Raw genomic sequence first — 50,859 nt, 5'->3', positions numbered from 1 at the left:
GTCGGGTCTTTGACAAAGCGCTGTCGGTTCCAGACGAGACGTCCAATATAGAGTTCATTGTTGAGGATACCTGCGCCTGCCGACATTCTTGCGCGAACATAGCAAACAGGCTCACATCTGCGCCGCCGGGGGCGTGGATCATGTGCGCTATCTGGCGCGGCTGGCCGAGCTGGAACTGATCGACCGTGAACGGCGCATGGTTGAGCGCCGGATCAAGTCTGCAAAGTTCCCGGCCATCAAGAGCCTCGATAGTTTCGACTTCAAAGCCATCCCCTCGCTGAACAAGATGATGGTCTTGGACCTTGCGCGCTGTGAATGGATCGAACGTCGGGAAAACGTCATCGCCCTTGGTCCGTCAGGCACTGGCAAAACCCATGTCGCTCTCGGGCTGGGCCTTGCGGCTTGTCAAAAGGGGCTGCCGGTGGCGTTTGTAACAGCAGCGGCGTTGGTAAATGAACTGATGGAAGCGCGTGACGAGAAGCGCTTGTTGCTCCGTCAGAGGCAGTTGGCCAAGGTGAAACTGCTGATTATCGATGAACTCGGCTTCGTCCCCCTCAGCAAAACAGGTGCCGAGCTACTGTTCGAGCTGATCTCGCAACGCTACGAACGCGGATCAACCTTGATCACAAGCAATTTACCGTTCGAAGAATGGACGGAAACCTTCGGAACAGAGCGCTTGACCGGCGCGTTACTGGACCGATTGACCCATCATGTGAACATCCTGGAAATGAACGGTGAGAGCTATCGCCTAAACCAAAGCAGGTCACGCATGAAATCCAAAAAACGGTAATTCCAACAGAATTGGCCTAGTGGCCAATTCGCCTTGGAACGTGCCTGCTATTTGAGGGCCGCACGCTCCAAGGCGCGCACCCCAAACTGGCCGACTTTTGCTCCGCCCCAGTGGCAGAATTTTACGCCGCCGTTGACAGTTCGCGGACTTTCCGACTGTGGTGTTTGGCAACTTGCATGGCGTCGGGATCGGTTTCACGCGTGCAGACTGCCACGTGCCCTACTCCTGATCGTCAAAATACTCCGGGTATTCGTGGTGGACGGCTTCGAGAAATACATACACGCGGCGGAGGTGTTTCAGCAGGCAGGCTGCAGCTTTGTCTGCGTCGCCTTCTTTCACGGCCGAGACAATCTGCAGGTGCTGCACGCGCACTTCTTCAAGATCATCTCCCCAATCTACGTTGATCCTTCGAAAACGATCCATATGCGCGCGGGTGCGGGCGATTTCGGCCATGACGCCACGCAGGCCCGCATATTCTGCGATCAAGCTGTGAAAAGTTTCGTCGGATTCAAGAAAACTCTCTTTGTCGCCGATTTCCAGATATGCGCGCTGAAGAATGACCTCTTTTTCAAGGCTGGCGACCATTTCTTCGCGGTCGTCATTTTCCATCGCCCGACGCAAAAGGCTGACCTCGAGCGACTCGCGGATGAACTGCGACTGCTCCAGATCGCTGATCCGAAGGGGGGCCACGATAGACCCCCGTTGCGGCCTGATTTCAACAAAACCCAGTGCTTCGAGTCGGACCAATGCCTCGCGCACAGGTGTGCGGCCCAAGCTTAGCATGTCTGCGACAGATGCTTCCGACAGCCGCTGGAACGGTTTCAGTTCCAGATTGACGATGCGTTGCAAGAGTTCCTCAAACGCTGCCTGCGCCCGCGACACGCCTTTTCTTGAATCGGATGCCAAAGACATTTTATTCATCGTTCTTTTCCGCCGCGCTTGGGGCTCCCGGTATGCGGGCCAGTAATCCCCCGTCTACACGCAAAACTTCGCCCGTGACAAATGCTGCGTCCTCAGACAACAGGAAAGAAACGACCGATGCAATCTCGGATGGTTCAGCTGCGCGGCCCAAAGGGTGCATGTTGCGGATTTCGTGGCGGAGGGCGTCGGGGTTGTCCGACAGCCCAACAGCCCAGTCCAGCATAGGTGTGTTTACCGAGCCGGGCGCGACGGCATTTGCTCGAACACCCTGTTCGGCAAAGTCGACCGCGATCGACTTGGTGAGCCCGTTGAGAGCGTGTTTCGAGCTGGTGTAGGCGGCAACATTCGACTGCGACGCGAGCCCTTGGACCGAAGACATGAACACGATGGATCCGCGCCTTTGCACCAGTTGTGGGAGCAGAGCCTGAGCCATCAGAAACGCGCCGCGCAGGTTGACGTCGAAGACTTCATCCCAGGTCTCGAGACTCGTGTCCTGTGCCGTTCCGTACCGCTGAATACCGGCGTTATGCGACAACCCTCTTGCGCCACCGAGCGACATCGCGGCTTGCGCAACCTGCTTGGCAGTCTGCGGGTCCGCCACGGACCCTTCGACCAATAGGATGCCGTCCGGGTTCTGCGCAGCGAGTTGCGCCAGCGGGCGGCACTCCAGATCAACCAGAACCAGCAAGTCTTCGCGCTTCGCGAGGAAGTCGGCGACCGCGCGCCCGATGCCTTTGGCGGCCCCGGTGATGACGATGCAGCCGCGTTCATTCGTTTTTTCGTTCTCGTTCAGGGTCACAACGAAACTCCTTTCGACGGGTCATCACCCGCGGCCATCCCGTCATTCGTGTTGACGACAATACGGCACCATTCGCGGGGCGCCACCTCGACACTCACGTTCTGCCCTGTACCAAACGACTGTTTTTCAGCACCGGAGTGGTTCGTTCGGGTCAGGTCCATCGTGTTGTCTGACTGAAAATGGACACTTTCCGCTCGATCCCCCGGGTTCATCACCGTGAGGGCAATCCTGCCATCGCCGTCCCTTTCAACCGAGGTCGCAAGGAGATCACCCATATCGATGTCGAATGGCGGTTTTTGCACGCCAAATGCGCCGCCGTGGTCTTCGTCGCACAATTGTACGCCGGGAGGAATAGCGCACGCGGTGGCCCATTGGAGCGCTTGGCCGCTTGACCGACGTGACCCCACCGACAATGAGAAGTCGAAGGTCATGTCGCCGCTTTGATCGGCCTGAAAATTTGTACTCCAATAATTGTTTGCCAGCCACGCCAGCAGTACGGGGTTTTCGCGCGCCACTGTGCCGTCTTCCGCGTCAAACCGACCAAAGGTGTAGCCGCCGATCTGCCACAGGGGCGCGTCGGGGCAGGACACCGCCATTTCGTGGGCCGGATCCGCAATGCGAATATAGTTCTGCGCGGTGACGTAGTGGCGGCTGCTGAAGGGAAGCTGCTCGGCGTCGAGCGCAACGACAGCACCGGCGGTTTCGAAGTCGCATTCCCAATTGTCGGCCAAAGCAGCGGTCAGCGGCAGATAGACCGAGTTTGGCGCCGGGTTGGGCGCCTTTTCAAGCCTGACGGTGACCCCAATAGTCGGATCCTGCGGCGTCAGACGATAGGTGACGGTCGCGCGATCCCCACCCGGCAACTCAAACACTTGGCTCAGGCTTACCTGACCGCGGCCAATATCGGGGCCCACGGTTTCGGTCAGGCGACCGGGAACACGTTTCGCGGGCCAATCCAATTTCCAGGACCGATTCCAATCTGGCGTTTCGTTGTCGATCGGGCCGAACATGTCGTCACGATCGTCCGTTGCTATGCTCTCGGCAACCGGAACGCCAAAACGCAGATCGTCTGCAAAATTCGCCGAAAACTCACGCCCTTCGCGTTCGACGCTGGTGACGCCGCCGGTGTCGCGATCCAGTTCCAGCGTCACCAATCCGTTCGAGATGCTGGTTTCTGTCGAATACAGATTATCCGCTTCGGCGGGCGCGACGTCCGAGGCAGGAAGGAACACATGCGACAGCGGGGGGATCTGGATCGGCTGGGACCAAAACGCGGAACTGTCGGGCAGGTCCGACATCAAGACGTCCTGACGATGGGCTAAATGCCGGTCGCGGTTCCCGGGTACTGCGGTGTCCACACCCATCTGGCGCGGCGCTGTTGGCGGCTCGGCAAATGGAGGGAGCGCAGGCAGGCGGACGGACTGTGTGACAGGGAACGGATGCGGGTTGGCCACCAAAACGGTTTGATCGGTGCCCTCTCCGGGTACGCAAAGGTTTTGCATCGCATCGCGCCGCAAAAGGCGTGCAAGCGCTCCGCCCTCGGCTGCGGTGGCCAGTTTCATCAGCTGCTGTGATCTGGTGTCGTCAGAGCCCGGCCGGCTGATTGAACGATCCGTGCCCCATGTGTGTTCTGCAAAAAGCGCAAGTTGTTCGCGCGCTTTGGACACCAGCATGTCCCGGCGTGCCGGGGCAGGTCGCTTGGCCACCGCGTCGAGCGCTTGCGCGGTGCGCAGATCTCGTTGACCTCGCATTCCCATTGCGGTTTCGCGTGCGGTGCTGCCAGCGCCAAAATTCCACCAGTCTGTCCAATCGCCGCGCAGGGTTGGCAGCGTTTCGGGCGCAAGGTTCTTGAACCTGTCAAACACTTCGGACGGGGTGCTCATGCGCAGCCGGACGCCGCCTTCGGCCTCGGCACGCGCGTTGTATTCCTGAATGAAGTCCGGCAAAGTCCGCTGCGGCGAAGCATTGTCGTGATACTTCAGGTTGGTGATCTGCATCATTAGGAAAGGATGTTGATACCCTTGCGCCGCGAATTTCCCCATCCAATGGGCAATGCGGCTGCGCGCCTCGTCAATCGAATGAGGGATGCGCAACATGTGGTCCGACGTCGCGCCGTAGATCAGCCCGTTGTAGGCGAGGATGCTGCGGCCGCCGGGGGATTCCCAGTTGAAGGCAGCCGGCCAGGGGCGCATCGCGTGACCGTAATGTTCATTGATCGACATCGAGACGCCCTCGATCCCGTGATCCAGCAGTGCGTCTACCGCGCCCCAAGGCAGGCCGTTGATATCAGTGTTCATCGCCGCTCTGACCGGGACACCGAGGTCGCGGAAAAACGCCACGGGTTTCAGCGTTTCGAGAAGCATCGCGTGGTCCATCAACGGCGTCATGTTCCACCGCATTGCCGCCACCTCGATCTGCCCGCGCGAGACCGCCGCCAGAAAGCGGTCGCGGCTTGAGCTGTCCGCGTGTTTCCACCAATCTTCGGTCACGCCCGTGACTTCGCAGGTCCAGCGGAATTTCGCGTCGTCGGGATAATCCGCCGTCTGCTCCGCGAATTCGATCGCCTGATCGATGAACCCGCGATGAAGCTCCAGAACCACCGGCTGCGGGTGGGTATAGCCGATGTCGGTGTGGCTATGGTGAACGAACAAGATTTCGCGTATCATTTCATGAGTTCCCATTGTCTTAGCTTTGGAAGTGAGTCGGGTCGTTGAGCGGGTGCACGGAAATGACCATCGGCGTTCCCACCTCGATCTGGGTCACCGGGTCGGCGACCGCGCATGTGTGTTTGTCAATTGGTAGAACACTGATGGTCGAACTGTTCTGATTGGCGACCAGCAGGTGGCGTTCGGTCGGCAGCAGTTTAATGTCGCGCGGGGTCTGACCGCCACAAGGCGAACGCACGGCTTCGAGCAACAGGCCCTGCGACGTGACCGGAAGTGTCAGGATTTCGTCGCACCCACGGAGCGCGACAAAGAGTGTGTCCGCTGTTTTTGTGAGTACGATCCCGGACGGCTGCGCTTCGATCCCATTTGACGCGCCGATACCGAAGCTATCGATCAAATGGGCCTGGCCCTGTGGTTCGCTCAGAGCAAAACTCAGGACTTTGGCATTCAATTCGCAGACCACGAACATGCGCTTTCCATCGGCGGAAAACACCAAATGCCGCGGGCCGTCCCCTGGTTCGAGGGTCACATCGCAGCCCGGTTTGTGGATGAGTTGCCCGTCATGAGAAAGGGCATAAACGGCGATCCGGTCCAGCCCCAGATCGGCGACATAGAAATCATTGGTTCCCGGCCGTTGCTCAACACAATGGGCGTGCGGGCGCGTTTGCCGATCCTGTCGCGGTCCCCGCCCGACGTACCGGATTGTTGCGGTGGGCTCGCCCAAACCGCCATCCCCGAGGACCGGGAAGACCGTCATCGATTGATCGGGTAAGCCTTCGAAGCCTTCGCCATTATAATTGGCAACCAGCAAATACCGGCCATCGCTGGACAACGTAGCGTGGCAGGCTTCGTTGCCGCCAGTCGGTTGGCTGTTGATGAGGGTCAGATCGCCTGTCCGCTTTTCGATTCGAAAAGCAGCTATGTAACTTTGGTCGCCGTCGCTTGTTTCAAACGTGGAGTACAGGAATTCGCCGGCCCGGTCGCGAACAATCCAGATCGTATCGTCAAACTGGTCTTCCACGACGTGGGGTGCAGTGCGCGTTCCAGCATCATTGATGGAGAGCAAGGTGATTCCTTCACCTGATGCCGACTCATACTGGGGCATTGGGCGCGTCAGGCTTCCCGCATAGATCTGAAAACTCATTCTCTCCCCCATCGTCAGGCGACCGGATTTCGCGGCAACCGTTTGAATTTGTCCGGGTTTCCTCCGGCGTTTCCGACTTAATACCTAAGTGCGAACTAATATTCTACCATTTTTTATTTGACTAACCACACTACCATGGTAGTTAGGGGCTGTAACAGCCGGAATCACAACGGGAGAGAATTTTGAAGATCGTAGACATCAAAGCGACAACTGTTGCGCTTCCTCTTGAAGCGCCCCTGCGCCATTCGGCCGGCGCTCATTGGGGGAAATTTGTTCGCACGATCGTCGAGGTCATCACCGACGAAGGTATCTCGGGCTGGGGTGAGCTTGGCGGCGGCGGCGAGTCGGCCGAGCAAGAGATTGTCGGTTTGCTCCCCTATCTAAAAGGGCATGACCCGCTACAGCTGGAACAGCTGCGCTGGAAGATCATGAACCCGGTGGCTTGCCTGTACAACAACCGTATGCAGCTACATGCCGCGATAGAAATGGCGTGTATGGACATCGCGGGTAAAAGCCTGGGAATTCGCGCGTGCGACCTGATCGGCGGCGCCCTGCGCGAAACCGTTCCCTTTGCGGCTTATCTATTCTACCGGAACGGAAATCCGGAAAACGGCGTTTCGGACGAACACACGGCGGATTCCATTGTCGCGGAAGCAAAACGGCTCAAGGACCGCTACGGCTTCAAGACTCACAAGCTAAAAGGCGGGGTTTTCTCGCCGGAGCATGACGTTGAGGTGTATTCGGCGCTGGCGGATGCGTTGCCGGGAGACAAATTTCGGTTGGATCCCAATAGCGTCTGGACCGTCGAGACCGCAATCTGGGTTGCCAAGCAGATCGAGCACATCCACAACGACTATTTTGAAGACCCCTGCTTCGGCCTAGAAGGCATGCGGCGTCTGCGGGATCGCATTTCGATCCCCACGGCGACCAACGTGGTGGTGGTCAATTTCGAACAGCTGGCGTCTTGCATCAAGAGCGACAGCGTGGACGTGATCTTGCTGGACACAACATTCTGGGGCGGATTGCGTCAGGCACATCGCGCCGGTCAGGTGCTGGAGTGTTTTCAGTTTGGGCACGGCGTCCACTCATCCGGCGAGCTGGGAATCCAACTGGCCTCGATGCTGCATCTGGGCGCGGCACTGCCGAACATGACCTGTGCAGCAGACGCTCATTACCATCACTTGCTGGACGACATCATCGTTGGCGGGAAGATGGAATATGTTAACGGTGAAATCGCTGTTCCCAAGGGGCCTGGCCTAGGTGTTGAGGTTGATCGGGAAAAAATGGAACACTACGCGCGGCATTTCAAAGAGGTAGGTGGCTACCCGTATGACCGCGATCCGCTTCGGCCCGACTGGTATTCGGTTCAGCCCGAAACACGTTTCGCCAAGCCCTGATATCAAAAAAGGAGCGCCCCACGTGGCTTCTGTAACTCTGCGCAACATCATTAAGGTATTCGGCGAACATGTCGCCATCAAGGGAATTGACCTCGACGTCGATGATGGGTCCTTTGTAGTCTTTGTCGGCCCGTCCGGTTGCGGCAAGTCGACTATGCTCCGCATGATTGCCGGCCTCGAGACGATCTCCTACGGCGAGCTGACAATCGACGGCAAACTTGTGAACGAGCTGCCCTCGCGCGATCGCGGCATTTCGATGGTCTTCCAGTCATACGCTCTGTTCCCGCATATGAGCGTCAAGGAAAACCTTGGCTTCGGGATGAAGATCAACGGAGTCGCCAAGCCGGAAATCGACGAACGGGCGCGGCAAGTGGCGGACATGCTTGGCCTTGGCCCCTACCTGGATCGCCGCCCCTCGCAGTTGTCCGGAGGGCAGCGCCAGCGTGTGGCAATCGGCCGGGCAATGGTGCGCGACCCGAAGGTGTTTCTATTTGACGAACCATTGTCAAACCTGGACGCAAAGCTGCGAAATCAGACCCGGATCGAGATCAAGAAACTCCAGCAAAAGCTGGGCGCGACAATCATCTTTGTGACCCACGATCAGGTCGAAGCCATGACCCTGGCCGACAAGATCGTCGTTCTGAATAACGGAAAGATCGAACAGGTCGGCTCTCCGATGGAGTTGTACGAACGGCCGGAGACCCGATTTGTCGGTGGGTTCATTGGCGAGCCGTCGATGAATTTCCTTGAAGGCACGGTGACAAGAGACGGCGCGATCGACTGCGACGGAATGCGCATTCCGGTGCCTTCGGATCGCTTTGATCTGCCAAAGCATGGCGCCGCTGTAACTGTCGGCGTGCGCTCGGAAGACATCCTGCTGGCGGATCAGAGCCAAAAGCCTGAATTCGCGGCTGAGTTCGAGGCGCCGCTCGATTTTGTCGAGATGCTCGGAAACGAAAGCCTCCTATTCCTGAACTACCAAGATCGCGTGCTCGTTTCACGCGTACAGCGACCGCGGCCTATGGAGGTCGGCGAGACGGATCGCTTTTTCATCGATGGGTCACGCATCCATCTATTCGACGGAGAAACGGAACGTTCGTTGCTTCGATAGAAGCTTCAAATCAACTGGAGGAAGAAATGAAGTTTTTCAATAACATGACGGCGGCAAGCCTTGCTGCTGTGGTCAGCGTTGGCGCCGTGCAGGCGGCCGACCTGAAAATGGTGGTCGACAAGCAGACCTGGATGGAAGGTATTCAGGCAATGGCCAGCGACGCCGGAGCCGCATCGGGCCAGACCATCGAAGCCGAGCTGGTGACGCCTTCGGACAAATACCAGGCCTTCATCCAGACATCTATTGCGGGTGGCAACACGCCCACCTTCTTTAGCTGGTGGAACGGTAGTCAGCTGACCGATCTGGTAGCAACCGGCGCCGCCGCGGACCTTTCGGCACAGTGGGATGCAGCGATTGCCAACGGCGACTTCTCGTCGGCTCAGCGTGACCTGGTCAGCGTTGACGGCAAACCCTATGCGTTCCTGCTGAACCAGGCCAGTTGGGTGACTTTCTACAACATGGAAGCCTTTGAAAAGGCTGGTATCAGCGGCACGCCAACCACCTGGGCCGAGTTCCTGGACGCCTGTGAAAAGCTGAAAGCAGCCGGCTACACCCCGATCAACGCACCGGGCACCGAATGGATGCCGTTCATCTGGTTCTCGCAACTGGTTGCCGGTGTCGACCCGGATGCATTCGTTGGTATCAACGACGGTTCGGTGGCTTACAACGGCGAAGCCGTTCAGCAGGCTTTCGACATGTGGGTCGAGATGTACGACAAGGGCTACTTCTCGGATCCGCGTGAAAAAGACGACCAGAAGTTCTTTGTCGAAGGTTCGGCCGCAATGTACCTGACGGGCGACTGGCACACCGGTTCGTTCGTGGCATCGGGCATGGAGCCGGGCAAGCAGTTGGGCACCTTCCTGACACCGCCGGTGAACGACGACGCTGGTCTTTCGGTGATCATCGAAGCAGCTCCGGTTATCGTGTCGTCCGCAGCGCTTGCTGAAAACCCGGGCGTCGGCGACGCCGTTCAGGCAATGATGACGGCAGATGCGTCGAACACCCTTGGCTCGATCGCCGGCGTGTACAACGGCAACCTGCAAGCATCGACCCCGAATGCAATCATCGAAGGCAACATGTTTGAAATCGGTGAGCGTCAGCCGCGTGGTCTGGTTCGCTGGTGGGAAGCTGTTCCTCCGCAGATCCAAGGCGACCTGGTTGCCGCAATGGGTGAATTCATGCTGAACCCGACCGCCGATCAGGCGCAGGACACCATGACCCTGATGAATGCGATCAGCGCCGACTACTGGGCGAACAACTGATAGTATCCATTTAACTTTAGCCCGCCGCCACCCGGCGGCGGGTTATTCGAACAAGAGGTCAGTCATGACGCAGAGCTCGCTTCTCAATCCGCAGATACTCGAAACGGCAAAACGCCGTGAACGCAGCTATGCCTGGCGGCAAACCCGGGTCGCCTGGTTGTTCATCGCACCCGCGGTCCTGCTCGTTAGCCTCTTTTCCCTGCTCCCTGTCGTATTCAACGTCGGTTTGAGTTTCACCAAATGGCAACGTTTTGCCGGCATTGACGAATTTGCCGGATTTGGAAACTACCGCCGTCTTTTCGCGCTGCCCTACTTCTCCGAGGCCATGCTCAACACCGCAATCTGGGTGGTTGGCGCGATGGTCTTCCCGCTGATTTTTGGCCTGGCGCTGTCGCTGCTCCTGAGGAACATGGCGTTTCAGGAGACCATCAAAAGCCTCTTTTTCCTGCCGCGCATCTTTGCGCCGACTGCAATCGGCGCCATCTGGTATTACGTTTACTCCCCCCATGGCGTGCTCAACTCCATGGTGTCAGGCGTAACCGGATCCGAGTTCGATTTTGGCTGGCTCTATTCGGGGTCCACCGTCACCGGCGCGGTCATCGTAACATTCGTCTGGCAGAACCTCGGGATCACGATGGTCCTGCTCCTGCTCGGCCTGAGCGCCATTCCCAAAGACCCGATCGAAGCCGCACGGGTTGAAGGCGCATCGTCGTTCCAGGTGTTCCGCCACGTGGTCTGGCCGCTTCTCTTGCCGACAGTGCTGGTTGTCACCATCCTGAACGTTGCCGCTGGCTTCACGACGTTTGACCTGCTGTGGGTCATGGCCAGTGACTTCCCCGGCAAACGCACACTCTCGTTGGCGGTGTACATGTACTACGAATCCTTCGGAAAAGGCGCATGGGCCTACGGAGCTTCGGTGGCTGTGGTCCTCGGCTTTATGGTCATCGTGGTGAGTGCGTTCCTTGCCGTCCTTCAGACCCGCGTCACCAAGCGCATTCAATAGGCCAGAGATATGACTGCAAACATCAATGACCCCGCCTTTCTAAACGCGCTGCTGGAACAGGAGCGCCAGAAAACGAAAACCCGTAGCCCGATGCGTTCGCTTCCGATGCTGGCACTGGCAATCGCGTACCTTGTTCCATTCTATCTGTTGCTCGTCACGGTTCTGAAATCGACCGAGGAATACGCGAAGAAGGGGATACTCGAGCTTCCTGACGGGATTGCGCCGTTGTTCGGCAACCTGCGGCAAGCCTGGGAAGGTGCGGACCTTGGGCGCGCGGCCTTCAACTCGCTTACCTATGCGACGCTCGGTTCCATTGTGGCCGTCGCGGTCGCGGCAGCGGCGGCCTACGGTATGACCCGTTTGCGTCTGCTGGGTTCGAACGCCTGGTTCATGGTGATTTTCACCGGCACGCTGTTTCCCTTCCAAATGTATCTGGTCCCGCTTCTGTTCGGCTTTCAGCAGGTCGGTATGGTGAACACTTGGTTTGGCATGCTTCTGGTCTATATCGCGATCTGCATTCCCTTTCCCCTTTTGGTGCTTCGGAACTCTTTCTCGGGCATAACGCGCGAAATAGACGAGGCCGCACGGATCGAAGGCGCAGGCGAATGGCGTGTGTTTACCTCTATGATCCTTCCCAACGCCTCGGGACCGCTGCTGGCGCTGACGCTTTTGCAGTTCACCTTCATCTGGAACGACCTTTTGTTCTCGTCGGTTCTGGCCACAGGGAACGAAGTTCGTTCGGTCATGGTTGCGCTGCAAGCGCTGCAGGGAACCTATTCGACGCTCGGACCGAATGTCGTCGCAGCCGGTGCAATCATATCCAGTGTCCCAACGGTGGCGTTGTTTGTAGTGCTGCGGAAGTACTTCATGCAAGGTCTGTCGGTCGGGGCGGACTAACGCCCCCCAACCCTTTTTCACGAATTCGACGCCGAGGATCGGCGGCAAACAAGGACTTGGTAATTCACCATGGCGATGAGCACATACGAAAACCCCCTTTCGGGACAACTGGCACTTGGGCAGCCGGACATCCAACGCGAGGCAAAGCTGGTGCGTTTGCTGGATGACCTTCGCAGCAAGATCCTTCAACCGGTTCCCGGCGACGTGTCCTGGCATGTACGCGAAGCAGAAGGAACCGGGTCGCTGCCGCTGCCGGAAGGTTGGCGGGCATGGCCGGTTCTTGACGACCGGACCGTCTGGGGACGACCACAACAACACACGTGGCTGGCGGCCGAAATCGAAGTGCCTGCCGAAGCAGCCAACGCCTGTCTAGTCCTGTGCGTGACATCGCAATGGCATTTCGAACAGGGATCGACCGATCCGCAATGTCTGGCCTATCTCGACGGCGAGCTTGTGCAGGCGCTGGATGGCAACCATTCCGAACTGGTGCTCGCGCCAAAAGCCACTGCCGGTACGCGCCATACGGTTCAGGTCAACGCCTTCACCTTCTACGACCGCCCGATTGTTGGGTTCAAATCGTGGCTTGCTATCCGTGACACACGGGTCGAGCGGCTGTTTCACGACCTGAACACCGCCTTCGAGGTCGCGACGATCCTGCCGCAGGGTGACGGTCGTCGCCATCAACTGCTCGGGATTGTCGAGCGTGCGCTCTATGCCCTGGATCGACGGGAAGGTCAGGAACAGGAGGCGCGCGCGACGCTGGCGCGAGCCGAAGCCATCGCGGCCGAAATTGATGAACTGCAGGACACCGAGGCACAACCGACCATTTCAGCCGTTGGTCACACGCATCTCGACGTTGCCTGGCTGTGGCGCGTGTTGCACGTGCGGGACAAGACCGGGCGCAGCTTTGCCACGGCTTTGAACCTGATGGAGGAATTCCCGGAATTCTCCTTCATGTACAACCAGTCCGTCCTGTTCAACTACCTGCGCCGTGACTATCCAGAGATCTGGGCCCGCGTAAAAGAACGGGTCGCGGCAGGGCAATTCGATGTGGAAGGGGCCATGTGGGTCGAGCCGGACGCGAGCCTGAGTTCGGGTGAATCGCTGATCCGTCAAATCCTGCGCGGGCGTCAGTTCATGATCGATGAGTTCGGGGTAACCCCGCGCTGCGTCTGGCTGCCTGACACTTTTGGCTACCCTGCCAGCCTTCCGCAGATCTTTTCCAAATCCGGGATCGATTTCTTTATCACCTCCAAACTGTCGTGGAATGATACCAACCGCCACCCACACGACAGTTTCTTCTGGCAGGGGATCGATGGCTCCCAGATCAGATCGCAGTTGATTACCACCCAAAAAGCCGAGGCCAAAGACCACCGCACGGTTTACAACTCGGAGCTCACCGTCAGCGAGGTTTTCGGTGCGTGGAACCGCTATGAGCCCAAATCACTGAACGACGAACTCCTGATCTGTTACGGCCATGGCGACGGCGGCGGCGGTCCGACGCGCGACATGGTTCAGCGCGGCAGGCGGCTGGCCCGCGGCGTGGCCGGGGCTCCCAAGGTGCGCCTTGAAGGGTTGAGCGATTTCCTCAAGCGCCTGGACAAGAAGATGACCGAGCGCGCCAGCGAATTTCCGGTCTGGGTGGGCGAGCTTTATCTGGAATACCATCGTGGCACGCTGACCTCGGTGGCCAAGAACAAAGCCAGCAACAGAAACTCGGAGCGGTATCTGAGAGAAGCCGAATTCGCCGCCTCTATGGCGACCATCCTGGCCGACGCCTTCTACCCGAAGGACCAGCTTCAGGAGATGTGGGACTTGGTTCTGATCAACCAGTTTCACGACATTCTTCCCGGCACGTCCATCGCGCCAGTGTATGCGGATTCGGATGCCGACTATAGCAGGCTCAAGCAAACCCTTGATGCGCCCGACGGGCTGACCAACGCCGCGCTGAACACGGCATCCGGCGGCGCCGACCCGCTTCGCTTGGTGAATTTCACCGGCCAGTCCCGCTGCGGAGACGTGGTTGCGTTCGAAGACGACGACGCTTTGGACGGCCTGGCACTGCAACATGGCGACCACATGGCGCCCCTGCAAAGGATTTCCCGTGCAGACGGCGGCCATGACTGGATTGCGCCTGTCGGCGCTCTGCCGACAATGGGTTGGGTACAGTGCGCCACAGTTCCCGCGGAGACCTCTGCCTCTCAAGGTCCGGAAGTGGATAAGGATCGTCTGGAAAATGATCACTTGCGGGTTCGCTTCAACGCCAAGGGAGAGATCTCGTCGGTTTTCGATAAGATCCGAGACCGCGAACTCCTGAAGCCGGGTGAAACCGCCAACCAGCTGGTTGCTTACGAGGATAAGCCGCTCGCCTATGACTCGTGGGATATTGATCGCTACTACAATGAAAAAGCGTGGCCGCTGTCTGAATGCCCTGCCAAGATGGACGTTGTCGAATGTGGACCGCATCGCGCGGCAATACGGATCGAACGCAGCTATGCGCAATCGTGCATCGTTCAGATCGTCTCGCTCGGAGCCACGGGGTCCCAGCTCGAATTCGATACCTTTGTGGAATGGAGCGAACGGCAAACGCTTCTCAAAGCGCTGTTTCCTCTGGACCTCAATACCAGCGATGCCCGTGCGGAGGTTCAGTTTGGCCACGTCAAACGCCCGACACACAGCAACACAAGCTGGGATGCCGCCCGGTTCGAAGCTTGCATGCATCGGTGGGTGGACATGAGCGAACCGGACTACGGCGCGGCCATTCTGAACGACAGCAAATATGGATATGGTGCCGACGGCACCACGCTGAGCATCTCGCTCCTGAAAGGGCCGAACTACCCGGATCCAGAAGCCGATCTTGGCGAACACCGGTTCCGGTACGCGTTGCTGGTGCACGGGGGCGAAAGCGACCTTGGTCAGGTCGTGCGGGCGGCTGAGCGTCTTAACAACCCGATCCGCGTTCTTGGTGCGTCAAATCCGGCGGCCGCGAACAGGTATATTTCTTCGTCTTCGTTCTCATTTGTCGAGATCGACAATCCCAATATCTGCGTCGAAACCGTCAAACGCGCAGAGAACGGAGAAGGCTTCATCCTGCGTCTTTACGAGACCGCCAATCGCCGCGGTCGCGCGCGTGTTGCCTTTGGGGTCGACGTATTGGAATTGCAGGAAACGGATATGATTGAGCGCCCGGTTGATTCGCCGATTGCATTGGTCGACAACACCGCAGCGCTTGAATTCCGCCCGTTTGAGGTCAAGACCCTGTTCATGAGGCCCGCCAATGTCGCAAAGTGATGCTGCCGCCGTGCTCGACGCCTGGACACTGACATCTCCGACGTGCTCGGCGCGGGTGATTTCGGCGGGCGCGATGGTGCAGGATGTTGCGTTTCGTATCCCGGGCCGAAGCCTGTTCAGACCCTTCGCACAGGCGAGCTGGGCAACCGAGGATACACCAGAGCGCAGGGACCAACCAGCGCATCTTCAAAATCTGGGGGGCGAGTGGCCTTGCGTGCCCTTTGGGACCAGTGGCGCGGATCCGGAACATCATGGCTATGCCAGCAATGCCAATTGGCGTTGTGTGGAACAGGGCGAAAACCACATCACGCTGGAGATCGACTTCCCCGAAAATCACGCCGTGAAGGCGCTGCGCCGGACCGTAAAACTGTCGCAAACTTCACCGTGCGTTGACCTTACGCTCTCGGTGTCGGTGCGCCGCCCTTGCCGCCTGCCAATTGGGCTGCACCCGATCTTTCGCTTACCTGAAGGCGCGACGGTCGAATTGTCCGTGCCTGGCCACCCGACCTGGGGTACGATCCCGGCGCCTTACCGGCCTGATGGTGCGCAACTGGTCACGGCGGAATCGTTTGGCCTGCTGGATGCAGGCGGTCGCCCCGTTGATTTCGGCGCCCACGTCTGCCAGATGCGAGCTGAGCTGGTGCAGGCTTTTGACACCGCTGGGCGCGTCGCGCTGAGCTACCCGGAGGAGGGCGTGCGCACCACGCTGGTCTGGGACGCAAACACCCTGCCACACTGCCTGATCTGGCTGGCAAACCCGCATGATTTCCCTGGTCTGGGAGAGTTCCGTGGCCTGGGGGTGGAGCCTGTGGCGAGCTGGTTCGACCGCGGCACACAGCCAATCGGCCCCGTTGGGGGCAAAGCCAGCGGCGCTTTTGGGGTCGAGCTCAGCCCCGATCACCTCTGGACCATGGACTATCAGATCCGCGCCGAACCTGTCGGCCACAAGGAGTAACTCGATGCAAAGATCCCGGATCAACACGATCATCGCCGAGGCCGATGCCTTCATCCGCAGCCACGGCTATGTGATGCCGCCCTTCGCCTATTGGTCGCCTGAACGAATGCGCGAAGACGATGCCGCCGACATGCGCGCGCGGGGGCTGGGGTGGGACATCACCGATTATGGCGCGGGAAATTTCGTCGAGATGGGGCTGTTTCTGTTCACCGTGCGCAATGGGTCGGTCGCGGATCTGTCGTCGGGCCGTGGCATGCTCTACGCCGAGAAGATCATGATCTCGCGCAAAGATCAGCTGTCGCCGATGCACCGTCACAACCTGAAGGCCGAGGATATCATCAATCGCGGCGGTGGTGATCTGGTGATCGAACTTTACGCCCCGGACACTGACGGCAATATCGACCGCAAGTCCAATGTCACCGTGCCGACCGATGGCCTCATGCGGACCCTGCCTGCGGGCGGCAAACTGGTGCTGAAGCCGGGGGAAAGCGTGACGCTCATGCCCGGCATCTGGCACGCTTTCTGGGGCGAGGGCGCAGATTGCCTGATCGGCGAGGTCTCGACCGTCAACGACGATAAAACCGACAATATCTTCGAAATGCCCATCGGCCGCTTTTCCAACGTCGAGGAAGACGAAGCCCCCAGCCACCTGCTGGTATCGGACTACTGAACAGCGCAGGAGCAAGGGGAATGCGAGGTATATGACGTTGGATCACACCGGCATCAAACGCGTCGCCTGCATTGGTGAAGCCATGATCGAGCTGTCGCCATTGTCAGAGGGCCGGGCCGCGATGAACATCGCAGGCGACGTGTTCAACACGGCGGTCTACCTGCGGCCTTCCCTGCCCGATACCGCGATCGATTTTGTGACGGCCGTTGGGGACGATCAGGCCTCTGACATGATCCTTGCCGCCGCACGCAACCACGGGTTGGGCACCGGCAGCATCGAACGGCGCAGCGGCATGTCACCAGGGCCTTACATGATCTTCACGGATGATAGCGGCGAACGCAGCTTCAGCTATTGGCGCGCGGCGTCGGCAGCGCGGACGCTGTTCGAGACGTCCGGCAAGATCACCCTGAGCGTCATGGACAGCTATGATCTAGTGTATCTGTCGGGGATTACCCTCGCAATTCTCTCGGATCCCGTCCGTGACGCCTTGATTGAATGGGCGTCGGAATACCGGAAGAAGGGCGGCCGGATCGCCTTCGATTCAAACTACCGACCGGCCCTGTGGTGCGACCGGACAGACGCGCAGCGCGTGATCGAGCGGATGTGGCGCCAATGCGATATCGCGCTGCCCTCGCTGGGTGATGAAAACGCCCTGTTCGGCGCGGCGGACGAGGCGGACGTGATTGATCGGCTGCGCGACTGGGGCGTGACCTTCGGCGCGCTCAAACGCGGCGGACTTGGCCCTCTCGCGCTGGACGGGTCCGGTGACCTGCAGCAGGTCACGCCGGTCGCTGACGTCATCGATACAACCGCCGCAGGCGACAGCTTCAACGCGGGCCTCCTGGCCGGCCTGGTGGCCGGCAAGGATACGCGCGGCGCCATGAAACAAGGCCACGACCTCGCGGCACGCGCGATCGGCCACCGCGGTGCAATCATGCCCGCAGCAAAGACACCTTCCCCATAGCCCACACTCTGAACGATTGCAGAGCAACAAGGACCCCGAAATGGAAAACGCACGGAACTTCTACATCAACGGAAAATGGCAGGCGCCAACCGACGGACGCAAAGCCCCGGTCATCGATCCAAGCACCGAGCAACCGTTCGAGACGATTTCCCTAGGCGGCGCTCGAGACACAGATGCGGCCGTTTGGGCGGCCCGACGCGCTCTCCCTGAATGGTCGGCCCGGGACCATGGTGACCGCATTCGCCTGCTCGAGGCTCTTCTTGAAGTCTACAACCGCCGCGCCGAGGACATGGCCCGCGCCATCAGCAAAGAGATGGGTGCGCCGATCACTCTATCGCGTGAGGCACAAGTGGTTGCCGGTCGGGTTCACCTTGAAAGCACGATCCGCCTTGCCCGCGACTTCGAATTCGAGCACCCCTCGCCCCGCGACGGCGGGAGTACGATGAAGCTTCTTGAACCGATCGGTGTCTGCGGTCTGATTACGCCCTGGAACTGGCCGATGAACCAGATCATGCTCAAGGTCGCGCCCGCACTGGCGATGGGATGTACGGTGGTTCTAAAACCGTCAGAAGTGTCGCCCCTGTCCGGATTGCTTCTGGCCGAGATGATTGACGAAGCGGGTTTCCCACCCGGTGTATTCAACCTCGTCAATGGCGACGGTGCCGGGGTAGGTGCGGCGCTGACGTCGCATCCCGAAGTCGATATGATCAGTTTCACTGGCTCCTCGGTCGCGGGCGCCGCGATCACGCAAGCGGCGGCGTCAACGGTCAAACGGGTCGCGCTGGAACTGGGCGGCAAAGGTGCAAACATCATTTTCGCCGACGCTGACCCGGACGCGGTCGAACGCGGCGTGCGGAACTGTTTCAACAACACGGGGCAGACGTGCGCCGCGCCTACGCGAATGCTGGTCGAGCGCTCCCGTTACAATGAAGCGCTCGAGATTGCGCAACGTGTCGCGGAAACGGTTGAAACGGGGCCGAGCGATGAGGAAGGCCGCCACATTGGCCCCGTCGTTTCAGAGCGGCAATTCGACAAAATCCAGGGTCTGATCGCAAAGGGGATCGACGAAGGCGCCCGTGTGCTGGCCGGTGGTGCCGGGCGCCCGGAAGGGCGTAACCTCGGCTATTTCGTCCGACCAACAATCTTCGCGGATGTCACGCGCGATATGACCGTCTGGCGCGAAGAGATCTTTGGCCCGGTGCTTTGTATGACGCCGTTTGATACCGAAGCTGAGGCCATCGAGCTGGCCAACGACACAATTTACGGGCTGACGAATTTCATCCAGACCACAGATAACGAAAAACTGCGCCGTGTCGCGCGGGCTTTGCGATCAGGCATGGTCGAAAGCAATGGGATCGGTCCCGTGTCCGGCTCACCATTCGGCGGTGTACGCCAATCCGGCAATGGCCGTGAGGGAGGCTGCGAGGGCTTGATGGAATTTCTCGAAACCAAAGTCGTGAGCGGCTGGCTCAGCGGCGCGGATGTCGGTTGAACGATAACCAACCGCTGGCCCCGAGCGCAACTCCATCTGCCACCGGGAACGCCGCGCTTCCGGGAAAATCGCGGAGCTTGAACGCGTCAACCAGCAGTTCGTCCGCGCGGGCCGATCCCAGGCCTTGCCGCGCAATCGGTGTTTTGCGGCTCATTGATTTCTGCTGGTGCAGCGAATGTCCAGAATGCCTGGCGCGCAGCAGAAACCCCGCATGGTGGCGGATGTCCGCTAAGGGCCGACTTCTGCCTCTAAACTTTGCACGACAGCTTAGTTCGACAACGGCGGTTGCGTACTCCCGCAACCAAATTTAAAGAAATAGTTACAATGAGCTAGAAGCCTCCCGCGGGACGACACTTGCTTTTTGGGGGGGGCGCCCGTGGAAGCAGCGGGCGCGACTCAAACGTGTGCTGGAGGCGCGAAAGACCTGTTGTTCAGTAAATTCCGAAATGGCCCGCAGCGGACTTTGATCGCTTGTCTCTGCTGCTACATCGCGGCGTCTATTAACAGGCCAGCATCTGTGATTGCGGCAATATCTGCTTCAACAGTGGAGTTGGAAGTTTCCCGTGCAAGCAGGGCCGCAGATGCGCTGATGTCGACAGCAATGATTATTCATCTAAATATAATTTGATCCTTAAATCTCTTCTAGGATCAACAAAGGCCGAGGATTTAGCAAGTCACGGCTTGTTCAGGAACTCTTTGTGAACAGAAACCGAAAAAAGTTGAATGCTGTCAGGTAAGGCTCCGTTACTCGACGGGCCGAATTTCGCCTGTGTCCAAAACTGCGGATGCGTCGATCTCTTCTGCGTCCAGCATTGTCGCAACGCGTTCGAGATTGGCAACCAGCATGGCTTGCTCCCAGTCCTCCATCGCCGCGAACTTACGGACAAACCGTTGTTGCAACGGGTCTGGCGCATCTTGCAGAATTGAGCGTCCCGCGTCGGTCAGCAAAATATTGATTTGTCGGCGATCCTGCGTGGATTTTTCGCGGACGGCCAAACCATCACGCACTAGTTTATCTACCAAGGACGTTACAGTTCCTTGTGAAACGCGCATGCGCTGCGAAATAGCCTTGGCGGTCGCATATCCATTTTCCGAAATGATTTGCAGAACGCGGAACTGGGTGGGCGTAACGCCGGTCGATTGGCGGATTTCGCGCCCGAATAGCTCTGTCGCACGTACAATTCGTCTTAGAGCAATCAAACTACTATCGATGCGGTCCACGTTGCCTCCATTGATTTGATTGGCAAAGCATACCTCCTTCCTCATTTTGGGTACATAGTTTAAATTTGTTTGATTTGCGAAGCAGTTTCAATGGGGGTGTGCTTAATTTTGTGCAGTTTTTGTGACGATTTGCCGTGTATAGCGTAAATTTTGCTTTGACTGTTGAAAATACTTTCCTCCGATGTTACTTCGCCTTTCGAAGCAAAAGGAGTTCAAAATGCAGCACCCCGCTCAATCAATGCGCATTGACTTGCCAACACTACGCAAACCCAATGCCAAAGATGGCGCAAATATCTGGAAGCTAGTAAGAGCCTGCCGGCCGCTGGATGAGAACTCCATGTACTGCAACCTTCTGCAGTGCGATCATTTTGCCGACACTTGTGTTCTTGCGGAGATATCCGGCGAGGTCTTGGGTTGGGTTTCTGCCTATGTCATGCCAAACGAACCCGACACTTTGTTCGTATGGCAAGTTGCCGTATCCGAAGCCGCCCGCGGCCGAGGGCTTGGCCATTTGATGTTGCAGAACATTTTAAACCGCCCGGAATGCAAAGACGTTACCCGTCTCCAAACGACCATTACCGCCGATAATGAGGCCTCCTGGGCCTTGTTCCGCAAGTTTGCCCGCCTTCAAGACGGCGAGTTAGAGAATGCGCCTTACTTCACACAAACGCTGCATTTTCAGGAACGCCACAAAACCGAGCACATGGTCACCATTCAGCTGGAAAACCGAGTGAAAATGGCCGCTTAAGCCATGCGCCTGCCTCTCGCATCCAGCCTGCTAAATCTACATCCCCATCCGAATCCGCCAACGCCTGAAAGAGGTCGTATGTCTACGAATCTGTCCGATATCTCCATTTTCCCACGCCGTGAATCTGAAGCACGAAGCTATTGCCGTGGCTTTGACACTGTTTTTGTGTCCGCCAAAGGCTCTGAAATGACATCCCATGATGGAACCCGCTATATCGATTTCCTCGCGGGATGCTCTTCTCTGAACTACGGTCATAATGATCCGGACCTAAAGGCCGCGCTGATAGACCATATTCAGGCCGATGGCATTGCTCATGGGCTGGACATGCATACAGACACCAAGGCTGCCTTTATCGAAACCTTCGAGAAACAGATCCTTGCCCCACGCGACATGCCACATAAGCTGATGTTTACAGGGCCAACGGGCGCGAACGCAGTTGAAGCGGCTATGAAAATTGCTCGCAAGTCTACAGGGCGCACCAATATTATCGCCTTCACCAACGGCTTCCACGGCGTTACCCAAGGGGCGCTGGCGGCTACTGGTAATGGCTATCACCGCGGTGGAGCGGGCACCTCGCTCAATGGTGTCACGCGGATGCCGTACGATGATTATCTCGCAGATAACGGCGACACCACTGCTTACCTTGAGGCGATGCTCGAAGATCAATCGAGCGGGTTGGATGCCCCCGCCGCGTTCATCCTTGAAACTGTGCAAGGCGAGGGTGGCCTGAATGCCGCCAGCCCTGAATGGCTGAATCGCATTGCCGACTTGGCAAAGAAATCTGGCGCGCTTCTTATCATCGATGATGTTCAGGCAGGCTGCGGCCGAACCGGCAAGTTCTTCTCCTTCGAAGACATGGGTATTTCGCCGGATATCATCACAATGGCAAAATCGGTTTCCGGATTTGGTCTGCCTATGGGGCTGGTTCTTGTTAAGCCCGAGCATGATGTGATGGGGCCAGCCGAACACAACGGCACGTTCCGTGGTAACAACCATGCTTTCGTTACGGCGCGCGTTGCTATCGAAAAATTCTGGGCGGACGATCGGTTTGAGCAAGACATCAAACGACGGGCGGAGCTGGTTACACAAGGGCTTCAAACCATTGCCGATATGGTACCGAATGCGTACCTGAAAGGCCGTGGCATGATGATCGGCGTCGATGTTGGTTGCGGCGAGCTGGCAGGCGACATCTGCGCGCTTGCTTTCGAACGAGGCTTGATTGTTGAAACTTCCGGCCCGAGAGATGAAGTCGTCAAAATTCTTGCGCCGCTCACAACACCAGACGAAACCCTTAGCGCCGGAATGGACATTCTTATTGGCGCGGCTCGTCATATCGTAAACACACAAAAGATTGCTGCGGAGTAGTAGAATGATCGTAAGAGACCTGAATAAAATCATCGAAGCCAACGGCGAGCGAGTTGTATCAGACGCAAAATGGCGTAGCGTGCGCATGTTGTTGGCAGACGATGGCATGGGGTTTTCCTTCCACATCACATACCTCGAAGCAGGTTCTGAACACACGTTCGAATACAAGAACCACTTCGAGAGCGTCTTCTGTATGAAAGGCAGCGGTTCAATCACCGATATTGCAACCGGCGAAACCCACGAGATCAAACAGGGTGTGATGTACGCACTTAACAAGCATGACCGCCATATTCTTCGCGCTGATGAAGAGTTGGTCATGGCGTGCTGCTTCAACCCGCCTGTTACTGGCAAAGAAGTCCATCGCGAAGATGGCTCCTATGCCGCTGCAGAAGACTTGGAAACAGCCTAAGAGGGTTCGGTTCGCACCGGATAACATATTGTGAATTTCCCTGAGCATACCGTCGAAAAAATCGGCGGCACTTCCATGTCGCGCATCCACGAGTTGCGCGACACCCTGATCATCGGTGACCGCGCAGCGGATCGCTTGTTTCACCGGATGTTTGTCGTTTCGGCATTCGGCGGGATTACCAACCTGCTGCTAGAGCACAAGAAAACCGGAAAACCCGGTGTTTTTGCCCTGTTTGCCAATGATGATAATGATCACAGTTGGCTTGACGCATTGAACGGCGTTACCACGGCAATGAAAGATCAGCATGACAAGGTTCTGGATAATCCAGCCGATCGTGCTCTTGCAGAGGATTTTGTCCGTGATCGCATCGAAGGGGCCCGCAACTGCCTCTATGATTTGCGCCGCTTGTGTTCCTACGGGCATTTCCGGCTGTCGAGCCAGATGATGATCGTCCGCGAACTTCTTTCCGGCTTGGGCGAGGCCCATTCTGCTTTTGTCACAACACTTATGCTTCAGCGTGCTGGCGTAAACGCGCGTTTTGTTGACCTGAGTGGCTGGCGTGACGAAACCGAATGCTCGTTGCAGGAACGTATCAGCAAGGCTTTCTCCGATGTCGATTTGGCAACGGAGCTCCCAATCGTGACGGGGTATGCTCAATGTCGAGAAGGGTTAATGCGCGAATATGATCGGGGCTACTCCGAAGTCACTTTTGCAAATATTGCGGCGTATACCGGTGCAAAAGAAGCGATCATTCACAAAGAATTCCACCTGTCCTCCGCCGATCCAGCTTTGGTTGGCGTAGAAGAGGTGCAAAAGCTGGGCCATACAAACTATGACGTTGCTGACCAGCTGTCGAATATGGGAATGGAGGCCATCCATCCCAATGCCGCCAAAATCCTGCGCCAAGCCAAAGTAGCGCTGCGAGTTACCAACGCGTTCGAGCCCTCAGACCCAGGCACATTGATCGACGAAAAACCTGCAGAAGCCCCCGCTGTGGAAATTATCACGGGGCTGAATGTGGTGTCTCTGGAGTTGTTCGAGCAGGATATGGTTGGCGTGAAAGGCTATGATGCCGCTGCTCTTGATGCGCTGCGTCGACATAAGGTTCGTATTGCGTCTAAGATTTCGAACGCCAACACGATCACCCATTATGTAGAGGCACCGTTGAAAACAGTTCGCCGTGTTGTCTCGGATCTGGAAGAGGCTTTCCCCTCAGCGAGAGTCAGCGCAAGGACTGTGTCGATCGTTTCGGCAATCGGGCGTGACCTCACTGGGTTGAAAGCATTCAGTCAGGGAATTCGTGCCTTAGAGGATGCTGGTATTGAGGTGATCGCAGCCCACCAAGCGCCTCGAAATGTTGATATTCAGTTCGTCCTACCGCGCGAAGCTGCGGATAAAGCGGTCGTGGCACTCCATGCTGCTCTGGTTGGTCGCTCTGACATAAAGAGCCTCAAGCAAGCAGCATAAAGATCGCTTGCGGATGCAATCCCAGTTGGAAGTTAAGGGCCGCAAAAAAATTGGCGTGGCCTAATATCAGGGCGGTGTTCTTTGTGTCTGACGAGGAACAAAACACACACCGCCCTGTACAGAATGCTTACTTGGCAGGCGTGATCGCCGGCGGTTGCCAGCTGCCATCCAAAGCTTCTTTCTTTGGCCAGTAGAGACGCATGACCATATAAATTGGGCCGTCGGGCGCGGGGAGCCAGTTGGCTTTGAGCGCTTCATCCGTCGGGGCGTCTTTCTGGATATACAGGGTCATTGCGCCACTGTCGTCCTTGTGCATGTTCGGCAGCATGGGCGCGTTGATGAGATACCGGTTGATAGGATTGTCGACAAGAAGCTGTGTATTTCCGTCGTACATTGTTACCGACCAAAAAGCGTTCACGGGCGGCAATTCGCCAGCAGGGAAAGTCAACGTATAGTTGGTCTTGCTGCCGTCGAGCTTTGCGCCCTTTCCGTCAAGCCGGGTCAGCGGATAGAAGGCCTCCGCGGAATCGTTGCCATAGAGCCCCACAAGCGCGGCGACGGCCCGCATCAGGTAGTCGTCCTTCAACATGGCCCGATCGCCGAAGAGACCCTGTGATATTTGCCAGCCATTGACCATCTTGCCAACTTTCGCCTTTCGATCATGCGCCTTTTTCGTGCCCGCTTTCAGGCCCTCAGCAATCGCAGACTTGATCTCGTCTGAAATTGGTGTGGCAGGAAAGGCTTTGCCTGCCTCGATGCCAATGCTGGCGAATTTTTCGCGCAGCGGCTTCTCGACCGCGGCATCGCCAATGGCAGGAGCGAATTGCAGGATGAACGCCAAGTAGCCAAGCGGGTCCTTTTCCAGGCTCTCCTTGTCGACTTTCATCCAGTCTACAGGCGAAGCTGGCTCGGGTGCGTCGGTTTTAGCGAAAGCGGATAGGGTCGAAACTTTATAGCCCTCTTGCACCGCCTTGGCTTTGTCGAGATCGGACGGCCCGAAAACCTGAGTACGGAAATTGGCGAACCCGAACTCGGTACTGGAGCGGATGACTTCGCTGATGCCATCAGGCTTGTCCCCTTGCCAATGCGGTCCGGCGATCGCGTAGCATCCAGCATCGTTGCCAGTTGTCCGGCTTCCGATATAGCCGAAATTGTAAGTATAGAGGTTAACAAGCTGGACCGAGAAATAACGGCTTTTTTCAACCTTGGGCACGCAGATCACCACTGGCTCGGCGCGCAAGTCCATCCAGATAAACGAATAGATCGTGTCGCTGTTCGGTGTGACGATAGCGGTGTCTTTCGGCGTGGCCAGCTGGGCTTCGTTCTTGATCTGGTTGAACGGCGCCTTGTACTGGCTGCTGCTCTCGTCGATAGCGAATTGATACATGACGCTGTAGTTCATCAGCATCGGCAGGCCGTAAATCGCGGCCTCTTCGGCGATGGATTTCGCTTCATCTGTTGTCAGTGCAGCGGCTGGTGCGATGCTCTGGATTAAGCTGGCCCCAGCCATGCCGAGACCCAAGGCAAAGGTTCTAAAATGGTTTCCGATTGGCATGAATGCCCCCTATTTAATTCAATAGACACAAAAAGGCTTGGACTCGGATCGAGCGCCCCGCCCAAGTTATTTTGAAATTTTCTCCACTGATGGGAAGACGTAGCTTCCGTCTAGGATCGCCTGTTCTGGTTCATACAGGCGCACTCCGTAATTCCACCCGTCCATGATCGGCAGACAGTTGACGCGGCCATCATCACACCCACCAAAGTGGATGGTGATCGATCCGTCCTTGTTCTTTTCCGCGTTAACGCTGTTGAAGTTATAGGCGCCTTGCGGGTTTTTCTGAAAGTAGCCCTTGTCGTTGTAAAGGCTAACCGACCAGAAAGCTCGGACAGGAACATCCTTAGCGGTCAACTGATACTCACCGACCGGCAAATCTGGATTGACGTTCAGGTAGAAAGCGTGCTTCCGCGGCAGTCCGCCAAAACCAACGGCGGTACCGATAAGGTGCCCGATCGGCGTGGTGTCTTCCTTTGAGCCGAACCACCCAGTTGAGTCAGGTACGCCCTTGCCAAGTTCGAGCAGCGGGTCGAGCGTCGCTTTGTAACTGGCTTGATCATAGTCTTTCGCCACGAAGGGGTTGGCTGATCCCGCCTCGACCTTGATCCCGTCCTGCAACGCATGCACAGCTTTGATGTCGTCAGGAGAGTTTGAATCGACGAGCGTGCGAATTCCGATCCAAACGTGGTCTGAACCAAATTGCTCTTTCGTCAGTTTATGAGCGCCAGCATCAAGGTAGACCGCGTTTATGAAGTTGGCCTCGTTCACCACCATCATCGAACGATAGCGTGACCCCGCATCGGGCAGGGTAACCGTCGCGCCCTTGCTTATATCGACGACGATGAAGCTATAGAGAGTGTCGCGGTTCATGCGGATCGTCGGCTGTTTGTCGACCGGTACAGGTTCGCGCTCGTTGAGCACTTTGTTCACGCCGCCCGCTTGTTTTTGATAGGTGTCGAACTGCATGGCGGTCTGGGCTGTGATGTAGTTCATCACATTGACCTTGACCGGTTCTGCTTGCGCGGTTGTTCCGGCGAACAGCAAGACGCAGGCAAATAGGTTTGCGGGTTTCAAAAAACTCATGCTCAAATGCTCCATTTTGTCGTCAATTCGTGTGATCAATTGGTTTAAGAGGCAGAAATATCACTGGCGCGTAATGATGCCGGTCAGACCAACGCAAGAAGCGTATCCGACCATTCGACTAAGAATAGCGTGAGTCAAATTGCCATTCCTTACCAATTTGCATCATTTTCGCGCACTGGCCCTAAAGTTGTATAAGGTGTGTTGAAACAAACGGTCAACGCTTACGGATTACAAGCTGGAATTAAGTAGGACTTTATCGAGCAAAAACCTAATCCTGCTTAAAAAACGGGCAAATGGACTTTGCTTGCGAAGCAGCGTTTTTGGGGGGTGTGAACAGGCCAGCTGCCACCCTGAGTTTATCCGCCAATGTTCGCGCAGAAATCAAGAGCCAGCTAGTGGTCGTTCTGACTCAATGTTAGATCGGCATCCACGCTATTATTGATGACAAGTTCCGCATTAGGCAGGTCGTTCATTTTTGCGCGTTTAAGTGCGGCGGCTGAGTCAAACCCATGCTCAATCCAGCGTTGTATTAACCTGTTTTCGAGGACTTCAAGCGTTGGGCTGACAAAGATTGTCGCGGAGTACACATTTGCCAATGACTTCCACGGGTCGGAATTCAATAGAAGGTAATTGCCTTCGACGACGATGATGGGCGTTTCCTGATGAATGGCTATCGCATTGGCGATGGATAGATCCAGTTGGCGGTCGAACAATGGAAAAAACAGTTCTTTTTCTGTTGATTGGAGCCTTCTGATCGCATTGCAAAAACCTGACGCGTCGAAGGTCTCGGGCGCGCCCTTCCGTGCGAGTAAACCTCGCGCCTTAAGGATGCGGTTGTCCAGATGGTAGCCATCCATGGGCACGAGTTCGGCGGCTGGAGTTTCGGAAGCCGCTTGCGCGTTTAAGTATCGCACAGCGGCTTCCGCCAAAGTCGACTTTCCGGATGCAGGCGGGCCAGCGATTGCAACAATCGTCCGAACTCCGTCCTGCTTTATAGATGAGATCAGCTCGCAAACATGCTCAACATCTTGGTCGATCACAAGCAGTTCTCTTTCGGAGGTTCTTTGGCGCCGGTCATGAAAGCAACTGCGTCGGACATCGTATAATCCTTGGGATCGATCGTGCAGAGCCTTTTGCCAAGTCGATGAACATGAATGCGGTCAGCGACTTCGAAGACATGTGGCATATTGTGGCTGATCAGAATGATCGGAATGCCGCGCGCACGTACGTCCTGTATGAGTTCGAGCACCTTTCGGCTTTCCTTAACGCCCAATGCTGCTGTGGGTTCATCCATGATGATGAACTTGGTGGCAAAAGCTGCAGCACGAGCAACGGCAACGCCTTGGCGTTGGCCGCCCGAAAGTGTTTCAACTGCTTGATTGATCGACTGAACAGTCATGAGGCCAAGCTCGGTCAGTTTTTCGCGGGCAAACTTTTCCATTGCGGGTCGGTCAAGCTGACGAAAGTACTTTCCCATGAAACCCTGTTTGCGGATTTCGCGCCCCATGAACATATTGTCGGCAATCGATAGCGCCGGCGACATTGCAAGTTGTTGGTAGACGATCTCGATTCCCATATTTCGGGCATCGATTGGAGAGGTGAAATTAACTTTCTTCCCCTCGATGAGAATTTCGCCCTCATCCGGGATCGTCGCACCGCAGATCGCTTTGACGATGGAGGACTTGCCTGCGCCGTTGTCCCCGATAACAGCGAGAATTTCTCCTTGGCGCAGTTCAAAGTCGGAATTGTCGATTGCTGTGACGTGGCCATATCGTTTCACGATCCCACGGCCTTGAACGACTGGAGTTGCGTCTGACATTAGCCCGATACCTTTCTGATCCATTGGTCAACCGCGACAGCAGCAATGATGAGTAGCCCGATAAGCAAATAAGTCCACTGCGCGTCCGCGCCCATGAGCCTCAGCCCAAGAGTAAATACACCGACAATAAGCGCGCCGAACAACGATCCGAGAATGGACCCGCGACCGCCGAACAGGGAAATGCCCCCAATCACAACAGCGGTGATACTTTCGATGTTGGCCAATTGGCCAGACGTTGGTGAGACCGAGCCGATACGGCCGATCAAAGCCCAACCCGCAAACGCACAAATCAATCCAGATAGCATGTAAACAGACATCAAGGTTTTGTGGACGTTGACGCCAGACAACTCAGCTGCTTCTGGGTCGTCGCCCACGGCATAGACATGTCGGCCCCAGGCCGTGTGTTTGAGCGCATAGGCGAGGACTACGATCAGCAGGAGCATGAAGATGACGCCAAACGTGAAGGTCGCCCCGCCGATGCTGAATTTAGTGCCGAAAAACTGAAGAAATGAAGCGTTCGCTTCTATGTCTTGGCTTCTTATGGTTTCGTTCGCTGAATACAGGAAGTTGGTTGCGAGAATGATCTGCCACATGCCAAGCGTGACGATGAATGGCGGAAGTTTAACGCGACTGACGAGCCAGCCATTCAGCGCCCCAATTATCGTACCAACGCCAAGGCCACACATGACCGCAATCGGGACCGGAATACCGTAGCGAAATGTGAACTGTCCCATGATCACCGATGAGAAAACCATGATCGCACCGACGCTTAGGTCGATACCTGCCGTCAGGATAACGAGGCTCTGTGCCGCAGCGACGATGCCAACAATCTGAACCTGTTGAAGGATCAGGGTCATGGCAAATGGCGAGAAAAACTTAGAGCCCAAAAGTAGGCCGAAAATTACAATCGCACCAATAAGCACGATAAGCGGCACAAAAGATGGATTGACGTGGAGAAGATGTTGCAACTTCCCGAGTATGCCCCGCCGATGATCTTCGAATTGCGCAATGGTTTCTATTGTACCAGCGGAAGCATCTAATTCCTGGGCACTTTGGTTTGGTTCAGACATCTCTCCCCCTTTAGCGGCGGGCATTGCGGCCACGTGGCCAGTTTACAGGAAAAATTGTTTTCGGGTGATGGAATTGATGAGGCGCTTTGGTGCGCCTCATCATTGTTGGCTAAGCCTTAGCCCCAGCAGCGGTCCATTCCCTCGGCGACAGAGATAGACTCTACGCCATCAACGGGCTGATCGGTAACCAGTGCAACACCAGTATCGTAGAAGTCTTTTCCTGGTGTGTTCTCCGGCTTCACGCCCTCATCCGCCCATTTCTTAACGGCTTCAACACCGAGGGAGGCCATTAGCAAAGGATATTGCTGGCTCGTGGCGCCGATAACTCCCGCCTCAACGTTTTGCACGCCGGGGCAGCCGCCATCGACGGAAACGATAAGCACGTCATTCTCGCGCCCGATGGACTTCAGCGCTTCATATGCGCCAGCTGCTGCTGGTTCATTGATCGTGTGAACAACATTGATCGTTGGATCTTTGGCCAGGAGGTTTTCCATGGCGCGGCGCCCACCTTCTTCGTTGCCATCGGTCACGTCACTTCCAACCAAACGCTCGTCCGTCTCGTCGCCAATGACGTTTGGATCGGCAAGATCAACGCCGAAACCATCAAGGAAGCCCTGATTGCGCAACACATCTACTGTTGGCTGGCTAACATTCAGGTCAAGCGTTGCGATTCTGGCGTTTGCGGCCGCATCACCCATTTTTGCCTTCGCCCACTGTCCAATCAATAGACCGGCTTTGTAGTTGTCGGTTGCGAATGTTGCGTCGGCTGAGTCGATTGGGCTGAGTGGTGTATCCAGTGCAATCACCAGAATACCAGCATCTCTCGCTTGCTGAACGGCCGGAACAATCGAGCTCGTATCAGAGGCTGTCAGAAGAATACCTTTTGCGCCATCAAGGATGCAGGTTTCGATCGCTTGAACTTGAGTTTCATGGTCGCCGTCAACCTTCCCGGCAAATGCTTTCAAAGTCATGCCAAGCTCTTCGGCTTTCGCCGTCGCGCCCTCTTTCATCTTAACAAAAAATGGATTTGTGTCGGTCTTTGTAATCAAGCAAACAGTTTCGCCAGCAGCTTGTGCGGACGCCGCAGCCATGCTGAGCACAGCTGCGGATGCGGTAAGTTTAAGTAAATTTTTCATGTTATCCTCCCAGAAAATTGTTGTCGCTTCGCCTGCTGAATAAGCGAAGCGCACCTCCATCATCCAATGCAGGTCACGCTTATAAAAATGCGATTCTGATCTCGCTGTCAATAAATAAATAAAGTTTATTTATTAATTTGCCGGTGTATCTTTTCTTAATGATGTAAGGCGTTTATGTTCGAGGCTATGGTGAAAGAGTCGTTAAAAATTCTGTCTGGCGGGGTTAGCCAAAGTGGCGTTCGTGATCACAACGAGCGCCTGATTTTGACAGTTTTACAACGACATGGACCAACCGCAGGAGCAGAGATTGCAAGGTTGACGGGGCTGTCGCCCCAGACTGTGTCAATCATTTTGCGCAAGCTCGAAAAGGACGAGATTCTCCGACGAGGAACTCCGTTACGCGGAAAAGTGGGGAAACCCTCGATCCCAATGGAGCTCAATCCGGAAGGCACACTTTCTGTCGGGATGAAGATCGGACGACGCAGTGCAGATCTGCTTCTGATCGATTTTACAGGCAAGCCGCGGCGGCAGCTTTCTACCACATATGATTATCCTTTGCCTAAGGCTGTATTTGGATTTCTAGAGTCTGGATTGGAAACGCTTCTTTCCGAAGAGTCTAAGAAGCTACAGGCCCGCGTTTGCGGGATTGGAATTGGGACACCATTCGAGCTTTGGAAATGGCACGATCTATCTGGAGTGGCGGCCGAGAATTTCAGATCTTGGAAGGACGTGGACTTTTTCTCCGAAGTTGCCAAGTTCAGCGACCTGCCGGTTTTCGTAGTTAATGACGCAACTGCCGCGTGCCACGCGGAACACCTGTATGGTCGTGGGGCAGAGTTTCGGGACTATTTTTATTTCTTCATCGGTTCAATGATCGGAGGGGGTGTTGCGTTAAATGGCACCGTGTTTGATGGCAACCAAGGCAACGCCGGTTCTCTTGGAGCTATGCGTACAACAGGTCCGTCGGGGGAAAGTCAGCAGCTGATTGATACCGCGTCTCTGTTTCTGCTCGAAGACAGGTTGATCGAAGCAGGTGTTGCCCCGGAAATTCTTTGGAAGAAGCCTCAGGATTGGAGCAGCATATCGCGATATGTCGAGCCATGGATCGGGACAACAGCGCAGGAACTTGCCAAGGCCGCCCTTTCAATATGTGCCGTCATCGACTTTGAAGCAATTTTCATCGATGGAGCGTTTCCGCCTGAGGTTCGCGAAGAGTTGGTTGCCCGTGTTCGCCGATATATGGTGAACCAAGACAAACGCGGTTTGATCCCGCCTGTTGTCGAAGCTGCGGCGGTTGGAGATAATGCCAGAGGAATTGGAGCTGCAAGCAGCCCAATCTTTCGCCAGTTCCTGCTAAATACCAACGCGGGCCTTTCCAGAATGTAATTGAAGCTAATTGCGAGCTGTTTTTGCCTTCGCAATTCAGCCAAGGATGGCTTTGTTCTTGTCGATTTTCGCTTTCATCGAACAGTAATTTGATGCCCGGTTTCCGCAGGAATCACAGGACTCGGTCGGCATTAATTTCTACAATAAATTAATAGGGTGTGATTTAAGCTATTGAAAATCATGCATATTTAATGTCATACATTATATTGATTTTGTCTGACATTAAATCTACGCTCCTTATCAACACACAGGAAGGCTTATCGTGTCTAAAAGAAGTGCGGGCGAAAACGGCTCGGAAATTGATGCACTGCAACATCTCGAAGCAACGGGAAGCAAAAGAGATGTCCTAGAGGCGCTGTCGCTTATGATCGAGCGCGCGCAGCTTGGTGTTGGGGATCGTCTGCCCCCCGAAGTCGAGATTGCAAAGAAGCTCAATGTTGGTCGCTCCAAGGTCCGCGAAGCGCTCGTCGCGTGGCAGAACATGGGCATCGTCACTCGAAACAAAAAGGCCGGTACCCGGCTTGCGGCGGAAGTGTTTTCTCAAGCGATCCACCTTCCCTTAACTGTGAAAATCGAGGCTGAAAGTCTTTTGAGAACGTTGGCTGTTCGCCGACCTATCGAGATTGAAGCGGTGAAGATCGCAACCCAAAATGTGAGTGAGCAGCAAGGCAAGATCATTCTCGCGCGTGCTGCCGAGCTTATGGCGATCTATGAGGCCGGAGAGGATTGGCGGGCGGCGGATGCTCGTTTTCACGCCGCGATCCATGACGCTTCAGGAAACCCGCTCTTTCATCAGTTCTCGCATCTGATTCAGGAAAGCTTCCACACAATTTACGACGCACCTTTCGGTCAGGTGCACCTCGGTCATGAAACAATTCCGCTGCACCCGAGTCTCGCGAAGGCGGTGGTGTCTGGCGATGTAGAAACAGCAACAAAAATAATGGGACAGATTATGGATATGGTCGAAGCCGAAGTTCGGCGAGTCATGGAGGGGCGTGATGTCTGATTTCCAGAGCATCGCAACGATGATGGCTGCGGTTCTTGATGATGAAGCCGGCTCTATCACACCGCCGATCGTGCAGACTTCGCTTTTTGCTTTCGAGAACTATCAGGCATTCGAAGACCGCATGGCGGGCCGCACCAACCAATCCGTTTATACGCGCGTACAAAACCCTACAGTTGCGGCTTTCGAAGGGTTAATGGCCAAAGCCGAGGGCGGCGAAGCTGCGGTGGGATTTGCCTCTGGCATTGCTGCAATTACGTCGACTCTGCTCGCATTCGTTAAGCCGGGCAGCAAGATCGCCTGCGTTGAGCATGTCTACCCTGATACTTATCGTTTTATGGAGCAAATCCTGCGCCCGTTCGGGGTCGAGGTTAGCTATTATCCTGTTGAGGATTTCGAAGCTAACGCCGATTTGCTGGCCAACTTTGATATCGCCTATCTGGAAAGCCCCAGTTCGGTTGTTTTCACTCCGCTAAACCTAGCCTTGGTCGCAGAGCACGCGAAGCGGCACGACACACTGACAATCATCGATAACTCATGGGCAACGCCTGTGTTTCAGAACCCGCTGGCGCAAGGAATCGACATCGTGGTCCATTCGGCCTCGAAATACATTTCGGGCCACTCCGATACGGTAGCTGGCGTTACCATTTCATCGCAGGAGCATATTGCCGCAATCCGCGATCTTACCTTGCCGTTGCTTGGCGCCAAACTTGCGCCGTTCGAAGCATTTCTTCTGACGCGCGGCCTAAGAACATTGAATGCGCGTATGATGCAACATCAAGCAACAGCGAATCTTTTCGTTGATCGCCTCGCAGCACTCCCACAAGTGCGCAAGATCAACAGCCCCGGCGCAAATGCGGTCCCCGGTTTGACCGGGCGCTCCGGGCTTATGTCCATCGAGTTCGACGATAGCGTCGACATCCCAAATTTTTCGGATGCACTGAGCCATTTCCGTCTTGGCGTGAGTTGGGGGGGCTTTGAAAGCCTCATCCTGCCTGCGCGTGTCGGGCTTGCACAGGCTGGGCCGAAAAACTCGATGCAAGCATTCGGTGTCTCTCCCAATCTGGTTCGGCTGAACCTCGGTTTGGAAGATGCGGAAGACCTTTGGGCCGACTTCGAAAAAGCCCTGAACCAAAGCGCGACCTAAAGAAAAACAAGACGCATTTTTTATCACCACAAGGAGGATTTAATTATGAAACTCAAACTCGCTGGGCTCAGCACAGCCGCTATGCTGCTTGCAAGCAGTGCATTGGCGGAGACAACGCTTAAACTGGTTGAAGTTATCACCAGCCCAGAGCGCACAGCAGTGCTTCAGGGGCTTGTTGACCAGTACGAAGAGGCCAATCCTGACGTTACTGTCGAGATTGTCAGCCTTCCTTGGGGGCAGGCATTTGAGAAGCTGGCGACAATGGTTGCTGGTGGCGATGTGCCTGACGTGGTCGAGATGCCAGACACATGGCAAGCGCTTTATGCCGGTTCGGGCCAACTCAAAAGCCTCACGGATCTTGTAGCTGGTTGGGAGCATGGCAGCACCCTAACAGACAAGACAATCGCAATGGGTTCCCAAGCGGGCGATCTCTATATGATCCCTTATGGGTTCTATCTTCGTGCGATGTTCTACAACAAAAAGCTTCTCGCCGAAGCAGGCGTAGAGAATCCACCAGAGACAATGGAAGAATTTATGGCTGCTGCCGCGGCTGTTTCTGAGCTCGACGGTAAGTCGGGCTACTGTCTGCGTGGTGGTCCTGGCGGTACGAATGGTTGGATCATGTTCGGCGCAACCATGAACGGCACAAACGAATTCTTTACCGAAGATGGCAAGAGCCGGATCAACGAACCGGGCTCCGTCGAAGGAATTCAGTTCATGATGGATCTTTACCAGAAAGGGTATGCACCCAAGGATTCCGTCAACTGGGGCTTTAACGAAATCGTTGCTGGTTTCTATTCCGGCACATGCGCGTTCCTAGACCAAGACCCAGATGCGCTGATCGCCATTTCCGAGCGGATGCCAGCAGAAGATTTTGCCGTTATTCCGATGCCTGTTGGTCCTTCTGGTAAAGCATTCCCAACAATTGGGTTCGCGGGATGGTCGATCTTTGAATCCACAGAGCATGAAAAAGAAGCATTTGATCTTGTTGCGACTCTTTCGGCACCAGAGGCCAACGCCACATGGGCCAAACGCGTAGGGGTTATTCCAATCCACGAAGGCGCAGATCGTGACCCACACTTCCAAACAGAGCAGTTTGAAGGCTGGTTCAAGGAACTGAATGGCGAGCAGTACGAGCCGACCATTATGCCGACATACCTTGAGCAATGGGGCTACTTCGCCAGCACACTTCTGCTGGAAACAAGTCAGGAAGCACTCTTGGGTCAACGCACTGCGCAAGAAGTCGCAGATGAGTGGGCCGAGCTTCTGACCGAGGAATACGCTAAGTGGAAGGCAAAGCAGTGATCTCGCGTAAGCAAAACAACGTCATGCCCGGGGAAACCCGGGCAAGACGCTCGCTTTACTGGCAGTATATGGTAGAGCCGTTTCTCTATCTGTCGCCAGCTATCGTGCTGATCGGGCTCGTGATGATGATCCCATTGGTGATCGGCATTTCCTATTCCTTTCAGTCGATAGAGCTACTGAATCCGTTCAACACAGGTTGGGTCGGATTTGAGAACTACATTGATCTCTGGGCCGACCGGAAATTCTGGATCGCTCTCGAGAACACGTTCTGGTGGACGTTCTGGTCAATCACATTCCAGTTCTCGCTTGGCCTTGGGCTTGCTCTTTTGTTGAACACAAACTTCTTCGGCAAAAAGCTTTTTCAGGCTCTTGTCTTCCTGCCATGGGCCGTTCCGACATTTCTTTCGGCGCTGACTTGGGCTTGGCTATTCAACCCGGTCATCGGTCCTCTCCCACATTGGCTCACTGCTCTTGGCATACTTTCAGAGCCATACAATATTATGGGCGACCCCGATCTTGCGATGTGGGGGCCGATTGTCGCGAATATCTGGTTTGGCGTTCCGTTTTTCGCAATTACTCTGCTGGCCGCGCTTCAATCCATTCCCGGTGAACTTTATGAAGCTGCCGAGATTGATGGTGCTTCCGCGTGGCAATCCTTTACCAAAATTACACTGCCGTTTCTTGCTCCGATGATCGCGATCACGGTGATGCTTCGTACAATCTGGATTGCGAACTTTGCTGATCTGATCTTTGTGATGACAGGTGGCGGCCCCGCAAACTCAACACAAATTCTCAGCTCGTATGTCTTTACAACCGCGTTCCGCAAACTGGATTTCGGCTATGCATCGGCGATTGCTGTAGCGCTTCTGGCAATTCTGCTCGTTTATGCAGTTTTTGTGCTCTGGCTGCGCAAAAAGCTGGTCAAGATTTGAGGTATGGCCATGACACACTCACCCAAACCCGTCCTCGCTGTTGGTAAATACGCCGCCCTTCTGGCTTATCTCAGCTTTGCGCTCTTTCCGCTGTATTGGCTGCTCAAGATCGCTGTGACTCCTGACCAGCTTATTTACACAGAAGGCACAAATCTCTGGCCCTCCGAGTTCACGTTCGACAACTTTCGTTCAGTTGTATTCCAAACAGACTTCCTGTCCTACTTTGGGAACTCTCTCTATGTTTCTCTTGGTACGGCCGCGGTTACAACACTGGTTGCCGCCGGAGCGGGCTATGCGTTTTCGCGGTTCAACTTTGCGGGGAAGCGGCTGCTAATTGCAGTGATGCTTATCACCCAAATGTTCCCGCTCTTGATGATTATCGCGCCGATTTACAAGATCATCGCAGGCCTGGGCATGCTGAACTCGCTCACATCTCTGATCGTGGTTTATACCGCTTTCAATGTCCCATTCGCGACGTTTCTGATGCAGTCCTTCTTTGACGGTATTCCGAAAGACCTCGAAGAAGCGGCAATGATGGATGGGTGCTCCCGCTTTCAAGCGCTGTACAAAGTCATCTTTCCGCTCACGTTGCCTGGGCTTGGCGCAACCCTCGGGTTTGTTTTCACGGCTGCGTGGTCCGAGCTTCTCTTTGCGCTCATGCTGATCTCCAAGAACGAGGCAATGACCTTCCCCGTTGGGCTTCTGACCTTCGTGTCCAAGTTCTCCGTGGATTGGGGGCAAATGATGGCCGCCGGTGTGCTGGCCCTTGTCCCAAGCTGTCTCTTCTTCATTTTCATTCAACGATACCTCGTGCAAGGGCTGACGTCCGGCGCGGTCAAAGGATAGGAGGCCGAAATGGCACGAATTGAACTCAAGGACGTCAAGAAACGCTATGGATCGGTCGAGGTTCTTCGCGATGTGAACCTCGACATCGAGGACGGAGAATTCATTGTTCTTGTTGGTCCGTCCGGCTGTGGGAAGTCTACACTTCTGCGTATGATCGCAGGGCTAGAGCCGATCACGGGCGGGGATTTCCTGATCGATGGCAAACGAATGAACGATGTGCGCCCGCGTGACCGTGATATTGCGATGGTGTTCCAATCCTACGCTCTTTACCCGCATATGGATGTGGCGCGGAACATGGGGTTTTCGATGGAAATCCGCAAAGACCCCGCCGCTGAACGCGCATCGCGTGTGAAAAAGGCCGCCGAAACGCTCGGCCTTACCGCCCTGACAGAGCGCCTCCCCAAGGCTCTGTCGGGCGGGCAGCGTCAGCGCGTTGCCATGGGGCGCGCCATTATCCGTGATCCCCGTGCGTTTCTTTTTGATGAACCGCTCTCGAACCTCGACGCCGCGCTCCGTGTCGAAATGCGCCTAGAGATTGCGCGGCTGCACCAGAAGCTCGGCGCAACGATGATCTACGTGACCCACGATCAGGTCGAAGCGCTTACTCTGGCGGATCGTATCGTTGTTTTGAATGGTGGAGACATCCAGCAAGTCGGGAGCCCGCTTGAGCTCTATGAACGCCCCGCCAATAAATTCGTGGCGCAGTTCATTGGCTCACCAACAATGAATATCGTTCCCGTTACTGGCGGCGATGGTGAGGTGAAAACGGCGGATGGCTCGGTTATTAAGCTTCCGCATCTGCCGGACTGTGGCGCGGCGGTAGAACTTGGCATTCGTCCCGAGCATATTGATGTGGTCGACCCCGGCGAGGGCGATCTTATCGGGGTGGCTGATGTTGTGGAGCATTTGGGGTCGGATACGAATATCTTCACAGTTGTAGAGGGCTTAGGCCCGCTGATGGTGCGCAAACATGGCAACATTCCAGCCAAATCAGGCGATCGCCTTGGCCTTCGTATCCAACCTGAAAATGCCCATATTTTTGGTCCTGACGGCCGCGCGCTGCGACGGGTTCTGGAGAAAGTAGGCTGATATGGCGGAAGCGGAGAACACATACCTCAAGACAATGGAAAGCCGCCTTATGTGGCTTTCTCATTGGATGATCCACAACGCCAACAACGTGCGCCCTAAGGTGGACGGCATCAAGATCGGTGGACACCAAGCAAGCTCTGCGTCGATGGTTTCGATTATGACCGCGCTCTATTTCTCTGCTCTTCGGCCAGAGGACCGTGTCGCCGTTAAACCCCACGCATCCCCGATATTCCATGCGATGCAGTACATGATGGGGAACCAAACACTCGAGAAAATGCAGAACTTCCGCGGTTTTGACGGGGTGCAATCCTATCCCAGCCGCACGAAGGATATTGATGATGTGGATTTCTCAACGGGCTCTGTGGGGCTTGGTGTTGCGATCACTGCATTCTCATCAATCATTCAGGATTATATTGCCGCTAAGACTTGGGGCGAAGGATTGCCGCTTGGGCGGCATGTTGCGCTCGTTGGCGATGCCGAGCTTGACGAAGGAAACGTTTATGAAGCCCTTCAAGAAGGGTGGAAGAACGATCTTCGCAATTGCTGGTGGATTATTGATTATAACCGGCAATCACTTGACGGCATCGTGCGAGAAGGACTGTTTGAGCGGGTCGAGAAAATTTTTGATGCCTTCGGTTGGAACGTCATCCGCATCAAATACGGCGTTCTTCAACAGGCGGCATTCAAAGAAGAAGGTGGCGAGAAACTACGAGAGTGGATAGATGCCTGTCCCAACCAACAATATTCCGCTCTGACTTACCAAGGCGGGGCTGTTTGGCGGAAACACCTGATGGATGATCTTGGCGATCAAGGGCCGGTTACCGCACTCATCGAAAAGCGCAGTGATGATGAACTCGCCGCGCTCATGGAAAACCTCGGCGGCAACTGCGTACAAACGATGGCCGATGTTTTTCAAAGCGTAAAGGACGATCGGCCAACCTGCTTCCTTGCTTATACGATCAAGGGCTGGGGAACGCCGATTGCAGGACACAAAGACAATCACGGTGGGCTGATGACCAAAGCGCAGATGGCGGATTGGCAGAAGCAGATGAATGTCCCGGACGGGCAGGAATGGGAAAAGTTCGCCACAGTCTCTGATCCTGACGCGCTTCAGGAATGGATGGATAAAGTGCCGTTCTTTGCCGAGGGCACAAGGCGATACACTGATGAGACACTTACTGTTCCAAAGATCGAGATGTCGAGCGATCGCGAAATCTCAACGCAAATGGCTTTTGGGAAAATCCTTGATGACCTTTCCAAAGGAGATAGCGACCTCGCCGACCGTATCGTCACGACTTCGCCGGATGTGACAGGAACCACCAACCTCGGACCATGGGTGAACCGGCGCAAACTCTTTGCCCGCGAGGCCCAAGCCGATGCATTCATTGAGCATCGGATACCTTCAACAGCAAAGTGGGAATTCACGCCTGAAGGCCAACATATCGAGCTTGGCATTGCGGAGATGAATCTGTTCCTTTTGTTGGGCGCTGCTGGGCTGTCTCATTCGCTGTTTGGCAAACGGCTTATCCCGATTGGCACGCTTTATGACCCCTTCGTTTCGCGCGGTCTCGATGCGTTGAACTATGCCTGTTATCAGGACGCGCGCTTTATGGTTGTGGGCACACCTTCGGGCGTAACGCTTGCCCCCGAAGGCGGCGCGCATCAATCCATCGGAACGCCGTTGATCGGCATGAGTCAGGATGGGCTTGCTGCTTTTGAACCTGCTTTTGCGGATGAACTTGCTGCGATCATGGAATGGTCATTCTCTTACCTTCAGCGCAACGGCGAAGGTGACCCAGACGAACGCACGTGGTTGCGCGATGAGACTGGTGGTTCTGTCTATCTGCGGCTTTCAACCAATCCAATCGAGCAACCGGGCAAGCGGCCCGATCCGGACTGGAAACAGGGCGCGGTTGATGGCGCCTATTGGTTGCGCCGCCCTGGCCCGAATTGTGAGGTTGTCATCGCCTATCAGGGCAGCGTGGCACCCGAAGCGATCCGTGCGGCAGGGCATCTGGCCGAAGCGCGCCGCGATATTGGGGTGCTGGCAATTACATCTGCAGACCGCCTTAATGCTGGCTGGACCGCTGCTCAACGTGCGCGTGCGCGTGGCCAATCAAACGCGACAAGCCACATTGAGCGACTAATGCAGGAGCTCCCTCCTCATTGTCAGTTGCTGACTGTGATTGATGGTCATCCGGCAACGCTTTCTTGGCTCGGCGCCGTTCAAGGGCATCGAACAATACCCCTTGGCGTTGAACATTTTGGCCAAACCGGAACGATCAATGATCTTTATCGCCATTTTGGTATTGATGCCGATAGCATTATCCAAAAGATCAACGGTCTAACTCCGGGCCGCAAGGTCAAAAGGGCCTAGGAAACTGGAGCGCCGCTCTTTTCAAACCGTCAGTATGACCCGTCTTCCTTCGATTTCGGCTACATCGACTTTGGTGTTGTAGAGGTCGGATAGCCCTTCGTTGGTAAGTACATCTTCGGGTTTTCCAGAGCTATGGAGTTGGCCGTCCTTGAGTGCGATGACGTGGTCGCAATGGTTTGCAGCTATGCTTAAATCGTGAAGGACAATTGCAACCGTCCGCCCCATTTCAACCTCTTCTCGCGCAACTCGCATGACAGTTCGAGCGTGCGTAATGTCAAGATTGTTAAGAGGTTCATCAAGCAATACGACATCACCCGTTTGCGCCAATACCATGCCTAACAATGCGCGCTGGCGCTGGCCGCCCGACAGCGTATCGAGGTATCGGTCTGCGAATTCCGAGAGATCAAGGCGCGCGATTGCTTGCTCTATGATCAGCAAGTCGGCACCGGTTGGCCGGCCCTGTGTGTGGGGATAGCGGCCAAAGGAAATCAGATCCCGAACGCTTAGCCGTGGCGTAATTGGCGTGCTTTGGCGGAAAATAGACAGGCGTTTTGCCAAAGAGGCAGTTGCGATATCACCAATTGGAAAGCCGTCAAAAAGGATTTCACCGGAGTGGATAGGTGTTAGGCGGCCCATGGCTGTCAGAAGTGTTGATTTGCCCGCACCATTGGGGCCGACAATTCCCGTCAATTTACCTTTCGGCAGAGAAAGGGTCATGTTGCGTAGAATCTTAGTGCCGTCAAACGCCACTGCCAGATTTCGAACTTCAATCATCGCGTTTTCCTAGTGAAAAGGAGCAAGAGGAATGTGATGCCGCCAATTGCTTCAATTACCACCGCGACAGAGGTTTGGAGAGATAGAACCCGTTCGAAAAGGGTTTGAGAAGCAATGAGTAATCCTGCGCCAATGATGCAGGATGCGGGCAAAAGATATTGGTGGCGCCATGTGCCGATCAGCTTGTGGCTAAGTGCGGCGACCAACAGACCGTAAAAATAGACAGGGCCGATGAGTGCCGTAGAACTGGAAACAAGCAATGCGATAACGGCGAGTAGTTTTTTTGTCTCGCGTTCGTAATCAACACCCAAGCCCTTGGCGGCGTCCCGCCCGAGCGCCATTATGTCGAGCCGTTTGTGAATGGACATCAACCATACAAAACACGCCGCGGTCAGGACGAATGTTATCCAAGTCAGCTCAACGTTAACCGCGTTGAAACTCGCGAAGCTGGCCTGTTGGATGATAGAAAACTCCGAAGGGTCAATAAGCCGGTTAATAAGCGATGAGATTGAGCGAAAGAGCACACCAAGTATCAGACCCGTCAACACCATTCGGCCGATATCATGCACCCCGCGTAACACCATTCCAAAAAGGGCGAGTGCTGCTGCCGTCATGAATACTGACTCCACAGTAAATTTCATGACAGGATCAATTGACGCGTATCCCACGCCGCCAATGGTGAAAACCAGTGATGTCTGAATAAGTATATAGAGCGCGTCAAACCCCATGATTGATGGTGTCAAAATTCGGTTGGCGGTTAAAGTTTGGAAAACCATCGTCGAAAGCGCGACCGAAGTGGCGAACGTAACGAGCGCTAGGGCTTTGATCCCGCGGAATGGCAGGACAAATCCCCAGTTGCCCCGTGATTCCAGCGTCATGAATGCAAGCAAGGCGAATACTGCCAAAGTCGCAAGGACTGCGAGGCGCGAAGGTAAGCTTAGATTATCCATGACGTGCCCGCCCATGCAAAATCCACAAGAACGCTGCTGCGCCGATCACACCAAGAATTGTACCCACAGGGATTTCGAACGGATATCGAATGACCCTTCCGAGTATGTCGCATGCCAACACCAAACCCGCGCCGGAAGCGGCGACAATCGGCAGTGTCTGGCGTAGGTTTTCGCCATAGATGCGCGCCACAATGTTGGGGACAACCAGACCAACAAAAGGGATCATGCCGATGCTAACTGTCGTAACCGCAGAGATAACCGCGACGATCGATAGCCCTGCGATCATTGCCTGTTTGTGGTTGAGCCCGAGAGATTTTGCGGCATCCTCGCCCAAGCCAACAATCGTAAAACGATCTGCGTAAAGATACGCCACGCCTGCAAGGATACCTGCGATCCACAGAAACTCGTAACGCCCGAGCATTACGCCTGAAAACTCGCCGTTTATCCAAATGTCGAGGTATTGTAGCAGGTCGCGTTCGTACGCAAGAAATGTCGTGGCCGCACCAATAATTCCACCGTAAACAATCCCCGTAAGCGGAACCAGCATTGGATCATGTGGCGGCAAGCGTCGCACCAGCGCGAGGAAACCCGCGGTGCCGATAAGTGCAGTGAATGTCGCCGCGCCCATTTTCGCCCAAAGCGCCGCTCCGGGCGCCAGCAGTGTGATTACCACAAGACCGAATGCTGCGGCTTGCGCGGTTCCGGCAGTTGATGGTTCGACAAATTTATTGCGCGACAACATTTGCATGATGACCCCCGCAACAGCGAGGCTCGCACCAGCCAAAAGCGCAGCAGCAGTACGCGGGAGCCGTGAATAGAACAAAAGCCAAATTCCGTCACCCGACAACGACGAGACCCCCGTAAGGCAACTTACGAGGGTCAAGCCTGTTAGGATGGCGATAATTCCGGACTTAGCTGCCACTTACACTGCCAAAAGCGGATTTGATGATGTCGAGTGTTTCCAGAGTAGACTGAATGCCGCCAGAAGCGATGTAGAATCCGCCGGAGTTCAAATGAACAATTTGTCCCTTCTGGGCGGCTGTCGTATCGGCAATGATCGCATTGTCGAGCGTCGCAGCAGCGCTTTCGCCTTCTGCGCCGATGGCGGCAACACGGTCAAGCACCAGTATCCAATCAGGGTCCGCCTCACGAACGAACTCAAAGGAAATGGATTCGCCGTGTGTTGTGTCTTCCAAGCCATCAACAGCTTCAGCAAGGTCCAATTCCTGATGCAACCAGCCAAATCGACCGCCTGCGCCGTAGGCGGAAATCTTGCCACCATTTGTGAGCAGGATCAGCGCGGTTCCCTTTCCGGCAACGGCTTTTTTCGTGGCTTCCAATTCTGTATCGAGGTTCGCGATAAGAGAGGCGGCCTCTTCTTCCTTGTCGAAGATTTTGCCATATGCCGTTAGGCGATCTCGCGTTTGGCCAAGCAGGTCGTCACCCCAAAGGGTCATGTCCACAGTAGGGGCGATCTTTGAGAGCGCGTCTACCTGTGTGGACGAGCGGCCACCAGCAATAATGAGTCCAGGGCCAGTTGCGGCAAGCGCCTCAAAGTCGGGCTCAAACAACGTGCCGATCTCGCCCTGATACTCTTCAAGGTAAGGCAAATAGGTATTGGAAGTCGAAGTAATTCCCTTGATCTCCAGCGCATCAAGCATATCCAGCGACGCCATATCGAAGACCGCAACGCTTGGAGGTTGCTGCGGAACAGTAGCGGTGTCGCCATATGTTGTGATTGTTACGTCTGCTGCTGACACAGCGGTTGCGCAAAGAGCCGTCGTGGCTGCGACTATGAATGATCTAAGCATAAGAAGTCCTATTTCGAAAATGAGTATCCTGAGCGTTTCTATAAGGTATTGATGTAAAGCCGTGCAACCTGTAATCTGACAAAAAAGATAGGATATAGAATGCTGACTCAAACCGGAACGTTCAAAACCGAACAAGCTTCGAAGTACTTGAAGCAGTTATGCAAGCACTTCGCCCATAAGGTTGACGTGAAATATGATGACACACAGGGCGAAGCAGCGATGCCGTTCGGACCTGCACGATTAGAGGCCAAAGAAAACGAACTGTCCGTCGAGGTAACTGGCGACGGCCCCGAGCAAATCGAGAAAGCACGCCACGTGATCGATGTTCACTTGCAGCGCTTCGCGTTCCGCGAAGAGTTTGAAGCAATGGATTGGGAAGACTACAGCTAGGGTTGGCAACGCGCGGCACATATAACCCTAAGCCTATTCAGCTCAGGTCCTGTTGATGAGACTTGGGTGAAACGGCTTTTAGTTGTCGCCGTTAGTTTCAGGCGCGGCTCTGCTGAGAGCAAAAAGCGCTTTCCCCCAGCCGTGAGCATCGCTAGGCTCCTTTCCGCACTAAGCTGAAAGGAGCCTTCCAATGTCACTCTTCTCTAAACTCTTCGGCGGTGGAGAAAAATCCGAACCGAAGCCAGTCGAGTACAAAGGTTTCGACATTTTTCCAGACCTGATGGCGGAAGGTGGTAAGTACCGGTTGTCAGCTCGTATCGAAAAAACGATCGACGGAGAGCGCAAGACCTGTGCGGTTATCCGAGCGGATGTTTTTGACAGCAAGGATCAGGCCGAAAGCATTAGTATCGATAAAGCGAAGCAGGTTATTGACGAGCAGGGCGACCGCATTTTCGATTAAGCGCACAAGGCAATGCGATCGCTGCTTTCATGCAATAATTGAACGAACATGGTGCTTTTTGTATGGCCCGTCTTAGGGCCGACCGACGTCTGGCATCTCAGGTTTAGCGATCCTAATCCAACCGCTTTTTGAATTTCAATGTCGCTGCCATAAGGCCAAAGACAGTGAAGCCGATCATCCACAGGATTTGTTCTCTCATCTCAAAGAGCGAGGCATCTCGCAAAACAACTCCACGGATCATATCCATGAAATGTGTCGCTGGCAGCGCTTGCGCGATGACTTGAACGGGCTGAGGCATGCCGTCAAAGGGAAACATAAACCCAGACATCAAGATCGAAGGCAACAGGATGAAAACCGTCATCTGCATCGATTGAAGCTGATTTTTTGCAAGCGTAGAAACCACCAGACCAACTGACAGGCTCGCGATGATGAACAGCAATGTCACGACAAGCAATGCACCCAGCCCACCATTAATCGGGACATCAAACAGAACATGCCCAAGCCCTAAAATGATTGCGACCTGAATTAGTCCCGCAAAGATATAAGGGATAATCTTTCCAATCATGATCTCGCTCGACTTAACGGGCGTGTTGATGAGCATTTCCATATTGCCGCGTTCGCGTTCGCGCACGATGGCAGCCGATGTGAACAGGATCATGGTCATAGTAAGGATAACGCCCACGAGGCCCGGCACAATGTTAACCGCCGAGCGCTGTTCTGGGTTGAAGTAAAGCGTAACTTCAAACGTTGGAACCAGTCGGTTTGGTGGCAATCTCATCATCTCGGTTAAAGGCATTGCTCTGAGTGATTTGATCGCGCTCGCCACCATGGTGTCTGAGCCATCGACAATCCAATGCGCAACAGGGCGGCTGCTGGTTTGGTCTGTCGCATTCGGCAGGCCCAGCCCGATCGCGGGGCTTCTTGCAAATCGGTTGTCTACATCGCGGGGAATGATCAATGCAGCTCGCACACGGGCTTCTGTGATTGCGATCTCTGCTTCTTGGGGAGTGGCGAAGACCTCGGTGAATTCAACAACCTGCGTGGCTTGCACAATTTGAGCGAGCGTGCGCGAGAGTTCTGTTTCAGCTTGGTCCACCAATGCAACAGGGACGTGGCGCAGGTTGGTGTTGATCGCATATCCGAACAGCATCAATTGGATCAAAGGTATCATTATGACCATGGCGAAGGTCATTCGATCTCTTCGCAACTGGAGTAACTCTTTCTTCAGAACGGCGGCGATACGGCGCGGTGATATCATGCCCTCTGCTCCCGTGTTGCGCTGACGAATACGTCTTCAAGGTTTGGGCGTTGTTGCGTGAGGGTCAGGTCCGCAAACGTATTGAGCAAAGCGCGCAGCATTTCGACGGGTTGTGGCTCTGTTTTATCCACCAAGACACGAAGCCGCGATCCAATTTGCGCGGTAGATAGAACCTTAGGCTTTCCGTCCAGCTTATGTTTGACGGTGCGCAGCTCTGGTCCCTCAACCTCTACAACATCGGCTTGAAGGTTATCCATCAATTGGCGCGGAGAACCATCGGCCTTTTTTGCTCCGTTTTGCAGAATGGCCAACTTGTGGCAGCGCTCTGCTTCGTCCATGAAATGGGTGGATACGATCATTGTTGCGCCTTCATCGACAAGATCAAACAACTGCTCCCAAAACGTTCGGCGAGTTTCCGGGTCAACAGCAGAGGTTGGTTCATCCAGAAACAGGAGCTTTGGCCGATGAATAACTGTCGCAGCGAGGGATAGTTTCTGCCGCTGCCCACCGCTCAAACTGCCGCAAAGTTGATCTACATTTGTCGTTAGATCATAGGTGTGCAGAAGTTCCTCAATTCGGCCTTTCACCGATTTTGCTGGAATCCCGTAAATCTCGGCGGCGAACTTCAGGTTTTCGCGCACCGTTAAATCTCGATAGTACGAAAATATCTGGGTCATGTACCCAATTTGGCTTTTGAGCGGTTCCGCCGCCTGCGGCATTGACTTGCCCAGCACAGTTACCTCTCCGCTGCTCGGCGTAAGAAGCCCTGTCAGCATTCGAATGGTTGTTGTTTTTCCGCACCCGTTGGGACCAAGAAACCCGTAAATCTGGCCGGTTTGGATTTCGAGATCTAGGTTATCGACGGCCGTCTTCTCTCCGAATGTTCGGGTTAGGCCGCGTGTCGAAACAACGACATCTGTCATGGCATAGGAACCTGAACTGGTATGCCTGGGGGCAAGTCTGGTGAGGCAGAGGGCAGGTCAATTTCCGCGAGATAGACGAGCCTTGTCCGATCATCTTTGTTTAGCCCGAAATAGGGCGTAAAAGACGGATCGTCGCTGATCCAACGCACTACGCCATCCAAAGGGGCGTCGAGCCCATCAACATGTACTTCCAGCTTGTCGCCGGTTTTGAGCTTAATGCGATGCGGCTCTGGGATGTAAACACGGGCATATGGAACCTCGCCCGTTATGAGGACGGCAACCGGACTGCCCAGTGCCACGCGTTCCCCAAGGTTCCATGGTAAAGAATCTAAAATACCGTCGCGCGTTGCCACAACAGTCAACTCATCCAGAATGGTCTGCTCGGCTTTGACGGATGCTTCCTGTGCTCTCACGTTCGCTTCGGCAACGGCCAAATCTTCGGGCCTTGTGCCGTTCTTCAATTCCTTCAGTGTTTCCTTTGCGCTTCGCAATTCGGCACGCGCTGAGTCTCTTACGGCCAGATTGTTCGCAACCTGTGCTTCGGTCACAATCGAGTTTTCGACCAGTTTTAGGTTTCGCTGATAGATGGCCTCTGCGTCAGCCAATCGCGCAACGGCACCCGCAACCTCGGCTTCGGCAATCGCGATCTCTTCCTCTCGGGCGCCAACTTGTAGCTTGAGTAAGGTTGCTTGTGCTTTTTCAAGCTCCGCTTGCGCCAGCGCCAACTTCGATGTTTGCAGGGTGCCGTCTAGTTGAACCAGCGTGTCGCCAACCTTGACTTTTGATCCTTCTGCGAGCGGAAGATCCACGACAATTTCGTTGGCTGTTGCAGTGAGCGCAACGCGGTCCCGTGCAAGAATACCTAGCGCCACACTCTCGTCAGCTCGCGAGCATTGGTCGAGAAACGCGGGAAAAATCGCTGCAACTATCAACGGAATAGGAGACGTGAAATTTAGCAAGGGTTACCTCCAATCGCAGGCCGCGGAGTGTGTTAATGCCTTCTATTACTGATAGAAACAGCACCTCCCATCACAAACAAGCTCTAATCTTTGTCCAGTACTTGCGTTTCTTTGAAACACGACTGGGGTCTCCGTTTGATGCGGGATGTTCCGTGTCGCGGAGCTGGTTTGCCCAAATCATCTCGAGAATTCTTGGATTTACTAGTGATTATATACCCGAATATTGAGCATTAAGGCGGGGGAGTTACGCCTCTTGCACAAATGATTTTGTCAGTTTATATTATAAACAGGAGATTTAGTTTATGAAAAAACGTAGTCCATTAAGCCGAAAGTCAGCAATTGGCGGCGTCATAGAGGTGCGCGGGATCCTCGGAGCGGCGGTCGAGAACCTTGGCGTACGGATTGTTGGTGGTGAATGGGCTGAAGGTGACGCAATCAGCAAAGAGGCCGATCTCGTTGAAGAGCTTGGTGTGAGCCGATCGGTTGTGCGCGAAGCGTTTCGAATTCTCGGAGCAAAGGGCCTTATCCGCAGTAAAACATCTGATGGTACGCGGGTTATGCTCCGTTCAGAGTGGCGCTTGCTTGATCCGGATGTAATGGACTGGCGTATCCAAGCTGGGGATACAATATCGCTTCTGGATGATCTCCAGAAGGTGCGCCTTGTCATGGAGCCTGGAATTGCGTTCACCGCGACACAGATGGCAACAGAAGAGCAGCGCGCAAGGGTTAAGGCTGCGTGGGAGCGTAAAGTTGCGGTGGCTGAAGAGCCCGAAGTGGATTCAGCAGAGCGACGTCAAAATTTTATTGATGCGGACTTGGATTTTCACCGATCGCTCATCGAGTGTGTAGGATCCGAGTTGCTGGAACAACTTTATGCGGTCATCGAGGCATCAATGAGTATTTCCATCGATCTTCAGATGGCTGCTGTCGGCTACATTTCTGAAATGGTTGGTATGGACGAAAGCCAACAACTCCACGAGGCGGTTTACAACGCGTTCATGGATGGGGATGCCGAGCGTGCTTGCACAGCAATGCGCGAAGTAATCGCGAGCGCGATCAGAGACATGCAGGACGGTTTGGCCCAGACAACCGAATAATTTCTATAATGGAGAAGAATATGCCCGATACGCTTCAGCCGCAGCTCATTGCGGCGGTCGCCGAACGCCTCGCTGCCCATGAATTCAAGGGGTGGTTCTATGGCGATTCAGTCGGATTCGAGGGGTTGGTTGCCGCAGCAGATTTGCTTGAAGATCCGAAGTGGATAGATTTCAGCCAAGGGTTCTTCCGTGCATGGGCCACGCGGCGTCATCCATTCCACCCCGACGACAACACCGCGCCCGGCCATGTGATGTGTGATATCGTCGAGCGGACAGGTGACGAGGTTTTGAAAACAGCAGTACTTGATCTCGCGCAGCACCTTCGAAGTCGGCGTAAGATCGGGGATGTTGCCGTAACATTCGAAGACACGCTGCGCTCATTGCGGCAACCTTATGGTGGCGCTCAACTCTCTAAAGAGCAGAGCGAACTAATGAAGGATTCCGGCGCGGGTATCTGGCTTGATTGCATGCATTTCGACGCGCCATTCTATGCACACCTGTCAAAAATTGATCCCGCGAACGATTGGGCAGAGACCGCGGTTCGCGAGATTCTTGGGTATCGTGAATTCCTGTTTGATCAAGAAACCGGAACGTATCGGCACTACTGGCTCGAGAAACTTGGCCGATCGCAAATTCCCGGTTGGGGCCGAGGGCAAGGTTGGGCTCTTTTGGGGATGCTGGATGTGCTGAAGTTTTGCGGCGATGCTCCGGCAGCGGATGAATTGCAAGAGCAGGCCATTGCTTTAGCGGAAACAATGGTCTCGTACCAGCTTGAGGACGGGAACTGGCATTGCATGGTGCACGAGCCGCGTTCCGGGCCGGAATCTTCAACCGCTGCTTTTATGGCAACGGCGTTTTACCGTGGGATGAAGCAGGGCGTGTTGAGCGAGCGTTTTGAATTGCCCGCAAAGAAGGCA

At 55.2% G+C, this 50,859-nt stretch carries 46 protein-coding genes (1 of these 46 cut by a window edge); 27 read left to right on the top strand and 19 right to left on the bottom strand.

What is annotated here, in order from left to right:
- Positions 1 to 70 precede the first annotated feature (70 nt).
- Positions 71 to 790, top strand: coding sequence for an IS21-like element helper ATPase IstB (gene istB, locus OU789_RS16260; protein WP_274656789.1), 720 nt, complete (start codon positions 71 to 73; stop codon positions 788 to 790).
- A 219-nt stretch (positions 791 to 1,009) separates the two neighbouring features.
- Here istB and OU789_RS16255 read toward each other — a convergent pair whose 3' ends face one another.
- The 4 genes from OU789_RS16255 to OU789_RS16240 are packed head-to-tail and all read right to left on the bottom strand — an operon-like array spanning position 1,010 to position 6,320.
- Positions 1,010 to 1,711: a GntR family transcriptional regulator gene (locus tag OU789_RS16255; RefSeq protein WP_274656779.1), complete on the bottom strand. Its 702-nt coding sequence runs from the start codon at positions 1,709 to 1,711 to the stop codon at positions 1,010 to 1,012.
- Positions 1,704 to 2,510: an SDR family NAD(P)-dependent oxidoreductase gene (locus OU789_RS16250; protein ID WP_274656777.1), complete on the bottom strand. Its 807-nt coding sequence runs from the start codon at positions 2,508 to 2,510 to the stop codon at positions 1,704 to 1,706. Before OU789_RS16250 ends, OU789_RS16255 begins: the two co-directional genes overlap by 8 nt.
- Complete coding sequence (locus OU789_RS16245; RefSeq protein WP_274656775.1) at positions 2,507 to 5,176, bottom strand: glycoside hydrolase family 38 N-terminal domain-containing protein; 2,670 nt, start codon at positions 5,174 to 5,176, stop codon at positions 2,507 to 2,509. The genes OU789_RS16250 and OU789_RS16245 overlap by 4 nt, the downstream gene beginning before the upstream one ends.
- 19 nt (positions 5,177 to 5,195) lie before the next feature.
- On the bottom strand, positions 5,196 to 6,320 hold the full coding sequence (locus OU789_RS16240; protein WP_274656773.1) for a lactonase family protein: 1,125 nt from the start codon (positions 6,318 to 6,320) through the stop codon (positions 5,196 to 5,198).
- Positions 6,321 to 6,502: 182 nt separating this feature from the next.
- On the opposite strand from OU789_RS16240, the gene OU789_RS16235 reads away from it, so the two are divergent.
- From OU789_RS16235 to OU789_RS16190, 10 genes are all read left to right on the top strand, one after another.
- Entirely contained in the window at positions 6,503 to 7,717 is a 1,215-nt protein-coding gene (locus OU789_RS16235) for an enolase C-terminal domain-like protein (protein WP_274656771.1), read from the top strand.
- On the top strand, positions 7,650 to 8,828 hold the full coding sequence (locus tag OU789_RS16230; RefSeq protein WP_446719195.1) for an ABC transporter ATP-binding protein: 1,179 nt from the start codon (positions 7,650 to 7,652) through the stop codon (positions 8,826 to 8,828). Before OU789_RS16235 ends, OU789_RS16230 begins: the two co-directional genes overlap by 68 nt.
- A 26-nt stretch (positions 8,829 to 8,854) precedes the next feature.
- Entirely contained in the window at positions 8,855 to 10,090 is a 1,236-nt protein-coding gene (locus OU789_RS16225) for an ABC transporter substrate-binding protein (RefSeq protein WP_274656769.1), read from the top strand.
- Between the two features lie 64 nt (positions 10,091 to 10,154).
- Positions 10,155 to 11,093, top strand: a complete 939-nt coding sequence (locus OU789_RS16220) for a carbohydrate ABC transporter permease (RefSeq protein WP_274656768.1) — start codon at positions 10,155 to 10,157, stop codon at positions 11,091 to 11,093.
- 9 nt (positions 11,094 to 11,102) lie between these two features.
- Positions 11,103 to 11,990 (top strand): carbohydrate ABC transporter permease, encoded by an 888-nt coding sequence (locus tag OU789_RS16215; protein ID WP_274656767.1) that lies wholly within the window; start codon positions 11,103 to 11,105, stop codon positions 11,988 to 11,990.
- A 69-nt stretch (positions 11,991 to 12,059) separates the two neighbouring features.
- Positions 12,060 to 15,281 (top strand): alpha-mannosidase, encoded by a 3,222-nt coding sequence (locus OU789_RS16210; protein WP_274656765.1) that lies wholly within the window; start codon positions 12,060 to 12,062, stop codon positions 15,279 to 15,281.
- A complete protein-coding gene (locus tag OU789_RS16205; RefSeq protein WP_274656764.1) occupies positions 15,268 to 16,236 on the top strand; it encodes a hypothetical protein in 969 nt (322 codons plus the stop codon). Before OU789_RS16210 ends, OU789_RS16205 begins: the two co-directional genes overlap by 14 nt.
- Positions 16,237 to 16,240: 4 nt before the next feature.
- Positions 16,241 to 16,906, top strand: a complete 666-nt coding sequence (locus tag OU789_RS16200; RefSeq protein WP_274656762.1) for a D-lyxose/D-mannose family sugar isomerase — start codon at positions 16,241 to 16,243, stop codon at positions 16,904 to 16,906.
- Between the two features lie 31 nt (positions 16,907 to 16,937).
- Complete coding sequence (locus OU789_RS16195; RefSeq protein ID WP_274656760.1) at positions 16,938 to 17,870, top strand: sugar kinase; 933 nt, start codon at positions 16,938 to 16,940, stop codon at positions 17,868 to 17,870.
- Positions 17,871 to 17,910: 40 nt separating this feature from the next.
- Positions 17,911 to 19,362 (top strand): aldehyde dehydrogenase family protein, encoded by a 1,452-nt coding sequence (locus OU789_RS16190; RefSeq protein ID WP_274656759.1) that lies wholly within the window; start codon positions 17,911 to 17,913, stop codon positions 19,360 to 19,362.
- Here the strand turns inward: OU789_RS16190 and OU789_RS16185 are convergent.
- Positions 19,340 to 19,516, bottom strand: coding sequence for a hypothetical protein (locus OU789_RS16185; RefSeq protein ID WP_274656758.1), 177 nt, complete (start codon positions 19,514 to 19,516; stop codon positions 19,340 to 19,342). The genes OU789_RS16190 and OU789_RS16185 overlap by 23 nt on opposite strands.
- 590 nt (positions 19,517 to 20,106) lie before the next feature.
- Positions 20,107 to 20,583: a MarR family winged helix-turn-helix transcriptional regulator gene (locus OU789_RS16180; protein WP_263951782.1), complete on the bottom strand. Its 477-nt coding sequence runs from the start codon at positions 20,581 to 20,583 to the stop codon at positions 20,107 to 20,109.
- Positions 20,584 to 20,821: 238 nt separating this feature from the next.
- On the opposite strand from OU789_RS16180, the gene ectA reads away from it, so the two are divergent.
- The 4 genes from ectA to OU789_RS16160 all read left to right on the top strand — a co-directional run bounded on the left by ectA (position 20,822) and on the right by OU789_RS16160 (position 24,572).
- Positions 20,822 to 21,331 carry a diaminobutyrate acetyltransferase gene (ectA, locus tag OU789_RS16175; protein ID WP_274656756.1) on the top strand — a complete coding sequence of 170 codons (510 nt, stop codon included), beginning with the start codon at positions 20,822 to 20,824 and terminating at the stop codon, positions 21,329 to 21,331.
- A gap of 78 nt (positions 21,332 to 21,409) precedes the next feature.
- On the top strand, positions 21,410 to 22,696 hold the full coding sequence (ectB, locus tag OU789_RS16170) for a diaminobutyrate--2-oxoglutarate transaminase (RefSeq protein WP_274656754.1): 1,287 nt from the start codon (positions 21,410 to 21,412) through the stop codon (positions 22,694 to 22,696).
- A 4-nt stretch (positions 22,697 to 22,700) separates the two neighbouring features.
- Positions 22,701 to 23,105, top strand: a complete 405-nt coding sequence (locus OU789_RS16165; RefSeq protein WP_263951785.1) for an ectoine synthase — start codon at positions 22,701 to 22,703, stop codon at positions 23,103 to 23,105.
- Positions 23,106 to 23,135: 30 nt separating this feature from the next.
- A complete protein-coding gene (locus OU789_RS16160; RefSeq protein ID WP_274656752.1) occupies positions 23,136 to 24,572 on the top strand; it encodes an aspartate kinase in 1,437 nt (478 codons plus the stop codon).
- Positions 24,573 to 24,699: 127 nt separating this feature from the next.
- Here the strand turns inward: OU789_RS16160 and OU789_RS16155 are convergent, their stop codons facing one another.
- The 6 genes from OU789_RS16155 to OU789_RS16130 form a co-directional block, all read right to left on the bottom strand.
- Entirely contained in the window at positions 24,700 to 26,127 is a 1,428-nt protein-coding gene (locus tag OU789_RS16155; protein WP_274656750.1) for a DUF1254 domain-containing protein, read from the bottom strand.
- A 66-nt stretch (positions 26,128 to 26,193) separates the two neighbouring features.
- Positions 26,194 to 27,210: a DUF1214 domain-containing protein gene (locus tag OU789_RS16150; RefSeq protein WP_274656748.1), complete on the bottom strand. Its 1,017-nt coding sequence runs from the start codon at positions 27,208 to 27,210 to the stop codon at positions 26,194 to 26,196.
- Between the two features lie 392 nt (positions 27,211 to 27,602).
- Positions 27,603 to 28,139, bottom strand: a complete 537-nt coding sequence (locus tag OU789_RS16145) for a phosphoribulokinase (protein WP_274656746.1) — start codon at positions 28,137 to 28,139, stop codon at positions 27,603 to 27,605.
- 107 nt (positions 28,140 to 28,246) lie between these two features.
- Positions 28,247 to 29,053, bottom strand: a complete 807-nt coding sequence (locus tag OU789_RS16140) for an ATP-binding cassette domain-containing protein (RefSeq protein ID WP_394358461.1) — start codon at positions 29,051 to 29,053, stop codon at positions 28,247 to 28,249.
- Positions 29,029 to 30,099, bottom strand: coding sequence for an ABC transporter permease (locus OU789_RS16135; RefSeq protein ID WP_274656743.1), 1,071 nt, complete (start codon positions 30,097 to 30,099; stop codon positions 29,029 to 29,031). Before OU789_RS16135 ends, OU789_RS16140 begins: the two co-directional genes overlap by 25 nt.
- Before the next feature lie 116 nt (positions 30,100 to 30,215).
- Entirely contained in the window at positions 30,216 to 31,235 is a 1,020-nt protein-coding gene (locus OU789_RS16130; RefSeq protein WP_274656741.1) for a sugar ABC transporter substrate-binding protein, read from the bottom strand.
- Positions 31,236 to 31,409: 174 nt separating this feature from the next.
- Between OU789_RS16130 and OU789_RS16125 the strand changes: the two genes are divergently transcribed.
- The 8 genes from OU789_RS16125 to OU789_RS16090 all read left to right on the top strand — a co-directional run bounded on the left by OU789_RS16125 (position 31,410) and on the right by OU789_RS16090 (position 41,320).
- Positions 31,410 to 32,621: an ROK family transcriptional regulator gene (locus tag OU789_RS16125; RefSeq protein ID WP_342453594.1), complete on the top strand. Its 1,212-nt coding sequence runs from the start codon at positions 31,410 to 31,412 to the stop codon at positions 32,619 to 32,621.
- A gap of 262 nt (positions 32,622 to 32,883) precedes the next feature.
- Positions 32,884 to 33,627, top strand: a complete 744-nt coding sequence (locus OU789_RS16120; RefSeq protein WP_274656740.1) for a FadR/GntR family transcriptional regulator — start codon at positions 32,884 to 32,886, stop codon at positions 33,625 to 33,627.
- Entirely contained in the window at positions 33,620 to 34,771 is a 1,152-nt protein-coding gene (locus OU789_RS16115) for an aminotransferase class I/II-fold pyridoxal phosphate-dependent enzyme (RefSeq protein WP_274656738.1), read from the top strand. The genes OU789_RS16120 and OU789_RS16115 overlap by 8 nt, the downstream gene beginning before the upstream one ends.
- A 45-nt stretch (positions 34,772 to 34,816) precedes the next feature.
- A complete protein-coding gene (locus OU789_RS16110; protein WP_274656737.1) occupies positions 34,817 to 36,076 on the top strand; it encodes an ABC transporter substrate-binding protein in 1,260 nt (419 codons plus the stop codon).
- Positions 36,077 to 36,099: 23 nt separating this feature from the next.
- Positions 36,100 to 37,008 (top strand): carbohydrate ABC transporter permease, encoded by a 909-nt coding sequence (locus OU789_RS16105; protein WP_274656736.1) that lies wholly within the window; start codon positions 36,100 to 36,102, stop codon positions 37,006 to 37,008.
- Positions 37,009 to 37,011: 3 nt separating this feature from the next.
- A complete protein-coding gene (locus OU789_RS16100) occupies positions 37,012 to 37,854 on the top strand; it encodes a carbohydrate ABC transporter permease (protein ID WP_274656735.1) in 843 nt (280 codons plus the stop codon).
- A 9-nt stretch (positions 37,855 to 37,863) separates the two neighbouring features.
- Complete coding sequence (locus tag OU789_RS16095; RefSeq protein WP_274656734.1) at positions 37,864 to 38,943, top strand: ABC transporter ATP-binding protein; 1,080 nt, start codon at positions 37,864 to 37,866, stop codon at positions 38,941 to 38,943.
- 1 nt (position 38,944) lies between these two features.
- Positions 38,945 to 41,320: a transketolase-like TK C-terminal-containing protein gene (locus tag OU789_RS16090; protein WP_274656733.1), complete on the top strand. Its 2,376-nt coding sequence runs from the start codon at positions 38,945 to 38,947 to the stop codon at positions 41,318 to 41,320.
- A 21-nt stretch (positions 41,321 to 41,341) separates the two neighbouring features.
- Here OU789_RS16090 and OU789_RS16085 read toward each other — a convergent pair whose 3' ends face one another.
- Genes OU789_RS16085 through OU789_RS16070 form a run of 4 tightly spaced genes read right to left on the bottom strand, consistent with a single transcriptional unit; the run spans position 41,342 to position 44,855 of the window.
- Entirely contained in the window at positions 41,342 to 42,094 is a 753-nt protein-coding gene (locus tag OU789_RS16085; RefSeq protein ID WP_274656731.1) for an iron ABC transporter ATP-binding protein, read from the bottom strand.
- The gene (locus OU789_RS16080; RefSeq protein WP_274656729.1) at positions 42,091 to 43,044 is read right to left on the bottom strand and encodes an iron chelate uptake ABC transporter family permease subunit; all 954 of its coding nucleotides are present in this window, start codon (positions 43,042 to 43,044) and stop codon (positions 42,091 to 42,093) included. Before OU789_RS16080 ends, OU789_RS16085 begins: the two co-directional genes overlap by 4 nt.
- Complete coding sequence (locus tag OU789_RS16075; protein ID WP_274656728.1) at positions 43,037 to 43,966, bottom strand: ABC transporter permease; 930 nt, start codon at positions 43,964 to 43,966, stop codon at positions 43,037 to 43,039. The genes OU789_RS16080 and OU789_RS16075 overlap by 8 nt, the downstream gene beginning before the upstream one ends.
- Positions 43,956 to 44,855 carry a siderophore ABC transporter substrate-binding protein gene (locus OU789_RS16070; RefSeq protein WP_274656726.1) on the bottom strand — a complete coding sequence of 300 codons (900 nt, stop codon included), beginning with the start codon at positions 44,853 to 44,855 and terminating at the stop codon, positions 43,956 to 43,958. The genes OU789_RS16075 and OU789_RS16070 overlap by 11 nt, the downstream gene beginning before the upstream one ends.
- Positions 44,856 to 44,954: 99 nt before the next feature.
- Here OU789_RS16070 and OU789_RS16065 point away from each other — a divergent pair, with 99 nt between their 5' ends.
- Positions 44,955 to 45,245, top strand: coding sequence for a DUF2218 domain-containing protein (locus tag OU789_RS16065; protein ID WP_274656725.1), 291 nt, complete (start codon positions 44,955 to 44,957; stop codon positions 45,243 to 45,245).
- A gap of 190 nt (positions 45,246 to 45,435) precedes the next feature.
- Complete coding sequence (locus tag OU789_RS16060) at positions 45,436 to 45,705, top strand: HlyU family transcriptional regulator (RefSeq protein WP_274656723.1); 270 nt, start codon at positions 45,436 to 45,438, stop codon at positions 45,703 to 45,705.
- A 112-nt stretch (positions 45,706 to 45,817) separates the two neighbouring features.
- Here OU789_RS16060 and OU789_RS16055 read toward each other — a convergent pair whose 3' ends face one another.
- Genes OU789_RS16055 through OU789_RS16045 form a run of 3 tightly spaced genes read right to left on the bottom strand, consistent with a single transcriptional unit; the run spans position 45,818 to position 48,845 of the window.
- Complete coding sequence (locus OU789_RS16055) at positions 45,818 to 46,963, bottom strand: ABC transporter permease (RefSeq protein WP_263951808.1); 1,146 nt, start codon at positions 46,961 to 46,963, stop codon at positions 45,818 to 45,820.
- A complete protein-coding gene (locus tag OU789_RS16050; protein ID WP_274656722.1) occupies positions 46,960 to 47,886 on the bottom strand; it encodes an ABC transporter ATP-binding protein in 927 nt (308 codons plus the stop codon). The genes OU789_RS16055 and OU789_RS16050 overlap by 4 nt, the downstream gene beginning before the upstream one ends.
- Positions 47,883 to 48,845 carry an HlyD family secretion protein gene (locus OU789_RS16045; protein WP_274656720.1) on the bottom strand — a complete coding sequence of 321 codons (963 nt, stop codon included), beginning with the start codon at positions 48,843 to 48,845 and terminating at the stop codon, positions 47,883 to 47,885. Before OU789_RS16045 ends, OU789_RS16050 begins: the two co-directional genes overlap by 4 nt.
- Before the next feature lie 302 nt (positions 48,846 to 49,147).
- Here OU789_RS16045 and OU789_RS16040 point away from each other — a divergent pair, with 302 nt between their 5' ends.
- The gene (locus OU789_RS16040) at positions 49,148 to 49,942 is read left to right on the top strand and encodes a FadR/GntR family transcriptional regulator (protein ID WP_274656718.1); all 795 of its coding nucleotides are present in this window, start codon (positions 49,148 to 49,150) and stop codon (positions 49,940 to 49,942) included.
- A gap of 20 nt (positions 49,943 to 49,962) precedes the next feature.
- Positions 49,963 to 50,859, top strand: partial view of a glycoside hydrolase family 88 protein gene (locus OU789_RS16035; protein ID WP_274656716.1) — the 5' portion only. Its footprint extends 189 nt past the window's final position; 897 of the gene's 1,086 nt are visible here — the first part of the coding sequence; the start codon lies at positions 49,963 to 49,965; its stop codon lies off the right edge, out of view.

This window comes from Halocynthiibacter sp. C4 (assembly GCF_028823805.1).
Taxonomy (GTDB): Bacteria; Pseudomonadota; Alphaproteobacteria; order Rhodobacterales; family Rhodobacteraceae; genus Falsihalocynthiibacter; species Falsihalocynthiibacter halioticoli.
Note: the sequence above shows the minus strand (reverse complement) of the source record. Positions and strands in the feature narration are given on the sequence as shown.

What these genes read in the sequence shown, in the direction of transcription:
- OU789_RS16150 (WP_274656748.1), bottom strand. Translation starts at nt 27,210, where the DNA reads ATGAGTTTTTTGAAACCCGCAAACCTATTTGCCTGCGTCTTGCTGTTC.
- OU789_RS16195 (WP_274656760.1), top strand. Translation starts at nt 16,938, where the DNA reads ATGACGTTGGATCACACCGGCATCAAACGCGTCGCCTGCATTGGTGAA.
- OU789_RS16065 (WP_274656725.1), top strand. Translation starts at nt 44,955, where the DNA reads ATGCTGACTCAAACCGGAACGTTCAAAACCGAACAAGCTTCGAAGTAC.
- ectB (WP_274656754.1), top strand. Translation starts at nt 21,410, where the DNA reads ATGTCTACGAATCTGTCCGATATCTCCATTTTCCCACGCCGTGAATCT.
- OU789_RS16245 (WP_274656775.1), bottom strand. Translation starts at nt 5,176, where the DNA reads ATGATACGCGAAATCTTGTTCGTTCACCATAGCCACACCGACATCGGC.
- OU789_RS16140 (WP_394358461.1), bottom strand. Translation starts at nt 29,053, where the DNA reads ATGGATCAGAAAGGTATCGGGCTAATGTCAGACGCAACTCCAGTCGTT.
- OU789_RS16100 (WP_274656735.1), top strand. Translation starts at nt 37,012, where the DNA reads ATGGCCATGACACACTCACCCAAACCCGTCCTCGCTGTTGGTAAATAC.
- OU789_RS16135 (WP_274656743.1), bottom strand. Translation starts at nt 30,099, where the DNA reads ATGTCTGAACCAAACCAAAGTGCCCAGGAATTAGATGCTTCCGCTGGT.
- OU789_RS16050 (WP_274656722.1), bottom strand. Translation starts at nt 47,886, where the DNA reads ATGACAGATGTCGTTGTTTCGACACGCGGCCTAACCCGAACATTCGGA.
- OU789_RS16105 (WP_274656736.1), top strand. Translation starts at nt 36,100, where the DNA reads ATGCCCGGGGAAACCCGGGCAAGACGCTCGCTTTACTGGCAGTATATG.
- OU789_RS16255 (WP_274656779.1), bottom strand. Translation starts at nt 1,711, where the DNA reads ATGAATAAAATGTCTTTGGCATCCGATTCAAGAAAAGGCGTGTCGCGG.
- OU789_RS16185 (WP_274656758.1), bottom strand. Translation starts at nt 19,516, where the DNA reads ATGAGCCGCAAAACACCGATTGCGCGGCAAGGCCTGGGATCGGCCCGC.
- OU789_RS16225 (WP_274656769.1), top strand. Translation starts at nt 8,855, where the DNA reads ATGAAGTTTTTCAATAACATGACGGCGGCAAGCCTTGCTGCTGTGGTC.
- OU789_RS16190 (WP_274656759.1), top strand. Translation starts at nt 17,911, where the DNA reads ATGGAAAACGCACGGAACTTCTACATCAACGGAAAATGGCAGGCGCCA.
- ectA (WP_274656756.1), top strand. Translation starts at nt 20,822, where the DNA reads ATGCGCATTGACTTGCCAACACTACGCAAACCCAATGCCAAAGATGGC.
- OU789_RS16205 (WP_274656764.1), top strand. Translation starts at nt 15,268, where the DNA reads ATGTCGCAAAGTGATGCTGCCGCCGTGCTCGACGCCTGGACACTGACA.
- OU789_RS16070 (WP_274656726.1), bottom strand. Translation starts at nt 44,855, where the DNA reads ATGCTTAGATCATTCATAGTCGCAGCCACGACGGCTCTTTGCGCAACC.
- OU789_RS16060 (WP_274656723.1), top strand. Translation starts at nt 45,436, where the DNA reads ATGTCACTCTTCTCTAAACTCTTCGGCGGTGGAGAAAAATCCGAACCG.
- OU789_RS16215 (WP_274656767.1), top strand. Translation starts at nt 11,103, where the DNA reads ATGACTGCAAACATCAATGACCCCGCCTTTCTAAACGCGCTGCTGGAA.
- OU789_RS16240 (WP_274656773.1), bottom strand. Translation starts at nt 6,320, where the DNA reads ATGAGTTTTCAGATCTATGCGGGAAGCCTGACGCGCCCAATGCCCCAG.
- OU789_RS16210 (WP_274656765.1), top strand. Translation starts at nt 12,060, where the DNA reads ATGGCGATGAGCACATACGAAAACCCCCTTTCGGGACAACTGGCACTT.
- OU789_RS16130 (WP_274656741.1), bottom strand. Translation starts at nt 31,235, where the DNA reads ATGAAAAATTTACTTAAACTTACCGCATCCGCAGCTGTGCTCAGCATG.
- OU789_RS16155 (WP_274656750.1), bottom strand. Translation starts at nt 26,127, where the DNA reads ATGCCAATCGGAAACCATTTTAGAACCTTTGCCTTGGGTCTCGGCATG.
- OU789_RS16200 (WP_274656762.1), top strand. Translation starts at nt 16,241, where the DNA reads ATGCAAAGATCCCGGATCAACACGATCATCGCCGAGGCCGATGCCTTC.
- OU789_RS16165 (WP_263951785.1), top strand. Translation starts at nt 22,701, where the DNA reads ATGATCGTAAGAGACCTGAATAAAATCATCGAAGCCAACGGCGAGCGA.
- OU789_RS16115 (WP_274656738.1), top strand. Translation starts at nt 33,620, where the DNA reads ATGTCTGATTTCCAGAGCATCGCAACGATGATGGCTGCGGTTCTTGAT.
- OU789_RS16110 (WP_274656737.1), top strand. Translation starts at nt 34,817, where the DNA reads ATGAAACTCAAACTCGCTGGGCTCAGCACAGCCGCTATGCTGCTTGCA.
- OU789_RS16125 (WP_342453594.1), top strand. Translation starts at nt 31,410, where the DNA reads ATGTTCGAGGCTATGGTGAAAGAGTCGTTAAAAATTCTGTCTGGCGGG.
- OU789_RS16090 (WP_274656733.1), top strand. Translation starts at nt 38,945, where the DNA reads ATGGCGGAAGCGGAGAACACATACCTCAAGACAATGGAAAGCCGCCTT.
- OU789_RS16230 (WP_446719195.1), top strand. Translation starts at nt 7,650, where the DNA reads ATGACCGCGATCCGCTTCGGCCCGACTGGTATTCGGTTCAGCCCGAAA.
- OU789_RS16040 (WP_274656718.1), top strand. Translation starts at nt 49,148, where the DNA reads ATGAAAAAACGTAGTCCATTAAGCCGAAAGTCAGCAATTGGCGGCGTC.
- OU789_RS16095 (WP_274656734.1), top strand. Translation starts at nt 37,864, where the DNA reads ATGGCACGAATTGAACTCAAGGACGTCAAGAAACGCTATGGATCGGTC.
- OU789_RS16080 (WP_274656729.1), bottom strand. Translation starts at nt 43,044, where the DNA reads ATGGATAATCTAAGCTTACCTTCGCGCCTCGCAGTCCTTGCGACTTTG.
- OU789_RS16055 (WP_263951808.1), bottom strand. Translation starts at nt 46,963, where the DNA reads ATGATATCACCGCGCCGTATCGCCGCCGTTCTGAAGAAAGAGTTACTC.
- OU789_RS16220 (WP_274656768.1), top strand. Translation starts at nt 10,155, where the DNA reads ATGACGCAGAGCTCGCTTCTCAATCCGCAGATACTCGAAACGGCAAAA.
- OU789_RS16085 (WP_274656731.1), bottom strand. Translation starts at nt 42,094, where the DNA reads ATGATTGAAGTTCGAAATCTGGCAGTGGCGTTTGACGGCACTAAGATT.